Source organism: Glycomyces tritici (assembly GCF_030403505.1).
This window is the reverse complement of record NZ_JAUEMJ010000003.1, coordinates 1-56996: the sequence shown is the minus strand read 5'-3', so window position 1 is coordinate 56996 and position 56996 is coordinate 1. Positions and strand designations below refer to the sequence as shown.

Here is a 56996-nt window from a genome sequence, read left to right as displayed (position 1 = left end):
GGCGAACGCGGTCCGGTCGAGGCCAGGGACCAGGCTCGCGGGCCGGTCATCCTGCGCGGCATATCGACTCGGGCCTGGGAGCACCCCGCCGACCGGGGCGCGCTCGTCGCACTGCGGGAGCTGCGCGGCTTCGACATCGTCCTGCGCAAGGTCTCCGGGATGGTCTCCGAGCGGGCCCTGCGCCTGAGCCTCATGGGCTCCTCGATCCGCGTCGACCGCCACCAGTACTCCCGCGTCTACGAGGCCTACCAGCAGGTGGGCGCCGTGCTCGACGCCTCGGAGCTGCCGGAGCTGTACATCACGCGCGACCCCGACCTGGGCGGGATGTGCATCGGCATCGACAAGCCGGTGATCGTGATCAACTCCGGTTCGATCGAGCTGCTGGACGACGCCGAACTGAAGTTCCTGCTCGCGCACGAGCTGGGCCACGCCCTCTCCGGGCACGGGCTCTACCGCACGCTGCTGATGGTGCTGGTGCGGCTCACCACCTCGGTCGCCTGGATCCCGGTCGGCGTGGTCGGCCTGCGGGTCATCACCGCCGCGCTCTACGAGTGGAGCCGCAAGTCCGAGCTCTCGGCAGACCGGGCCGGCGTATTGGCGGTGCAGGACCCGGCCGCGGCCATCCGCGTGATGGCGAAGCTCGCCGGCGGGGGCGATCTGCACGATGTGGACACTGCGGCGTTCCTGGAGCAGGCCAAGGAGTTCGAGACCGGCGGGGACCTTCGCGACAGCTTCCTCAAGCTCATGCTGCTGGAGCAGCGCAGCCACGACTTCGCCGTCGCCCGCGCGGCCGCGGTCAAGTCGTGGATCGACGACGGCGAGTACCGCGAGTACCTCGCCGGCGACTATCCGAAGCGCGAGGACGACAAGGACGCGTCGATCGCGGCCGAGGCCAAGGCCGCCGCGAACTCGTACCGCCACGTCTTCCAGACCTCGGGCGACCCGCTCGCCAAGGTGCTGCGGAAGGTCCGCGAAGGCTTCTAGACGCACGGCAACGGGCCCGGTCCAATGAGGACCGGGCCCGTTCGCGTCCGCTAGCGCTTGAGCTTCTCCAGCAGGAGGGCCTCGGCCACGCAGACCCGCTCGAACATCGCGATGTCGAGCGACTCGTTGGGGCCGTGCGGGTTCGAGTACTGGTCCTCCACGCCCGTCACCAGGATCGCGGCCTCGGGGAACAGCTCCTGGAACGTGGCGATCATCGGGATCGAGCCGCCGACGCCGATCTCCACCGGCTCGGTGCCGTCCCAGGCCTCCGCGAACGCCGCGCGCGCGGCGTCGTAGGACGGGCCGGTCGCGTCGATCGAGCACGGGTCGCCAAGGCCGCCTTCGGGAGTCACCGTGACCTCGGCGCCCCACGGGGCGTTCGCCAGGAGGTGCTCCTCGACGGCCTTGAGCGCGTTCGCGGCCGAGTCGCCCGCCGCGAGCCGGAACGAGACCTTCGCGCGCGCCCGCGGCTGCAGCGCGTTCGCCGACTCCGCGGCGCCCGGCGCGTCGATGCCCAGCACGGTGGCGGTCGGCTTCGACCACAGGCGCTCGGTCAGCCGCCCGGTGCCGATGAACTCGGCGCCCGGCAGCATCCCCGCCTCATGGCGCAGCGCCGCCTCGTCGTAGTCGAGGTCCGAGCTGCGGCCGGTGACCAGGCCCGCGACGGCCACATCGCCGGCGTCGTCGTGCAGGGTCGCCACGAGCCGCGCCAGCGCGGTCAGCGCGTCCGGCACCGGCCCGCCGAAGAGCCCGGAGTGCACCGCGCCCTTGAGGACCGCGACCTCCACGTACACGTTGATGACGCCGCGCAGCGTCGTGGTGAGGGCCGGGACCTCGGTGCGCCAGTTCTGCGAGTCGGCGATGACCACCACGTCGGCGGCCAGGAGTTCCCGGTGCTCGCGCAGCAGCGCCTCGAGCGTGGGGGAGCCGAACTCCTCCTCGCCCTCGATGAGGAGCTTCACGCCCACGGGCGGCTTCCCGCCGTAGGCGCGCAGCGCGGCGACGTGCGCCATCACGCCGGCCTTGTCGTCGGCGACGCCGCGGCCGTACAGCCGCCCGTCCTTCTCGACCACGGTGAACGGGTCGGGCTGCTCCCACTTCGCGAGGTCGCCGACCGGCTGCACGTCCTGGTGGGCGTACAGCAGGACCGTCGGCTGGCCCGCGGGGGCGGGGAAGTGCGCGTACACGCTCGGCTGCCCGCCGCCGTGGGAGAGCTGGCGGGTCTCGGCCGCGCCGGCCTCCTCGAGGAGGCGCTGGACGGCGTTCGCGCCCTGGCGGACCGGCTCGTGGTCGAGTCCTTCGAAGGCGATCGCCGGGATCTTGACGAGGGCCTCCAGATCGGCGCGCACCGCGGGCATGGCGGCGCGCACCGCATTCACTACATCGCTCATGAGGCGCAAGTGTAGAGCGGGTCTAGACTCGGCGGCGTGATGCAGCGGTACCGATTCGTCCTCGCACCTCGCTGGCTCCTGCTGACGCTGGCGGGCCTGGTCGTGATGGTCGTGTGCGTGCTGCTCTCCCAGTGGCAGTGGGGCCGCGCGGTCGAGCGGGCGGCCGCGAACGACGTCATCGAGCACAGCCGCGAGGCCGCACCGCTCGACGCGACCCTGCCCCCCGGGGAGGGCCTGGACGACGACGTGCGCTGGACCCTCGTGGAGGCCACCGGCGTGTACGACGCCGAGAACGAGATCGTGCTGCGCGCCCAGACGAACAACAGCCTCAACGGCTTCGAGATCGTCACGCCGCTCGTCCTGGAGGACGGCACCGCGATCCTCGTCGACCGCGGCTTCGTGCCCTCCGAGAACACCGGCAGCGTCCCCGACTACCCCGAGGCGCCGAGCGGCGAGGTCACCGTCACCGGCCGCGTCTACGAGTACGAGGAGTCCAGCGGCGGCGTCAGCGAGACCGGCGGGCACCTCGAATCGCGCCGCCTGAGCATCGACATGCTCGGCCCGCACCTGGACTACGAGCTGCGCTCGGCGTGGATCGCCGACATCGAGCCGGCCGAGGGCTTCACCGCCCTGGAGACGCCCTCGTTCAAGGACTGGCAGAACTACTCGTACGCGGTCCAGTGGGCGCTGTTCGCGGCCATGGTCCCCCTCGGGTGGGTCGTCCTCGCGCGCCGCGAGCGCCGCGACATGGACACCGAGGACGCCGAAGCAACGGCAACGGCCCCCGGCGGTGAGCCGGAGGCCGCTGCGTCGTCCGAGGCGGTCAATCCCCGTACATGATGTCGTGTGACGGGGGTTTGAACTTGACCTCCTCCACGCCCTTCAAGGCGTCCCTGAAGATCTTCCCCGCCGTCTCCTTCGACTTGGTCGTGTTCGACTTGCCCACCGGGTTGAAGATGTAGTCCGGGTCGGCCATGAACGCCCCCACCGTCAACTGCGGCGTGTAGCCCAGGAACCACGAGGCCCGGTCGCCGTCCGTCGTACCGGACTTGCCCGCCACGGGCCTCCCGGCCAGTTCGCCCACGACCCGCGAGGTGCCCCAGGGCCCGCACTGCGCGCCCTTGCGCTCGGTCTCGGTGACGCACCGGCCGGCGTCGGTCGCGGCCCGCGCCACGTCCGCGTCCAGCTCCTGGTGGCAGCGCGGCGTGGCCGCGTCGAGTTCCTTGCCGTGGGGGTCGATGATGCGCATCGCCGGTATCGGCTCGCAGTAGAGCCCCTCGGCGGCGAGCGTGTTGAAGACGTTCGTCATCTCGATCGGCTGCACGTCCGAGACGCCCAGGGTGAACGGCCCCCAGCCCGAGCGCCGCTCCTCCGAGGCGTAGTACGCGTCGCCCTCGGAACGCCACTGCAGGCCCATCCGCTCGGCCATCTCCACGGCCTTGTCCGCTCCCACCCGGTCGATGAGCTGCGCGAAGTACGTGTTCACCGACATCCCGAACCCGGACCACATGTCGCGGGTGCCCGCCATCGCGGCCGAGCCGTTCTTCGGGCACCACCTGCCGCCGCACGCCGTGGTCGCCGAGACGAAGCTCGTCGCCACCCGGTTGGGGGAGTTGATGTTGTAGTCCAGCGGGTAGCCCGCGTCGAGCGCCGCGAGCATCGTGAAGACCTTGAACGTCGAACCGGCCTGGTAGCCGCCCTCCGCGCCGCCGCCGAGCACCGGGTTCACGGTGTTCGGGTAGTTGCCCTTGCGGTCGAAGGACGGGTTCGAGTGCGGGCCGTTGTGCTTCTGGTCGTACGAGAAGGTCCGGTTCAGGCCCATCGCCTTGATCCGGCCCGTGCCCGGCTCCATCACCACCGCGCCGTGCGCGAGCCTCGACTCCTGGCCCTTGGCGCTGTTGACGTGCTTGTTCGCCGTCTTCTGCAGCTCGGGGTCGAGCGTGGTGATGATCGTGTACCCGCCCTGGCGCAGCTCGCGCTCGCGCTCGGCCGGGGTCGCCCCGAAGGCGTCCTGCTCCCGCCACCAGCGGCGGAAGTAGTCGCAGAAGAACCCGAACTCGGTCGGCGTGCCCTGGATGCCGATGCACGAGTTCGGCGGGTCCGAGACCGCCAGCTCGATCGGCAGGCCGCGCACCTCTGAGGCGTCGCCCCGCGAGAGGTAGTCGATGTCGACCATCCGGTCGAGCACCCAGTTGCGGCGCTCCAGCGCCCTCGACTGGTCGGAGGTGATCGGGTCGTACGCCGAGGGGGCCTGCACGAGCCCGGCGAGCGTCGCCGACTCCTGGAGGTTCAGTTCGGACGGGTGCTTGGAGAAGTAGACCTGGGCGGCGGCGAAGATCCCGTACGCGTTGTGCCCGAAGTACGCCTGGTTGAGGTAGCGCTCGAGGATCTCGTCCTTGGTGAGCTGCTCCTCGACGGCCATCGCGAGGCGGGCCTCACGGAGCTTGCGGGTGGCGGTCTGCTCGGTGGCCTCGATGACCTCGTCGATGGACTCGGCGTTGAGCTGGAGCGCGCCGCGCACGTACTGCATGGTGATCGTGGAGGCGCCCTGCTCGACCCCGCCGGAGGAGTTGTTGGCGACCATGGCGCGCACGATGCCCCGGTAGTCGACGCCGTTGTGCGTGTAGAACCGGGCGTCCTCGGCGGAGACCATGGCCTGCTGCATGACGGGCGCGACCTCGTCGAGCGGGACGTGGCGGCGGAACTCGTCGTAGAAGAGGCTCACGAGCGTCTCGCCGTCGGCCGCGTACACGTACGAGGTCAGCGGCGGGTCGGTCTCGGTGACCTCCACGGAGAGCGTGTCGATCGAGTCGAAGCCGGCTTTCGCGCTCAAGCCGGCCATCGCGGCGAGCGGGAACACCAGGGCCGCGATCGCGAGCCCAGCGAGCAGGCTCGTGCGCAGCAGCGCGTACACGCCTTCGGCGGATGGTCCGGGTTCGTCGCTCCCATGTGCGGACAGTCCGGGCACACGGTGCTGGCGGGGTCGATCACGCATATATCCAGCCTAGGGCACATGGAGGGCCCCAAGGTGAAAAAACTCACGAGGGCCGGCACCGCTTTCCCGAACGCCTCGAACGCAATGCGAGCTCGCATAACTCTGGCCGAATCGCGCATCGCGGGTTTCGCGTAACAGGCTCGCAATCCGCCGGTTAGATGCTCGCGACGAAACGCGCATACGCTTGTCGAGTCTTAACGGGGGAGTGCTGGAGGAGGCACACGTGTCGGTCTACGAGATCGGGCTGCGGCTGCAGGGCAAGTCGGTGCTCGTCGTCGGCGGCGGTTCCATTGCCGGCCGCCGGGTGCCGCGCCTGCTGGCCGCCGGCGCCCGCGTCCTACTGGTCGCCCCTGAGGCCACCACCACGCTCTCCGACTACGCCGCCGCCGGCGAGATCCAGTGGGAGCGGCGCGAGTGGCGCTCGGGCGACGGGGACGACGCCTGGTTCGTGCTCGCCGCGACCGACGCCCCTGACGTGAACGCGGCCGTCGCCGCCGAGGCCGAGGCCCGCCGCACCTGGTGCGTGCGCGCCGACGACGCCGCGGCCTCCGACGCCTGGACGCTCGCGCACACCGAGTTCGACGGCGTCGCCGTGGCGGTCTCCGCCTCCGGCGACCCGCGCCGCGCCGCCTCGATCCGTGACTCGATCGCCGCGGGCCTGCGCACCGGCGACATCGACGCCCCCCGCAGCCGCACCGCCCGCCCCGCGGGCGTGGCCCTCGTCGGCGCGGGCCCGGGCGACGCCGACCTCATCACCCTCCGCGGCCTCGAGCTGCTCCGCCAGGCCGAAGTGGTCGTCTCGGACCGGCTCGCCCCGCAGGAGCTGCTCGACATGCTCGGCGAGGACGTCGAGATCGTCGACGCCGCGAAGCTCCCGTACGGGCGCCACACCACGCAGGAGCAGATCAACGCCGTCATGGTCGAGCGCGCCCTCGAAGGCAAGTTCGTGGTGCGCCTCAAAGGCGGCGACGGGTTCGTCTTCGGCCGCGGCGCCGAAGAGCTCGACGCGTGCCTCGAAGCCGGGGTGCCCGTCGAGGTCGTCCCGGGCCTCTCCTCCTCCATCGCGGGACCGGCCGCCGCCGGCATCCCCGTGACCGAGCGCGGCGTCGTGCACGACTTCACCGTCGCCACCGGCCACGTCCCGCCCGGCCCGCAGAGCAAGGTCAACTGGGCCGCGCTCGGCGCCGGGAACGGCACGATCGTGTTGCTCATGGCCGTCAAGAACCGCGCCGCGATCGCCGCCGCGCTGATCGAGGGCGGGCGGGCGCCGCAGACGCCCGTGCGCATCGTGGAGAACGCGACCACGAAGAACCAGACCGTCCGCAATTGCGTGCTCGCCGACCTCGGTGTCACCGAAGCGCACCACCCGTCCGTCATCGTCATCGGGGACGTCGCCGGGAGGGCCCGCGAACTGTGAGTTCTCGCAGGTAGACCCTGAAATTGCGGCGGCGCCGGAGGTTCACTCCGGCGCCGCCGCAGTTTTACCTGATCCACTCTTTACAAGCCCGACCACAGGCCGTAATATTCGTCCATCAACAGCGCAGCGATCGTTGCGCTAAACCACCGTGGTCACGTTCTGCACCACCGGTGTACTTCCATTCAAGCGGGTGCTCCCGCTGACCCTTTCTGTCCTTTTTGGAGTGTGCATGCGCATTCGTGAGTTCTCCGCTGAGCTCGCTTCGCGGCTCAAAGTCGCCTACGCGGTCCGGAATGTCGACCTGACATCACCCGGGCTGACCCTGGTCGACGGATGCGCGCCCCGACCCGGCCACATCCTGGCCGCACGGGTCGACGCGATCGGCCACCACAACTGGCTCGAGCTCGGCAACGGCCGCAAGGCCGCCATCTACCCCGGGGACGAGATCCTCCTGGCCTTCGGCGAGCGCTACGCGCCCGACCAGTACGAGTCCCGCGTGCCCGAGGTCCTCGGCAGCTCCGTGGACCTCGTCGCCGCCGGCGGCGTCGCGGGCGAGGTCCTCTCGCGCCACGGCGACATGCGCCCGCCCACCCGTCTGGAGCCGCTCGGCATCCTCGCCGACCGCGAAGGCGTGCCGATCGACCTGCGGCGCTACAACGTCCTCGCCCCGTTCGGCCTCGGCGACCACCCGCCCGTGGTGTGCGTCGTCGGCACCTCCATGAACGCCGGGAAGTCCACCACCGCCGCCAGCGTGATCCGCGGCCTGTCGCGCGGCGGCCGCCGCGTCGCCGGCATCAAGATCACCGGCACCGGCGCCGGAGGCGACCCCTGGATGTTCCGCGACTCCGGCGCGGTCGTCGCCGCCGACTTCACCGACGGCGGCTACCCGACCACCGCGGGCATCCCGGTGCCCGAACTCGCCGAACTCGCCCAGACGCTCTACCACCACGCCGCCGCGCACGACGTCGACGCCGTGGTCATGGAGATCGCCGACGGCATCCTCCAGTCCGAAACCTCCGCGCTCCTCGAGCACCCGCTCGTGCGCGAACTCGTCGACGGCGTGGTCCTCGCCGCGGCCGACGCCGCCGGAGCCCGCTACGGCGCGATGCACCTGCGGAGCCTGGGCCTCCCGGTGATCGCCGCCTCCGGCAAGCTCACCCAGTCCCAGCTCGCGATCCGCGAGGCCATGGCGGGCATGGACGCCCCGGTCTACACCCCCGGCGACCTCGCCGAGGCGCACGTGGCCCAGGAGATCCTGGCGCTCGCCGGCGTCGCCCGCGCCCGCCGCGCCGGCGTCCTCGAGCTCGGCGAGGCCGCCTAGCGAAGACCCATGCGAAGACGGCAATCGGCGGCGTCCAGAACGTCGCCGAACGAGAACAGGCAGGCAGACGACCAAGGCGGTGCGTACAACGCACCGCCGCTTTGTGTTCTCAGGACACCATTTGCACTGGCCGTACGCATCGGTAACGTGACCCGCTCAGGCCACTTTGGCCCACCCCGGACCGATACCGTCTTGTGACAATGGCAGCCTAGTCCTAGTTGCGCTGACGAATTAGGCTCGGATTCGTGTGCCGCCCCCGAGGCACCACCAGGGGCCCTTCTGGCGCTCGCGCCCCGAACAACCGGCATAGCTGACCCCGCAGAGGATTTCCCCCTTATGACCATTCGCAACGTCGATGCCCGACGCCTCAATGTCAAGGGCCTGCTCATCGCGATAGGCCTGCCGGTGGTGCTGGTGGGCGCGCTGGTCGCGACCCTGCTCGGCACGGGTGCGTTCAGCCGCGACAGCGAGTTGGAGGATGAGAGCCTGTGGCTGTGGACGACCCCGGCCGGCGAGATCGCCCGGGTCAACGGCCTCACCGCCGCCACCGACGTCCGCTTCCCCCTCACCGACGCGGCCGGCAACGAAGTGCAGATCGTCCAGACCGACTCACACCTCCTCCTGCGGGAGATCGCGTCCGGCAAGGTCTCCGCGATCGACCTCTCCACCCTCGAACTGACCGGCTCGGCCGAGACGGCCCCCGGCGAGGGCGTGCGCCTGGCGCTGGCCGATGAGGGTGCGTTCATCATCGACCAGACGCAGGGCCTGGTGAACCAGGTGGATCCGAGCAGCCTTACGGCGATCGGTGATCCGCTGCAGTTCCCGGCCGGGCTCACCGGCGGTGCGTTCGACAAGTCGGGGAAGTTGTGGGTCGGCGTGCCGCGCGAGGGCACGATCGTGCAGATCGAGCCGAAGGACCAGGGCGCGAAGACGGTGGCGACCGAGGTCGTGGCCGAGCCGCGTCAGGAGCTGGCGCTCACCGTGCTCGGTGACGGTGTGGCGGTGTTGAACTCGACGGCGAAGCAGATGACGACGCTGCGCTCGGATGGGCGCAAGTCGGTGACCGATGTCGAACTGGTCGGACCGGCCGAGACGGCGGACACCAGCCCGGGCACGATCGCCTCGGTCACGGTCACGGACCCGCCGTCGGTGATCACGGTGAACGATGAGGAGTCGAAGCACTTCTCGATCGCGGCGGCCCCGTCGAACCTGCTGGGCGCTTCGGTGGAGTTCCATCAGCGGATCTATGTGCCGGACGGGTCCTCGGGCCTCGTGTGGGTGTACGACCTGGACGGCAAGGAGCTGGACCGGATCGAGATCGACGCGGGCGGCGGCCCGGTGGAGATGTACCACACCGGTGACACGCTGTTCGCGAACGCGGTGAACACGAACGCGGCCGTGGTCGTGTCCTCGGACGGGAACGCCCGGCAGGCCGAGAAGGACCGCGACGACATCCTCGGCGGCAACGCCCCGCCCGAGGACGAGGAAGCGACGGGCGACGAAGGCGACGAGGAGGGCGACGAGGAGTCCGCTCCCCAGATCGGCCCGCCCGGCGCGGTCACCAACCTCCGCGGCACGGTCGGCGACGGCCTCATCAACCTCTCTTGGGACGCCGCGCCGAACAACGGCTCCGCGCTCACCAAGTACACGATCGAAGGCGCTGGCGAGACCTGGGAGATCGCCCCGGACCAGCGGGTCCTGGAGATCGGCGACCTCACCAACGGCACGCCCTACACCTTCACCGTGACCGCCCACAACGCCGAGGGCCAGGGCGACAGCGCCACTTCGCCGACGATCACGCCCTCGGCCGACGTGCCCGACCCGGTCGGCAGTGTCGAGGCAACCGCCAACAAGGACGGCACCGTCACCGTGAAATGGGACGAGGCCAACGGCCAGGGCAACGACGTCAGCGGCTACCAGGTCGAGGCCATCGCCTCCGGGACGCAGGTCGTGGTCGGCCAGTCCGACTCGACCTCCTTCACCGTTCCCGAAGGGGGTGGGCTCGACTACGGCACCCAGTACGTGTTCCAGGTGACGACCCTCGCCGGAGCCGCGGCCTCGTCGCCTTCGGCGCCGTCGAACTCGGTGACGCCGTTCAACGTGCCCGACGCGCCGAGCAGCCTCCTCGCAGAGACCGCGAGCGATGCGGCCGGATCGATCGACGTGACCTGGCAGCAGCCGTCCAACAACGGCCGCGACATCACCGAGTACATCGTCAGGGCCGGCGCCCAGACCGTCTCGGTCGCCGGGAACACTACGACTGCCCGGGTTTCGGGCATCGAGAACGGCGCCACGGTGCCGGTCTCGGTCGTCGCGGTGAACGAGGCCGGCGAGTCCGCGCCCGCCGAGACCACCTCGAACACGATGAGCGAGCCGACCGTTCAGATCAGCGGCCACTCGGCGACCGCGGACTCGATCACCCTGAACCTGACCTCCGATGACGGCGGCGGCGAAGCGACCTGCCAGCTGCTCCGCGACGGCCAGACGCCCGTCACGGAAGGTTCGTGCGACAGCCTCACCCAGAACGGACTGAAGGCCTCGACCGAGCACACCTACACGGTGAAGATCACCAACCCGGCTGGTAGCGCCACCACCGGCAACTACACCGCGAGCACCTCAGTCGTCAACGGCCAGATCTACTTCGGCTGCGACGAGGGCATGGACACGAGGTACTGCAGGTCCGCCGACGGCATCGCCGTCTACTCCGCCGCGACCAACAACGGGGACTCGATCGGGAAGACGCACTCCGGCGACCGGCACAAGGCCTACTGCTGGACCACCGGCAAGTTCGTCGCGAGAGGCGGCCAGGAGAGCGACGGGAACAACGACTACCACCCCGGCAAGAACGACTCCGACAAGTGGATCAAGATCGACTACGCTGCCAATGCGTACGTTCCTTTCGTCTGGATCAACATCGACGGCGTGGACAAGAACTCCACCGGCGACCTCCCGGCCTGTTAGCGAGCGAGAGAGATGACAACCCATGCACGACACCGAGCACACCCATCCGCTGCGAGTGCCTAAGCGCATGCAGCAGCCGGTGACGCTGGGCGCCGCGCATGCCGAGCAGTTCGCGGCGACCTTCGAGGCGCTCGCCGCGGCCGTCGACACCGTCCTGCTCGGCAAGCAGGAGGTCGTGCGGCTGGCGCTGACGGCGATGTTCTCCCAGGGCCACATCCTGCTCGAGGACGTGCCCGGGACCGGCAAGACCACGCTCGCCAGGACGATCGCCGCCGCGGTCTCCGGGCAGTGGCGGCGCATCCAGTTCACGCCGGACCTCCTGCCCTCTGACGTGTCGGGCGTGACGATCTTCAACCAGTCCAGCGGCGCCTTCGAGTTCCACCCCGGCCCGGTCTTCGCGAACATCGTGATCGCCGACGAGATCAACCGGGCCAGCCCGAAGACCCAGTCCGCGCTCCTGGAGGTCATGGAGGAGGGCCGCGTGACCGTGGACGGCAACCCGCACCAGGTGCCGCAGCCGTTCCTCGTCGTGGCCACCCAGAACCCGGTCGAGATGGACGGCACCTACCGCCTCCCCGAGGCCCAGCTCGACCGCTTCCTCGTGAAGCTCTCCGTCGGCTACCCCGTGGAGGCCGCGGAGATCGAGGTCCTGCGCGGCACGCACCAGCGCAGCCCCGAGCACCTGGCCCCGATCGTCGACACCGAGACGGTGGCGCAGATGGCGGAGATGGCGAAGAACGTCTACATCGCCGAGCCGCTGTACGCGTACCTCGTGCAGCTCGCGAACGCGACCCGGAACCACCCGCAGGTGGCCGTGGGCGTCAGCCCGCGCGGCCTCATCGCGCTCACCCGGGCCGCGAGCGTCTTCGCGCTCTCGCAGGGCCGCACGTACATCATCCCGGAGGATGTGAAGGCCCTCGCCGGACCGGTGTTCTCGCACCGCATCCAGACGGCCCCCGACGCGGCCATGCGCGGCATCACCGGTGCCCAGATCGTCGCGGACGCCTTCGACCAGGTGCCCGTGCCGCTGCCGGCCTCGGCGGCATGAGCGAGACCGGTCAGGCCACCGGAGCCGGACCGGGCGAGGTCGATAAGTCCATTTTGTCCCGTCGGAGGCGCGGGCGCCGCAGCGCCGCAGCCGGTTCGAGGTCCGCGTCGCGCGTGCAGAACCTCGCCCTCGCCGTCCCGGTCACCGGACGCGGGGTCGCCCTCGCCCTCGCCGCGGTCGGACTGCTGCTCGCCGGCTGGGTCTGGGGCTACCCGGAGTTCGCGACCCTCGGCGCCGCCGCCGCGCTCGCCTGCGTCGCCGCCGGCTCGGTGATCGCCGCGAGGCCGCGCCTCGAAGTCGAACGCTCCGTCACCCCCGACCGGATCTCCGTGGGCCACACCGCCACGATCCACCTCAACGTGCGCAACGCCGGCCGCTGGCGCGCCGTGAACGCCCGCGCCGTCGACGCCTACGGCGGGAGCGGCCTCGAGACGCGCCGCGTCGCCGTCCCCCTCGCACGCCTGCGCCCGGGCCGGAGCGCCGGGGCGAGCTACGAGATCCGGGCCGAGCGCCGCGGCGTGGTCGACGCCGGGCCGCTCGGCATCGGCAAGCGCGACCTCCTCGGTCTCGCCGCGACCGCAGGGAACTTCGGCCCCACTGCGCGCCTGTGGATCCACCCGCGCCTCCACCAGCTCGCCCGCACCCCGGACGGCCTCGCCCGCTCCCTCGAAGGCACCGCGGACAAGGTCGAGCAGGGCTCGCTCACCTTCCACGCCTTGCGCGAGTACGTGATCGGCGACGAGCTGCGGCACGTCCACTGGCGCACCTCCGCGCGCATCGGCAAGCTCATGGTGAAAGAGCACCTCGACACCTCGCTGCCGACCGTCGCCATTGCCATCGACGACCGCGCCGAGGCCTGGGCCGCCGAAGGCGCGCCGGCCGGGCAGCCCTGGGCCGCGCCGTTCGAGGCCGCCTGCGAGGCCGCCTACTCGGTCCTCACCGCCTGCTTCCGCGCCGAGTACCACGCCGCGCTCGTGCCCGCCTCCGGCGCGGTCGTCTCCGGGGCCGGCCGCGACTCCTACGGCGACCTCCTCGCCGAGCTGAACCCGGACGCGAAGGACTCGCTGAGCACCTACGTCTCCCGCCTCACCGCCGCCCGCTACGGCGACACGCTCGTGTGGATCACCGGCACCGAGCCGCCCACGGACCGCCTCGCGACCCTCAAGCGCGCCTACCCCACGGTGATCGCCGTGCACCTGGCGACCGGGCTCCCGACCTCGGCCTCGCTCGCCGGGGGCGTGCCCACGATCCGCGCCGCCGACGGCGAGCAGTTCGCCGCGGCCTGGAACAACGGCGGGACCCGGCTGTGAGCACGGCGAACACGAACCAGAGGCGGCAGCGCCGCGCCCGCTACCGCCTGCGCGTCGCCGCCGTCGCCGCCTCGCTCACGCTCATGTGCCTGGTCGCCGGCACCGTGGCGGCGCGCGTCTACCACGGCCGGATGCTCCTGCTCCTGGTCGCCGGGGCCGCGTTCGCGGCGTTCGCGATCGGCTTCGCGCTGCGCAACCGGCCCGCGTTCCTCGCCCCCGGCGTCTCGGCCGCGGGCCTGGCCGCCTACCTGCTCGGGGCCATCGCCCTCACGAGCGACGGCACCGACCCGCTCGGCGTGACCGCGGTCGACGCGCTGGTCAACGCCGTGCCGCGGACCTTGACCGCGCTCATCCCCGTCGAGCCCGTGCCCGACACCGTGGTCGTGCCCGTCTTCCTGACCTGGCTCGCGGCGACGCTCTCGTGCGAGTTCGCGATCCGCTACGGCCGCACGCTCCTGGGCTGCCTGCCGCCGACGCTCCTGTACGGCGCGGGCCTGTACCTCGTCGGTCCGAACGCCGACGCGGGCCCGCTCTACGCGATCGCCTACTGCGTGCTCGCCGCCGTCGCCCTGGCGGTGACCGCTGCGCCGCCCGAGCGGCGGCCCGACCGCGACGCCACGGTTGAGGGCCAGGCGCCGTCGCGCACACCCGCCCTCGTGGGCGCGGTCGTCACCACCACCGTGCTGGTCGCGGCGGTCGCGGTCCTCGGCCCGGCCGCGGCCCGGCTGGTCACGACCAGCCCCGGGGACCCGCGCGAGTACGTGGAGCCGCCGCAGCTCACCGACATCGACCTCAACCCGCTCGTGCGCATCGCCGAGTGGGCGCAGTCCCCCGACAAGGAGCTGTTCAAGGCGGACACGAGCGCGGACGCGTGGATGCGCCTCGCCGTGCTCACCGAGTACGACGGCACCACCTGGCAGTCCACCGGCGACTTCCGGACCGCGGGCACCGTGGTGCCGGGCGCGGGCGAGGCCACCTACTCGGCCGACGTCGAGATCATCGGGCTCGGCGGCAAGCTCGTGCCGGCCCCCGCCGATCCCGCGGGCGTCACCGATCTGCCGATCGCCGTGAACCTCGAGACGAAATGCCTGCTCACCCCGGACGGCCTCGCCACGGGCACGAGGTTCCACATCGACGCCGCGCTCGTGGGCAACGATCCGGCCGGCGCCGAGTCGGCCCGGCCCGACCTCTCGGACGCGACCACGGTCGCGGTCCCGCCCGGGACCCCGGAGATCATGGTCCAGATCGCCGAGTACATCAACGCCACCTACGACACGCCTTTCGAACGGGCCCAAGGGCTCGCGGACTTCCTCTCCCAGCACTACGCCTTCGACGCCGACGCGCCTTCAGGCCACGACATGCCCGCCCTCGGGTTCTTCCTCGGCAGCCCGGTGACGGCGGGCGGCCAGCGCGGCACCTCGGAGCATTTCGCCTCCGCGTACGCGGTGATCGCCCGCATGGCGGGCCTGCCGAGCCGGGTGGTGGTCGGTTTCGACGTGCCCTCGGGCGCCAGTACGGTGACGGCCGCGCAGGGCCAGGCCTGGCCGGAGGTCGCGTTCGACGGGCCGGGGTGGGTCCGGTTCGATCCGATGCCTGCTGCGGGGGTCGCTCCGATTCCGCCGGAGGACACGTTGGAGAAGATGGAGGAGGAGACGCCGAGCCCTGAGGAGGCCGAGGGCGGCGGCGGTGAGGCCGAGGACTTCAACGACGAGGCGCTGGAGCAGGACGGCGACTTCAACGAGGAGGCCGGGCAGGAGGACGCGGGCATCCCGCGCTGGGTCTGGTACGCGGCGGCGGCGCTGCTGCTGGCCTGCGTCCCGTTGGCGCTCAAGGCGAGGCGGGCCCTGCGGCGGCGGCGCCGGCTCCGGAAGGGGACGCCGGCCGAGCGGGTCGCGGGGGCCTGGGCCGAGGTGCTGGCGGAGGCCGGCCGGGCGGGTGTGCGGGTGCCCGCGCATGCGAACGCGGAGGAGGCCGCGGTGCGGCTGGCCGCGCTCGAGGCGGATGTCGGGGCGCTGCCGCGGCTGGTGAACGCCGCGGCGTTCGCGCCGGGGGCGGTCTCGGACGCCGACGCGGATGCGGCCGCGGCTCTGGTCGCCCCGTTCTCACGGACAATTCGGCATCAAGTGAATTGGGTGAGGCGTTTCCTCACTTAACTTGTGGCCGTTACGAGTTGTTTCGACCGTCGAAAATTGATCTAGGGCGGGCCGATCCCACTCCGTGGTGTTGACCTGGCAGACTGTGACGTATGGAGAACCCCTTCTTCTCTGTCCGTTTCCGCGGATACGACCGTGCCCAAGTCGACCGTGCGGTGGCCCGCATCAGGCAGGCCACCGATGCCGGCGCGCCTCCGCACCCCGACTCCCTCAAGAACCTCGGCTTCCAGTTGACGTTGCGCGGCTACGACACCAGGGAGGTCGACGAGTACTTCACCGAGGTCGCGAGAACCCTTCGAGGCGGCTAGTCTGGGGGCGTGACCGCGCAGGACCCGTACCAACCTCACATGCAGCAGCCGCCTCAGGCGCCGCCCGTTCCGCCGGTCCACGGCTACCCGCAGCCGCAGCCGCAGCCGCAGTACCAGCACCTTTATCCCATGCAGCCGATGCAGCCCGTCTGGCAGCCGATGGCAGTCCCCGCACCTGTCCTCGTCGACGGCTTTCCCCTCATGTTCCCGCGGCTCAAGCCGATCCCTTCAGGTCCGGCCATCGGTTCGCTGGTGGCCGGGATCGCGGGGATCGGCGGTGCCGTGCCCGGGCTGATCGGCGCGATCTTCAGCCCGTGGGCGGGCCTCACGTTCTTCATGTCCGCGGCGCTCTTCGGCATCGGCTCGGTCTCCCTGGCCGTGTACGCGAAGCGCCAGATCCGGTACGCGCAGGGCGGCGTCTCGGGCAAGGGCATCGCGACGACCGGCCTGATCCTGGGGCTCGTGGCCTGCGGGCTCGCGCTCCTGGTCGGTTTGATCTCCCTGGTCAACGCTTAGGCGACACGGAACGGCGGCCCGCTCGCGTTGAGCGGGCCGCCGTTCCGCGCGTCTAGCAGTAGGTGTTGAAGTGCGACTGGATCGCGCTCTTCTCGGCGGCGTTCACCGTGAGGTCGTACAGGTACTTCACGTGCGTCCAGGCCTTGACGTAGTCGCAGCGCACGGAGGTGTTCGGCGGCATCCACTCGGCGGGGTCCTTGTCGCCCTTGGCGGAGTTGATGGAGGTCGTGGCGATCCACAGCTGCGGCGAGCTGATGTCGTTGGCGAAGGCCTGGCGCTCGGAGGTGCTCCACTGGCTCGCGCCCGAGGCCCAGGCCTCGGAGAGGGCCACGACGTGGTCGACGGTGGCGTTGGAGACCGTGGAGGTCCAGACGTTGTCGAAATCGGACTGCCAGGAGCCGGAGTCGGGCTGGCAGTCGGAGCCGGTCTGGACGTTCGAGCCGTCGCGCTTGAGCACGTACTGGCGGGCGGTGCAGCCGCCGCCGACCGAGGACCAGTGCGGGAAGAGGTCGCGGTCGTAGGAGTCGCCGTTCGACTCGTTCGCGACGGTGAGCTGGTTGAGTTCGGACTGCGCGGTGGAGAGCGAGGGGATGCCCGGGGGCCGCACGGCCTCGGCGGGGGCGGCGTCGAGCACGATCACGGAGAGGACGGCGAGCGAGGCGGCCGCCGCGAGGGCGAGGGCGCGCTTCGAGACGCGTTTGACTGCAAGCATGGAGGCTCCTGTGGGGGAGTGACCGGCGGTTTCAGGGGGACGGGCGGGAACGGCGCACGCGAATGCGATGTTCACTCGTGAATCATCGAATCATGGGATGTCAACGCCGCGCAAGGGGCGAAGTCAATCTTTTACCCACAGGACATTGCATACTTACGAAATCATCCCGATGTGGACATCCAGGCGCGCGCGACCCGCGACGCGCAAGTCCGGTTTCGCGCGTGGACGAATGGGTACGATCGCGGCATGACGATCAGCGGCACCGAATCGCGCCTCGACGGCCTCGCCCTCACCTACCTGCCCGAAGACCTCGGCACCCCCTCGGATTTCGTGACCGAATGGGAGGGCGTCGACTGCACCCAGCGCGTATGGGAGACCGAGATCGAGCCCGGCACGTGGCGCGTCGACCTCCAAGTGCAGGTCATGCGCGCGCCGCGCCTCAAGGACGGCCAGGCCCTCAAGGGGTTCCTCGCCGAGTACCACGAGCGCGGCGACGACTGGAGCCCGAGCGCCTTCGGCGACGACGGCTTCGCGAGCGAGCGCGAGATCGCCCGCCTCATCGAGCCGGGCCTCGCCGTCGAGGTGCGCGACCCGTTCGAGCGCAAGGGGTTCGAAGCGGTCAAGGCCGTGGCCGAGGGCATCCGCTACCCCGAATGACCTGCGCCTTCGAGAGTGCAGATCACATTCCGCATTCGGCGCTTTCCCATTAGGTTAGGCTCGCCTATGCTCTAGGGCGTGCCCGTCGCCCGACTCCGACCCGCCCGGACCGCGCGCGGGGCCCGCAACCGGGCCCTGCCCGTCGGGGCCTCCGCGATCGCCTTGGGGCTCATCGTGATCGCCTCGCTCGCGATCGGCGCCCGCGACCTCACCCCCGTCGAGGTCTGGCACGGCCTCACCCGCACCGACGCCATCGCGGCGGCCGTCGTCTGGGAGCAGCGCGTCCCCCGCACCGCCGTCGGCCTCCTCGCCGGGGCCGGCCTCGCCGTCGCCGGGGTCCTCATGCAGACCCTCACCCGCAACCCCCTCGCCGACCCGCGCATCTTCGGCGTCGCCGCCGGCGCCAGCCTCGGCGTGGTCATCGGCCTCAGCGTCCTGGGCCTCACCGGCATCGGCCAGTACGTGTGGCTCGGCATCGCGGGCGCCCTCGCCGCCGGACTCATCGGCTACGCCGTCTCCACGGTCGCCGCCCGGAACACCGGCGGCGGCACCGTCACCTACGCCCTGTGCGGGGCCGCCCTGGACGCCAGCCTCTCCGCGATGGTCTACGCCGTGCTCGCCACCGACGTGCACTCCTTCGACCAGTACCGGTTCTGGGCCGTCGGCTCCCTCGCCGGACGCGACGCCGAAGTCGCCTGGGGCATGGCCCCGTTCCTGCTGGGCGGCCTCGTCCTCGCACTCCTGGCGGCCCGCGGCATGGACGGCCTGCAGCTCGGCGCCGAAGCCGCCGCCGGCCTCGGCCACCGCGTCGGCCTCACCCGCGCCACCGCCGCCGTCACCGTGGCGCTCCTGACGGGCGCGGCCGTCGCGGCGGCCGGCCCGATCGGCTTCATCGGCCTCGCCATCCCGCACCTCGCCCGATGGGCGGTGGGCGCGAGCCACCGCGCGCAGATCGCCCTGAGCCTCATGCTCGGTCCCTGCATGCTGCTGACCGCCGACGTCATCGGACGAGTGATCGTCCCCGGCGAAGCCCCCGCGGGCATCATCTGCGCCGTCATCGGCGCACCGCTGCTCATCGTGCTGGTCAGGCGCGCTCGCCAGATTTACGGCTCGCAAGCTTCGAGGGGACGGTGACGGCATGAGGCGCCTTGCGAACACCCCCGCCCGAAGCGAAACGGCCGCGCCGCTCCCCGGCCGCACCGTCCTGCGCTCCGGCCCGCTCTCCCTCACCTGGCACCGCCGCAGCGCCGCCGTCTGCGTGCTCCTCCTCATCGCCCTGCTCGCGGCCGTCACCGCCGCACTCTGCCTGGGCGACACCTACATCACCTTCGCGGACACGATCGCCACCCTCACCGGCACCACCGGCTACGACCGCACCGTCGAGGTCCTGCGACTGCCCCGCACCGTCCTCGCCGTCGCCGCCGGGGCCGCCCTCGGCATCGCCGGCGCGCTCATCCAGTCCGTCGCCCGCAACCCCCTCGCCAGCCCCGACATCATCGGCGTCACCGCCGGAGCCGGGCTCGCCGCGACCTTCGCGCTCACCGCCGGGCTCGCCTACGCCCTCCTCGCCCCGGCCGCCCTCGCCGGCGGCCTCGCCGCCGCAGCGCTCGTCCTCCTCACCGCCTCCCGCGGCTCGCTCTCCGCGCCCCGCTTCGTGCTCGCCGGCGTCGCCGTCGCCGTCCTCCTCAAGTCCGGCACGCAGATCCTCCTGCTCTCCGCCGACGCCATCGACGCCCAGCGCGCCCAGATCTGGCTCATCGGCACCCTCGCCGGGCGCGGCTGGACCGAGACGGCCTTCCTCGGCGCCTTCCTCCTCCTCGCCCTCCCCGCACTCGTCTGGGCGCAGCGCGCCCTCGACACCACCGACCTCGACGACCCCACCGCAATCGGCATCGGCGTCCGCGTCACCGGCCGCCGCATCGGCCTCGCCGTCCTCGGCATCGTCCTCGCCTCCGCGGCCGTCTCCCAGGTCGGCGCCGTCGAGTTCGTCGCCCTCGCCGCGCCCCAGGTCGCCCGCCGCCTCGCCCGCACCTCCCGCCCGCCCCTGCTCGCCTCCGCCCTCACCGGCGCCGTACTGCTCGTCCTCGCGGACTGGCTGGGCCGCACCGCATTCGGCGACTACCAGATGCCCGCCGGCGTCCTCACCGCCGCGCTCGGCGGCGTCTACCTCATCTACCTGCTGCTGACGAAGGGAACCCGAAATGAGAAGAAGACTGCTGGCCTTCGGCGCCGCCTCGGCCTGCGCGCTCGCGCTGGCCGCATGCGGGACGTCTGACCCGGCCGCCGAACGCAACGAGGCCGAAGGCGAGACCCGCACCATCGAGCACGCCATGGGCAGCTCCGAGATCCCCGCCGAACCCCAGCGGGTCGTCGTCCTCGACACCGACAAGATCGACACCGCGCTCTCGCTCGGCGTCACCCCGGTCGGCGCGGCCCGCGCCGGAGAGACCGAACTGCCCACCTACCTCGGCGACCTCTCCGGGGTCACCGTCGTCGGCACCACGTCCGAGCCCGACCTGGAGGCGATCGAGGCCCTCGAACCCGACCTCATCCTCGGCTCGAAGTTCCGCCAAGAGGCGTTCTACGACGAGCTGAACGCGATCGCCCCGACCGTGTTCACCGAGCAGGTCGGCGTCACCTGGAAGGAGAACTTCCTCCTCGACGGCGACGCGCTCGGCAAGGGCGAGGAGGCGAAGCAGCTGCTCGACGATTACGAGGCCCGCGCCGCCGAGTTCGGCGCCTCCCTCGGGGACGCGATCAGCACCGAGGTGAGCCTGGTGCGGTTCATGCCCGACCAGATCCGGGTCTACGGCCCGGACTCGTTCTCCGGCATCGTGGTCGGCGACGTCGGCCTGGCCCGGCCCGAGCTGCAGCAGCTGGCCGACGCCGACGACAAGCGCTTCGCCGAGGTCTCTGCCGAGGAGCTCGACACGGTCGGCGGCGACGTGGTCTTCTACTGCGCCTATGGCGCCGACGGCGCGTCGATGCTCGCCGACTACACCGGCGGTGAGCTGTGGCAGTCGATCGCGGCCGTGCAGGGCGGCAAGGCCTACGAGGTCGACGACGAGGTCTGGATGACCGGCATCGGGGTCACCGCCGCCGGCATGATCCTGGACGACCTGGAGCAGTACCTCCAGGCCTGAGCGAACGACCAGGGCGCGTCCCCCTGCGGGGCGCGCCCTTCGCGCTGCCCGATGGGGGCCCATTGCGGCCCAACATCTTTCTGCACGCCTGCGGAGCACCGCGATCAGCGCGGGTGTGCGCGTGTCCGAGCCGAACGCCCGCATCCGGCCTCGCGCACCTGCGCATTCCGGCCCGGGACACCATGCTTGAGCGGCCGCGACGCGGCGCCGAGGTGACGTCCGCCGACCGCCTGGTCCCTTATGCTTACCGGACTGATCGGACAAAAGCGACTTTCGATGCGCGCTCGAATCGGTATCTCCAGTTTCTCCAGCGATCACGCAGGGACATGCACACAGTGAAGACTTTTGCCAGACTGGCGACGGCCGCCGCCGTCGTCGCGGCCGGTGCCCTCGTCGGCGCCCCGGCTGCGGCGCAGACCACCGGATGCGGCTACGGGACGGACGGCGAGTTCGCCAACACGATCTGCTGGATCGACATGAGCGGCTTCGACCAGGCCCAGGCGATGGAGGCGGCCGGGCAGCCGATGTCCATCGAGCTGACCCCCGACTACACGATGACCTTCACCTTCAAGGTCGCCCCCGGTGCCGACGGCTACCGCGTGCTCAAGCCGACGGCGTTCCCCACCTACGGCAAGGCCCCGATCGGCAACACCGTCTACCGGGACACCCCGGGCAAGCCCGCGCTCTACCAGCAGGTGAACGCCGGGACCGGCGCCGCAGGCGACCTCGGCACCCTCACGATCGACGACCTGGTGGTCACCGGCCCTGACGGCGCCGCCGTCGACGGCTACGGCATCGTCATGGCCGACGCCGAGACCACCAACCGCCAAGAGGGCCTGACCTTCTCGTCCGACAAGCCCATCGAGGAGCTGACCCGCGCGACCATGCCCGACGCCCAGCCCGCGTGCGGGCAGGAGCTCTCGGGGATCGGCACCACCTCGGTGACCTGCAAGGGCAACACCGCGGGCGGCCTCCCGGTCGACGAGATCATCCTCTACTCGGTCGCTCCCACCACCGCGACCATCGGCTTCCTCGACCGCACCGCGAACGCCGTGCAGGGCGTCGCGTTCGGCATCCTCACCGCGAAGGTCGGGATGGACAAGACCGTGGTCGACAAGACGGCCGAGTCCGACTCGTTCGCCTTGACCATCGAGGACGAGCACGGCGACCTCATCGGCGAGGGCTCCACCGACGGCGGCGACTCCGGGACCATCGAGTCCCAGACGGTCCTCGCGTCCGTCGGCGGCCGCGACTACACGCTCGCGGAGACCGCCGAAGGGGACACCGACCTCGCCACGTACACGCAGGACTGGACGTGCACCAACAACGGCGCCGACGACCCGTCGCTGCCCTCGGGCGACGGCACGTCGCAGGTCGTGAAGGTGAAGGTGGGCGACGACATCCGCTGCACCGTCACCAACACCGGCACGCCCCCGGGCCCGTCGCCGAGTCCCAGTCCCGGCCCGAGTCAGAGCGGCTCCGACGGCCCGACCGATCCCGGCACCTCTGACGACTCCGGCGACGGGGCGCTCCCGGTGACCGGCGCTTCCGCGATGCTCTACGGCACACTGGCCGCGCTCGCCCTCGCCGCGGCCGTGGTCGGCTGGCTCATGATCCGCCGCGCCCGCCGCGCCGACGACGAGTGGCCGAGCATCTGATCCCTTGAGCGGTAAGGAAAGGGGAGGCCGGGCCTCAAGGCCCGGCCTCCCTCTTCGCTCATGGCTCGGCGCAGCGACCCGGTCTCCCGATTCGCATGCGGATCAGACGGTCGCTCGATCTCCCGTGGCGCTCAAGACTCAGGCCAGCGGCTCGGCATCCTCGCGGCTCCTGGCGCGCACCGCCGCGATCATCACCGCGCCGGCCCCGAGGAGGAACACGGCCGCCGCCACGACCACGATGTACAGGCTCTCGCCGGTGAGCGGCAGGTCGTCGTCATGCGCGGCACCCATCGGAGCGTCGCCGGCCGGGCTCTCGCCGGGACCATCGCCCGGCCCGCTCCCCGCGTCACCGGTCCCGGGACCACCAGGTCCGGGCCCCGGACCCGTCGTCGGCCCGTCCGGCTCGGAAGCGACCAGTGCGAAGTCGGCGACCGCGTCGCCGCAGGTGCCGGTGTTGGCGACGGTCTGCTCCTCCTCGCCGTCCACCTCGTACCCGGCCGGAGCGGTGATCGCCACCGTGTGGCTGCCGGCCTTCAGGTCGCCGACGCTGTACATGCCGTCGTCCCCTGTGGCCGCCTGCTTCGGCGCCTCGCCTTCGGGCGTCACGACGAGGCCGACACCGGCCAGCGGCTCGCCGCCGGGACCGGTCACGGTCCCCACGACCGCGGCGGGCTTGGCGTACGTGAAGTCGATGCCGTCCACATCGGTGCCCGCCAGTTCCACGTTCCGCGTCGTCGCGCCTGCGGCGGAATGCCCCTCGGGCACGTCGACCTCGACCGTGTAATCGCCGGCTGCGAGGCCCGCGAACGCATAGGCGCCCGCCGCGTCGGTCACGGTCGACTCGGTCGATCCGCCGGGCCGGGTGAGCGTCACCGTCACCCCGGGAACGGGTCCGCCGCACGCGACGGCCTCGCCCGCCAGCTTCGGCAGCGCCGAGAGCACGAAGTCCTGGCCGGTGATGGGCGTGGTCTGCCCGGGCGACACGGTGATGTCGCGCCGGCCCGCGCCCTCGTACTCGTACTGCTCGGGCTTGTCGATGGTGATGCTGTGGTCGCCCGCGGCGACCTCGTCGAACAGGTAGTCGCCCTTCGAGTCGGTGACGGTGGTCCTGGTGGTGCCGTCCTCGAGGGCGACCGTCACCGTGACGCCGCCGAGGTGCTCGCCGTCGGTGGTGGAGACGTTGCCGCTGACCGAGGTCGGCACGATGTCCCGCAGCCGGAAGTCGGCCGGGGCCGCGGGGCAGCTGCCGAGGTCCACCTCCTGGCGGCCGGGGCCGTCCGTGATCTTCCCGGGGGGCGCGATGACCTCGACGGTGTAGGTGCCGCCGACCATGTAGTCCGGGAACGAGTAAGAGCCGTCGTCGCCGGTGGAAGTCGCGGCGACCACGTTCCCGGCGCGGTCGACGGCGTTGACCGTCACCCCGGCGGCCGGGGCTCCGGAGTCGGTGACCGACCCGGTGATGTCGCAGCCCAGCGAGGCGAACCAGGTCTGGTAGACCGGGAACCCGGCGCGGCGGGTGAACACGAAGGTGAGCGAGGCGACCGGTGCGGTCGGTTCGAACCAGCCGCTCGCGCCGTCCGTGTCCACCGCCGCGGCGTTGCCGGTCAGCGTCTCGGTCGCGGCGTCCCAGGTCGGCACGTCGGTGCCGTCCCGCGTGCAGGAGGGGCCTCCGGGGGAGGAGGCGCTGCAGTAGTTGAAGGCGCCTTGGAACCCGAGCTCGGCGGCCGTCAGGGCCGACCCGTCCGGGCCTTTGGCGATCACCTTGACCTGGTCGGCGTCGATGTCGCCCAGCGCGAAGGCCCAGCCGCCGGGCGGCACGGGCTCGTTGAAGGCGTACGTCGTGTAGGAGGGCGAGTCGGGCCGGTCGGCCTGGGGCCGCAGGTTGACATAGGGCTGGTGCTTCGAGGTCCCGTACTTCGCGCCGATGTCGGTCCCCGCCGACAGCCAGTTGGACTCGCCGGACATGACCCCGACCCCGCCGCCGCGCGAGTTCGACTCCATCCCGGCGGTGATCGCCGGGCTGGTCGCGAACGTCATGTCGGCGTGGAAGTCCCCGGACTCGCCCGCGAACGGCCCCCACTCGCCCCACGCCCCGCTCGCCTGCGCCCGCGCCGGCCGCTCGAACACCAGCCCGCTCGAGACCAGCGCCAGCAGCACTGCGAGCAACGCAACCGAAACCCTTATGGACACTCGACTCGCGTACATGCAGGCAGCCTAAGGCAAAAACCGCACCATACTGCGTCAACGTTCCATAGTGCCCGAAAAACCGAAACCTGCCCGAACCCGTCCGGCCCGCCGGAAGCGACTGCCTGGCGGCTGCGAGGCGGTCACGGCCGTCGCGGGGGAGTGGCCGGCGCCGGTGCCGTCAAAGGTGCGATGGCGCTCATGGCCTGGTCGAGCAGGTCGCCGAGCGACTGTTCGTTGTCGTCGCCCACCCATCGGGTCATGGCGGCGTCGAGTGCGGCCAGGGCGGCGCCGACGAGGGAGGCCGCGGCGAACTGCCCGAGCTCGCCGCCGTCCTCGGACGGGCGGTGCTGCAGCACGTCGGCGAGGGCGACCCGCCAGAGGGCGTGCTTCTGCAGGTGAGTGGCGTGCAGTGCAGGGGTCTGCAGGATCATGCGGGTGATCAGGAGCGACTGGGGCTGCTCGCTCAGGCCCTGCACGACGCCGTCGAAGGACCGGCGCAGGGCGGGCCAGGGGCGCTCCTCGTCGGGGCGTGCGGCGAGGGCCGCGGCGAGCTGCCGGCCCGTCTCCACGAACCACTGCCCGAACACGTCCTCCTTGCTGGAGAAGTAGCGGTGGAAGCTGCGGCGGGACAGGCCGGTCGCCGCCGCGATCTGCTCCACTGTGGTCGCCTCGAACCCCTGCTCCACGAACAGCTCGAGTGCTGCCTGCGCCAGCTCCGCGCGCACCATGTTGCGCGTGCGCTCGCGCAGTCCCGCTTTCGGCTCCTCCATGACCCCAGGCTACACCGATCGACACGAAGAGTCGCCTCGAGCACACCGGGCCGGACTTGACACAGTGAGACATGTTTGGCGTATAGTGAAGTCACGGCGGCGACGCGGCACCAGGCCCGACGCCGATTCCTCCCGGCCCCCGCCGGGACATCGAAGGGATTTCCAATGACGAAGACATGGCTCATCACGGGCGCTTCCCGAGGCTTCGGCCGCGCCTGGACCACCGCCGCACTCGAGCGCGGCGACCGGGTCGCCGCCACCGCCCGCGACACCGACACCCTCGACGAACTGCGCGACCGCTTCGGCGACGCCCTGCTCCCGATGCGGCTCGACGTCAACGACCGCAGCGCGGACATCGCCGCCGTCCAGGCGGCGCACCGGCACTTCGGCCGCCTCGACGTGGTGGTCAACAACGCGGGCTACGGCCACTTCGGCACCACCGAGGAGGTGACCGAGGACGAGGTCCGCGCGCAGATGGAGACCAACTTCTTCGGTGCACTGTGGATCACCCAGGCCGCGATCCCGCTGCTGCGCGAGCAGGGCGGCGGCCACATCGTCCAGGTCTCCAGCATCGGCGGCGTGACCGCGTTCCCCGGCCTGGGCGTCTACAACGCCTCGAAGTGGGCGCTCGAAGGATTCACCGAGGCGCTGGCCGGGGAGGTGGCCGGGTTCGGCATCAAGACCACCCTGATCGAGCCGTCCGGCTTCGCGACCGACTGGGCCGGCGCGTCCGCGAACCGCTCGGAGCCGAACCCGCTGTACCAGCCGCTGCGGGACGCGATGGCGAGCTGGGGCGACGGCCCGACGCCCACGGCGAAGGACAGTGTCGCGGCGGTGTTCGAGGCCGTCGACGCGGCCGAGCCGCCCACCCGCCTCATCCTGGCGTCCCAGGGCTACGACCTGGTCCTCGCCGTCCACGAGCAGCGGATGGCCACCTGGCGCGACTGGGAGAAGACCGCCCGCTCGGCCGACCCCGAGTGAAACGGCCGAGGTCGCGGACGCACCGCGGGCTCGTGCGAAACCCAGGCCTGGAGCGCGAGGCCGCCTGTCTCTCAGCGCCCCATAGGGCCTGAAAGCACCGAAGCCCCGGCAGAGCCGGGGCTTCGGTGCTGTGTATCTACGTATCTACTTGTACTCCCGAGCGGATTCGAACCGCCGTTTCCGCCTTGAGAGGGCAGCGTCCTAGGCCCCTAGACGACGGGAGCTTGGCCTGTGTTTTCGCGGCTTGCCGCGGCAACGACGACAACTATACATGGATTACCCGGGGGGTCCGCAACCGGGATGCCGCTTGTGATGCGGCCTACCCTTCGGGCCCTTCGCGAGCGAGTGCGGGCCGGGCCGGTGCCGACACCTTTTCAGGTGAACCCCCGTTGCACCGGGCTCCGGCCCGCCGAGCGACTGTAACGCGATCCGCCGCCGGGCGGCGGCCGATCCTACTGGTTGGCGCTCTCGGCCTGACCCGTGATCTCGTCGAGCCAGGCGGCGTCGACGCCGTCGTGGTAGTTCACGAGCTTCGCGGTGTAAGCGGTGTCGCCGACCTTCGCGGAGACACTGGCGATGACGCCCACGGTGGTCACGCAGATCTCGTACGCGCCCACGGGCGAATCCGCCGCGCCCCGCACGTCGACGCAGTCGGCCAGTTCGCCGGCGAGCGTCGTGTCGGAGAACTCGGCCGAGGCCGAGGGGTCGGCGGCGGTCTCGGAGAGCCAGGCGGCCACGGTCTCCTCGGGGGGCAGGATGCCCTCGAGCTCCTGGCTCAGCCACACGCTGAGCTCGGCCGCGTCCTCGCCGGCCCAAAGGCGGGGCCGGTCCTCGACGACGACGGCCGCGGTCCCGGCCTCCGGGTCCACCGCGACCAGCACCGACTCCTCCGAGCCCTCGATGAGGTACTCGGCGGTGTAGGCGGGCTGGTCGCCTTCGACGAGGCGGCCGCCCAGCTCGGTGAGCGCGGCCTGGTCCTCCGACGCCGACTCACCGCCGTTCGCCTGGTCCGAGCAGCCGGCGAGGGCCAGGAGCGCCGCCGCGCTCAATACAGCGCAGCGCCGCAGGGGCTTCTGCAGGATCATGGGGCTCCACTTCCATTGCGCGAGGCGAGGGGGATTGCCGTAGCGCAGCCGGCATCCGGGGGGCGCGCCTAGCACAGGTGTCTGATCTGAGATAGGACTCCACCATATAGCGGTCCGTCCACGCCCCATGTAACACGAGCGCCCGCGTCGCGGGCAACACTAATTCCCGACGCGCGGAACCCGCAGGACGCGCCCTTTTAGCGGCTCGGAGGCATCGCCGACCCGCCTAGGGCGTATCCTCGGGAGCTGTGGCCGACGCAGTGTCGGGTCGGCCGAAATCCTTCGGACACGGCCCGGTAATGGGGCCGGTCGTCAGATTCGGCTATTTCAGGAGTGACAGTGGCTGCAATTGAAGACATCCGGGCACGGGAGATCCTCGACTCCCGCGGCAACCCCACCGTCGAAGTGGAGATCCTGCTCGACGACGACACGCTGCAGCGGGCGGCCGTCCCGTCCGGCGCCTCCACCGGCGCCTTCGAAGCCATCGAGCTGCGCGACGGCGACAAGAACCGCTACCTCGGCAAGGGCGTCGAGAAGGCCGTCGACAACGTCAACGGTCCGATCCGCGAGGCCCTGATCGACATCGAGGCCTCCGAGCAGCGCCTGGTCGACCAGGCCCTCCTCGACGCCGACGGCACCCCCGACAAGTCCAACCTCGGCGCGAACGCCATCCTCGGCGCCTCGCTCGCCGCGGCCAAGGCCGCCGCCGACTCCGCCGAGCTCCCGCTCTACCGCTACCTGGGCGGCCCCAACGCGCACCTGCTCCCGGTGCCGATGATGAACATCCTCAACGGCGGATCCCACGCGGACTCCAACGTCGACGTGCAGGAGTTCATGATCGCCCCGATCGGCGCCCCCACCTTCAAGGAGGCCCTGCGCTGGGGCGCGGAGACCTACCACGCGCTCAAGTCGGTCCTCAAGGAGCGCGGCCTCTCCACCGGCCTGGGCGACGAGGGCGGCTTCGCCCCCAACCTGGAGTCGAACCGCGCCGCGCTCGACCTGATCGCGGTCGCCGTCGAGAAGGCCGGCTACAAGCTCGGCACCGACATCGCCTTCGCGATGGACGTGGCCGCCACCGAGTTCTACACCGACGGCGCCTACCTCTTCGAGGGCCAGAAGAAGACCGGCGAGGAGATGAGCGCCTACTACGAGGAGCTCATCGCCGCCTACCCGTTCGTGTCCATCGAGGACCCGCTCTCCGAGGACGACTGGGCCGGCTGGTCCGCGCTCACCGCCAAGGTCGGCGACCGCCTGCAGATCGTCGGCGACGACCTGTTCGTGACCAACCCCGAGCGCATCCGCCGCGGCATCGACGAGAAGGCCGCAAACGGCCTCCTCGTCAAGGTCAACCAGATCGGCACGCTCACCGAGACCACCGACGCCGTCGAGATGGCCCACCGCGCGGGCTTCGGCTGCATGATGAGCCACCGCTCCGGTGAGACCGAGGACACCACGATCGCCGACCTGGCCGTCGCGATGTCCTGCGGCCAGATCAAGACCGGCGCCCCGGCCCGCTCGGACCGCGTCGCCAAGTACAACCAGCTGCTGCGCATCGAGGAAGACCTCGGCGACGCCGCCCGCTACGCCGGCGCTTCGGCATTCCCGAAGTTCGGAAAGTAAGCGGCACCGCAGTAAGACGACAGGCCCTCGCGCTTCAGCGCGGGGGCCTTCGGCCTTCCCCGATCGACTAGGCTGGGCCCGTGAACGCGAGCCGCCGACCCAGCCATCCGGGAGGACGATCCACCGGACCCGGCCGCACCCGTGCCGCCCGCCGACCCGCCCCCGGGACCGGCCGCGCCGAGGTCAAGCGTGTCCGCTACCGGCCCGGCCGCAAGGTCTCCCGCCGCGCCGCGATCGTCGCCCTCGTCCTCTCCGCACTGGCCCTGGCCTACGCCTACCCGCTCCGCACCTACGTCGAGCAGCGCATCGAGATCAACCGGCTCGAAGCCGAGCAGTCGGCCCAGTCCGAGCACATCGAGGAGCTCGCCGCCGAACGCGTCAAGTGGGACGACCCCGAGTACGTCAAGGCCCAGATCCGCTCCAGCCTCCTCCTCGTCCCGCCCGGTGAGGACCTCGTCATCGTCATCGACGAGGACGACCCCAAGCACACCGGTGGCGCAGACGACGAAGCGACCGAGGACCAGGCCTGGTACGACGAGCTGGCCGATACCTTTGCAGACGCCGACCGAGTCGAACCAGACGAAACAGAGGAACCAGCAGAGTGAAGGCTGTGCAACCGCAGGACGCGCCACTGCAGACGGCACCGAACGGCGGAACGCCGTGAAGCCCGCCGACTGGCCCCAGCAGCCCGAACCCGTCTCCGAGGCCGACGCCGCGGCCGTCCGCAAGCAGCTCGGGCGCCCCATCCGCGGCGCCCACGCCGTCGCGTGGCGCTGCCCCTGCGGCCAGCCCGCCGTGGTCGAGACCGAACCGCGCCTGCCCGACGGCACGCCCTTCCCGACCACGTACTACCTGACCTGCCCGAAGGCCGCCTCGGCCATCGGCCGGCTCGAAGGCGGCGGGGTCATGAAGGACATGAACGCCGCCCTCGGCGACGACCCCGAACTCGCCGCGCAGCACCGCCGCGCGCACGAGGACTACCTGGCCCGCCGCGCCCGGCTCGGCGACGTGCCCGAGATCGCCGGCATCTCCGCCGGGGGACTGCCCGACCGCGTCAAGTGCCTGCACGCCCTCGTCGGCCACGCGCTCGCCGCCGGACCCGGCGTCAGCCCCATGGGCGACCAGGCCATCGAGATGCTCCCCGAATGGTGGCAGCGCAGCAGCTGCGCCACGGGAACCGAGGAGGACGAATGACCCGTCGCGTGGCCGGCATCGACTGCGGCACCAACTCCATCCGCCTCCTCATCGCCGACATCGACGATGCGGGGCGCCTCCACGACGTGGTCCGCCGCATGGAGGTCGTGCGCCTCGGCGAAGGCGTCGACCGCACCGGCCGCCTCTCCGACGCCGCGCTCGAGCGCACCCGCGTCGCGCTGGCCGACTACACCGCCCAGATCCGCGAGCACGGCGTCGAGGCGGTGCGCATGGTCGCGACCTCCGCGAGCCGCGACGCCGCGAACGCCGCCGACTTCAAGGCCATGGTCTCGGCCGAGCTCGGCCAGGACCCCGAGGTCATCACCGGCGACGAGGAGGCCCGCCTCTCCTTCACCGGCGCGGTCGCGACCCTGCCGGTCCATGAAGGACAGCGCCTTCTCATCGACATCGGCGGCGGCTCGACCGAGTTCGTGCGCGGCACCGGATCCGTGGTGGCCGCCGCGATCTCGGTGAACGTCGGCTGTGTGCGGATGACCGAGCGGCACTTGCGGTCCGACCCGCCCCGCGCGGACGAGATCGCCGGAGCCGTCGCCGACATCACCGGCATCGCCGACGGCGCGCTGGCGGTCGCCGACGCGGGCCGCGAGGCGACCGAGCTCGTCGCGGTGGCGGGGACGGCGACCACGATCGCCGCTATCGCCCTGGGGCTCAAGGCCTACGATGCGGACGCGATCGACGGGACGCGGCTCTCGTACGAGCAGGTCGCCCAGGTGACCGCCGATCTGGCCGCCGCGGACCACGAAGCGCGCCTGGCGATCCCGGTGATGCACCCGGGGCGCGCCGACGTCATCGTCGGCGGCGCGCTCGTGCTGCGAACGATCATGGAGCGCAGCGGCATCGACTCGGTGCTCATCAGCGAGCACGACATCCTCGACGGCATCGCCCTGTCGGCGTAGACGAAGCGAGACGACACGGAGGCGGGGGCCGCCCCCGCGGGGGGGGGCCCGCCTCCGTGTTCGTGATGAGCGCTCGCCTTCGGCTGTTGTCGGACCCTAGGGGGAGCATGACATCGGGGGTCCCGGTTCCGGCGAAGCTTGCGAGCCGTCGATTGGCACGTCGTCCGATGTGAAGGCTAGTGCCGGAAACATCCGTCAGGCTCGGCGGTCAGGCCTCCTGGAGTTCCCGCTCCTGCGCCTTCGCCGGGGCCCGCCACAGCTCGGCCGCGAGCCACAGGGAGGCCACCGTCACGAGTGCGCCCCAAGCGATCCGGCCGCTGTGCGGCAGGAAGAACTGCGGGAGCATCGTCACCAGCAGCACCGCGAGCGGCACCGCGCTCCACTTGTTCAGCGTGCCCGAGCGCCACACCGCGACCGCCGCGAGCACCGCGGCGACCGCGATCAGGACGAGGCCGATCAGGAAGACGCCCATGGCGGTCGGGTCGTACCGGAACGCCTCGCCGACCTCGGCCATCGTCGCGTCGCCGTCCTCGACGGCCCGCTGGCCGATCGCCTTGAGGCCGTAGACCTCGGCGCCGTAGTACGAGATCGTCAGGGCCGACCCGATGTACCCGATCGTCGCGGCCGCGAAGGCCGTCTTCTCGTTCCGGGTGCCCTCGAGGTGGCCGCGCAGCGCGCCGTAGCCGAGCGGGAAGAGGATGAGGCCCACGATCGCGGCGATGTGGGCGATCGACCAGCTGGCGCTCGTCCAGGACTCGGCCCCTTCGAGCGTGGTCTGGTCGAGCCGCGGCGCGGCGGCCTCGTAGACGACGAAGAGGACGCCGGCGAGGGCGAACGCCAAGGCGCCCATGCGGGCTCGGGGGTCGGTGGAGGGCTTGGACATGACTGCTCCTTGGGGGTTCAGTGCTCAAAGTTGAGAGCACTGCTCTCTGTTGAGAGCAATGATTGCACACGCGCCGCGACAATGCAAGAGCGGTGCTCTTGTGTCGGTACAATGGGTCGATGAACGCGCCGAGAACCGCCAGAGAGCGCGCACGCGCCGAACTCACTGCCGAGATCCTCGCCGCGGCAAGGCGTCAGCTCGCCGAGGGCGGCGCCGCGATGCTCTCCCTGCGCTCCATCGCGCGCGAGCTCGGCATGGCCTCCTCGGCCGTGTACCGCTACTTCTCCAGCCGCGATGAGCTGCTCACCGCCCTGATAGTGCAGTCCTACAACGAGATCGGCGAAGCCGCTGAGAACGCGGACCTTCCCGGCGCCGCACCGCAGGAGCGCTGGCTCGCCGTCTGGCGCGCGGTGCGGGAGTGGTCCCTGGCCCACCGCCACGAGTACGCGCTCATCTTCGGCACGCCCGTGCCCGGCTACGTCGCACCGCACGTCACCATCGAGGTCGCCGGCCGCATGCCGCTCACCCTCGCGCGGATCGTCGCCGACGCCAGACGGGACGGGAACCTCACGCCCGCAACGGGGCCGGTCTGCCCGGCCGAGGCCATCACCCCGGACATGCTCATGCTCCTGGAGGGCGAGTCGTTCAGCCCCGACGAGGTCGCCCGGCTCATCTTCTGCTGGAACCGGCTCGTCGGCATCATCGGCTACGAACTCCACGGCCACCTCGCCAACGTCACCGCGGACGACGCCCTGTTCTTCGACCACACCGCCCGCACCGAGGGCGCGTACATCGGCCTGCCGTTCCGCTGACGCGGCGCAGGGGCCGAAGGCCGGCGGGTCGGGCCTCAGTTCTTGAGGACCAGCGCCACCACGATCGCCGCGATGACCAGCACAACCCCGAGGGCGGCGACCGCCCACGGCCAGCGCCGCGGCGGCTTGTGCTCGGCGACGTCGCCGACGACGACAGTGACGTTGTCCGGTCCGCCGCCTTCGAGGGCGAGCCGCACGAGTTCGTCCGCGGCCGCCTGGGGGTCGGCGAAGTCGCGGAGGACGTTCTCGATCACGGCGTCGCCGACGACGTCGCTGAGGCCGTCGGAGCACAGCATGTACCGGTCGCCGATCAGTGCCGGGCGGGTCTCGAAGTGCGCGGGGGCGGGATTGGCCTGCAGCACGCGGGTGACGACCGACTTGTACGGGTGGTCCTGGGCTTCGGCGGGGGTGATCGCGCCTTCGTCGACGAGGTGCTGGACGTACGAGTCGTCCACGGTCACCTGCACGAAGTCCTCGCCGCGCACCTGGTACGCCCGCGAGTCTCCGATGTGGACGATGTCGACCGCGCTGTCGCCCAGCCACAGCCCGGTGAGGGTCGTTGCCATGCCCTCGGACTCGGGGTTCTCGGCGACGGCCGCGCGGATGCGGTCGCGGGCGGCCTCGACGACCGCGCCCAGCTCGGCGGTGGCCTCGACGGGGGAGCGGCGGGCGAGCCGTGTCACCTCGGCGATGGTCACGCCGCTGGCGACCTCGCCGGCGGCCGCGCCGCCCACGCCGTCGGCCACCGCGAGGAGCCGGCGCGACGCGAGGTGGGAGTCCTCGTTCAGGTCGCGGACTTTGCCCACGTCGGTCGCGGCGCCGTAGCGCCAACGCAATTCAGTCACAGGCGATCACCACTGATTCCGCACCGGGATTCGGCTGTCTGTTCAAAGCTTGGCCGTTCGAGGGACATGGGCGCAAGTGTAGTGTCCCGCCACTCACAGCACGCGACCGTTGATCCCGGTGCGCCCGCACTCGTCCGTGCTGCGGTGTATCCCCCGTTCGTGCCACCCTGCGACTCCGGTGCTGAGCTGCGACGACACCACCTTTACAGTGGATTCAGCCCGCCTTGCCAGCCCTCGAGGAGCACCCATGCAGACGGTTCTGGCCGACCGGTACGTCCTGGAGCGCGAGATCGCGCGCGGTTCGGTCGGCGTCGTGTGGCGCGGCCTCGACCAGGTCACCGGCGACCTCGTCGCGGTGAAGATCCTCCGTCCGGAGCTGCGCGGCGAGGAGGAGATCTTCGAGAGCTTCCGGGCCGAGGCCGGCATCCTGCGCACCCTCGACCACCCGGGCGTGGTCTCCGTGAAGGACTTCATCGTCACCGACGCGGTGTGCGCGGTCGTGCTCGAGTTCATCGAAGGGCTCGACCTGCGCGAGCACCTGCGCCTCCACGGGCCGCTCTCGGCCGCTGAGGCCGCGCGCCGCTGCGCCGGCGCCGCCGAGACCCTCGCGGCGATCCACCGGGCCGGGTACCGGCACGGGGACGTCAAGCCCGGGAACCTGATGCTGGCCGGGACCGAGAGCCTGAAGTTCATCGACTTCGGGATCGCGCGCGCCGCCGCGTCCAAGACCGCGCCCTCTCACGGCACCCCCGAGTACATCGCTCCCGAGGTCGCCTCGGGCGACTCCGCCAGTCCCGGCGTGGACAACTACGCGCTCGGCCTGGTCCTCTACGAGGCGCTCACCGCCCACAGCGCCTACCGCGGCGGCTCGATCACCGAGGTGGTCGAGCGACACCTGACGCGGATCCCGGTGAAGCCCGCCGCCGTGGACGCCGAGCTGTGGCGGATCGTCGAGATGCTCCTGGCGCTCGACCCGCGCGCCCGCGGCGACCTCGACGCGGTCGCCGCCGACCTGCGCCGCCTCGCCCCGCGCCTGTCGAACCAGCCGACCGCGCCGATCGCGCCGAAGCTCAAGGAGCGGGACGCGACCGCGACCTTCAAGTACGACCCGGTGACGCCTCACGCGCCCGAGATCGAGGCGGGTGCGCTGGGCGCGATGCTCACCGCGACCGAGGGGGGCCCGTCGGACGGGGACGACCGCGGGGGCGCGGTGTACGGCGAGGAATCCGAGAAGCTCGGCCGCGGCTGGCTCATCGGCCTCGCGGCGGCGGGATGCTTCGTCGTGATCGCCGTGATCTGGGCCTTTCTGGTGGTTACCCGCCCTGATCTGCCGGATGAGGACGATGTGGCCGATCCGTCCCAGAGTGCGAGCGAGACCGCGCCCGTCGAGGACGAGTCCTCCGCCGCGTCAACGGAACCGAGCCCGGAGGCGAGCGCCACGCCCAGTGAAGCGCCGACCACTCCTCAAGGGCCGGACGTGGAGAGCGAGTCCCCTGGCCAGAATTCGGATGAAATGTCCGAATCGGAAGACGACGGCGGTGATTCCACTGAGGGCGGTTCCGACGACGACTCGCCCGGATCGGATCTCATCGGATCACCGATGCCCCGCAACTGAAAGCGATCGCGACAGTCGATAATGATCCGTGACCGCCGGGCGACGCCGAGTCATCGCAACCCATGGGGGCGATCGGGATCACATGATTGGAATTCTCGAAACAGGCGTTGCAATCCAGCGAACGACTCCAACCGTTTCACAAGGCTTGCAGCGTAATCCGTGAGCCCATCCAATCAAGTATCGGTAACGGTCTATCGACACATTGGAGCTGTCCACTTGTCATGGCGGCATCCACATGGCATCCTGTCGGGCATGGCAGGAAAAGAACTCAACGCAACCTCAGCAGCATTGCTGGGCTTGCTTCACGAAGGACCGATGACCGGCGGACAACTCATGGCGGAGGCGACCCGTCGCCTCGGTCCGTACTGGACCATGACGCGTTCGCAGGTCTACCGCGAACTCCCGGCGCTGGCCGAAGGCGGACTCGTCCGCGTCGGGAAGCCGGGGCCCCGAGCCTCGGTGCCCTACACGATCAGCGCCAACGGCAAGCGGGCGTTCACCCGCTGGCTCAACGAGCCGGCCCGAATCGGCCAGCTGCGCGACCCCGTCGCGCTGCGCACGGCCTTCCTCGACTACCTCTCCAAGGACACCGCCGAGGAGATGTTCGCCGACGCGACCGAGCAGCACCAGGAGGCCTTGGCAGAGGCCCGCGCCGCTGCGAAGGACTACTCGGACGAGGACCCGAACGCGGCGATCGCGATGGAGTTCGCGATCGGCTACCACCGCTCGGCCCTCAGCTGGCTGAAGAAGCGATAGCGATAGGCACCACACCCGGGTAGCGACCCGGGGTACGACGATCAAGCACGAACGGGACGCGGCCCCAGCGGGGGCTCGCGTCCCGTTTCGTATGAGCCCGAATACAGGCGTAGTCTGATCTGTTGTGACCAGTGTCGATGTTTCCGCCGATCTCCGTGAACTGAAGGCGACGCTCAGCAGCGTCGAGGCCGTCCTCGACCTTCCCGCGCTCCGGCGCGAGCTGGCCGAACTCGAGGCCGCGGCCGCCGACCCAGGGCTGTGGGACGACACCACACAGGCCCAGAAGATCACTTCACGCCTCTCCTACGTGCAGGCCGAGCTCAAGAAGCTCGCGTCCCTGCACGAGCGCATGGACGATGTCGCCATCATGTTCGAGCTGGCCGACGACGAGTCCGACCCGGGCGCCGCCGCCGAGGCGGCCACCGAGCTCGACTCGATCCGCAAGGCCGTCGACGAGCTCGAGGTGCGCACCCTCCTCTCCGGGGAGTACGACGAGCGCGACTGCGTCCTGACCGTGCGCTCCGGTGCCGGGGGCGCCGACGCCTGCGACTTCGCCGAGCAGCTCATGCGCATGTACCTGCGGTGGTCCGAGGCCCACAACTTCGGCACGGAGGTCTACGACATCTCCTACGCCGAAGAGGCGGGCATCCGCTCGGCCACGTTCGCCGTGAACGGCCCGTACGCGTACGGGCACCTCTCGGTCGAGCAGGGCACGCACCGCGTGGTGCGCATCAGCAAATACGACAACCAGGGGCGCCGCCAGACCGGCTTCGCGGCCGTCGAGGTCGTGCCGGCCCTGGAGCAGACCGACGAGATCGAGGACATCCCCGAGGACGAGATCCGCGTGGACGTCTACCGCTCCTCGGGCCCCGGCGGGCAGGGCGTCAACACCACCGACTCGGCGGTGCGCCTGACCCACCTCCCGACGGGCATCGTCGTCTCCTGCCAGAACGAGCGCTCGCAGCTGCAGAACAAGGCCACCGCCATGGGCGTCCTCAAGGCCAAGCTCCTCCAGCGCAAGCGCGACGAGGAGCGGGCGAAGGTCGACGAGCTGCGCGGCTCGGCGACGGCCTCGTGGGGCGACCAGATGCGCTCCTACGTGGAGCACCCGTACCAGATGGTCAAGGACCTGCGCACCAGCTTCGAGACGGCCGACGTCAAGGGCGTCTACGACGGCAACATCGACGGCTTCCTCGAGGCCGGCATCCGCTGGCGCAAGAGCGGCGAGAAGACCGCCGAGTAGCGCCGCAGGGGACCGTAGATCCTATACGAAACCGGATCTACGGTCCGTTCCCGTGGCCGCCCGGTGACGCTCCGACGAGCGTTCATGGGCCGCCTGACCATGCGGGCTTCCCCCGTTCGGCTGAAATCGCGTCGTTACCCTTGCACGGCCGTGACATATGGGGCTGAAACTGCGGAATATGCCACGCTTGTACTGGAGCCGCCCGACCGGCCCGGCGGTTCGGCGGTTAGACTCCGCCTCGTGATTCAGCTTGAGGGTGTAACCAAGCACTACCCCCGGTCGAACCGCCCGTCGGTGGAGGACGTGAACGTCTTCATCGACAAGGGAGAGTTCGTCTTCTTCATCGGTCCGACCGGTGCGGGTAAGTCCACGATGATCAAGCTCCTGCTGCGCGAAGAAGTTCCGGACAAGGGCAGGATCTCCGTCGGGGACACCGACGTGACGAAGCTGCGCCGGTGGAAGGTCCCCGCCTACCGGCGCAGCATCGGCTGCGTGTTCCAGGACTTCCGGCTGCTGCCCAACCGCACGGCCGCCGAGAACGTGGCGTTCGCGCTCGAGGTCATCGGCAAGCCGCGGTCGGTCGCCCGCCGGGTCGTCCCCGAGGTGCTCGAACTGGTCGGCCTCGGCGGCAAGGAGCACCGCTACCCGCACGAGCTGTCCGGCGGCGAGCAGCAGCGCGTCGCGGTCGCCCGCGCGTTCGTCAACCGGCCGCTCCTGCTGCTGGCCGACGAGCCCACCGGTAACCTCGACCCGGACACCTCGATCGAGATCATGCGGCTCCTCGACCGGATCAGCCGCACCGGCACCACCATCCTGATGGTCACCCACGACTCCAACATCGTGAACCAGATGCGCCGTCGCGTCATCGAGATCGAGAACGGCCAGATCGTCCGCGACCAGGCTCGCGGCGTCTACGGCTAAGCGGAAGGCAGATTCAGAGCACATGCGCGCGAAGTACGTGATGTCCGAGGTCTTCCTCGGACTGTGGCGCAACATCTCCATGACCGTCGCCATGATCATCACCATGGCCGTCTCGTTGTCGATGCTCGGCGCGGGCCTGCTGCTGTACAACCAGGTCGACGTGATCGAGGAGCACTACCAGACGAACCTCGAGGTGGTCGTCTACCTCGAGCGCGACATCGATCAGGAGACGACCGACCAGATCAACGCCGAGCTCAAGGACAACGACCTCGTCGCCGAGGTCGTGTACGAGTCCAAGGAGAAGGCGCTCGAGCGCTTCCAGGAGACCTTCGAGGACTCCCCGGACCTCGTGAAGTCGGTCGACGCCGACGTCCTGCCCTCGGCGTTCCGCGTCAAGATGAAGGACATCGCCGACGCCCCCGAGCTCATCAAGCAGTTCGAGAGCCGCGAAGGGGTCTACCAGGTCACCAACCAGCGCGAGATCCTCCAGCAGGTGTTCGACATCCTCGGCGGGGCCCAGCGCCTCACCCTGGTCATCGCGCTCGTGCAGGGTGTGGCCGCGCTCATGCTGGTGGCCAACACGATCCAGGTCGCCGCGTACTCGCGTCGCCGCGAGGTCGCGATCATGAAGCTCGTGGGCGCGCCGAACTGGTTCGTCCAGGCGCCGTTCGTCCTCGAGGCGGTCTTCGCCGCCGTGATCGGCTCGATCTTCGCCTTCGGGACGCTCATCGCCGCGAAGTACCTGGTGATCGACGGGCAGTTCGAGGAACTCTTCCAGCTGATGCCCGAGATCAAGATGCAGGCGATCCTCGTCCTGCTGCCGATCCTGGTGGGCGTCTCGGCGGTGATCAGCGCGATCACGGCGTGGATCACCTTGCGCTTCAACATCAAGGTCTGACCCCGGGCACGTACCACTACAGAGGGTAGTGTTCCGAATACCCTGAACGTCCGTCGCAGATGGACTAAATTCAGGCCTTATGAGACGAATCGGTGGGCTGCTCGCGGTCCTGCTCCTGGCAGGGTCCGCGAGCAGTCCCGCGTTCGGGGTCTCGCAGTCAGAGCTCGACCAGGTCGAGCGCGAGAAGGCCGAGATGGCCGCGCAGCTCGAGAACGCCTCGGACGAGGTGCGGCAGGCGGGCCAGGTCCTCGCCGAGACCGAGGCCGAGCTGCCCGGCGCCGAGCACGCCGTCGCCGTCGCGCAGGGTCGCGTCGCCGCCGCCGAAACCGAAGCGGCCCAAGCTGAGCGCGAGGCCGATGCCGCGCGCGAGGCGCTCCAGGCGGCCGAGGCCGAGTACCAGGCCGCGCGCGAGGCCGTCGAGGCCGCCCGCGAAGCCCGCGCCTCCCTGCTTGCCGCCACGGCCCGCGGCTCCGAACTGCTCACCGTGGACGCCGTCCTCGCCTCCGGCGACCCCCAGACCGCCGTCGACGGCCTCACCTACCTCGAGTTCATGATGGACGGCAAGAACCGCGCGGTTGAAGAGGTCACCCTCGCCCGCCGCGAGGCCGCCAACGCCGAGAACGCCGCGTCCCTCGCCGAGACCGAGGCCGAGGCCGCCGAAGCGGCCGCCGCCGAGGCGCTCGCGGCCGCCGAGACCCGCTACACCGAGGCCCAGGCCGCGCAGGCCGCCGTGCAGGAGCTCGTCGGCCGGCACGAGGCGGCGCTCGCGGTCGCCGAAGGCGCCCGGGACAACGCCCAGTCCGAGTACGACCAGCTCGAGGCCGAGTCCGAGCGCCTCGCCGACCAGCTGCGCCAGGCCCAGGCCGACGAGGACGACGACGATTCGAACGGCTCCGGCGGGGGCTCCTCCGGTGGCGGCGGCGGCGGCTTCGTCGTGCCGGTCGACGGCTGGAAGTCCTCCGACTACGGCTGGCGGCGCCATCCGATCTACGGCACCACCCGCCTGCACGGCGGCACCGACTTCGCCGCCGGCACGGGCGCGGAGATCCACGCCGCCGACTCCGGGAAGGTGGTGTACGCGGGCTGGAGCTCCGGCTACGGCCAGCTGACGTGCATCAGCCACGGCGGGGGCGTGTCGACCTGCTACGCGCACCAGTCCGAGATCTGGGTGAACGACGGCGAGTACGTCGACCGCGACGAGGGGATCGGAGCGGTCGGCAGCACCGGCGACAGCACCGGCCCGCACCTGCACTTCGAGGTCCGCGTGCACGGCGACCGGGTCAACCCGGTGGGGTACCTGCCCAGCTGTCTGTGCCGGTAGCGAATCGCTCCCCGCTCTCCGAAATCACGGCTCGCAAGCTTTGCCGAGCGGGGGCGCTCGCGAAGCCGCAAATCAGAGTCGCCAGACACATGTTCGATCGTTAAGCTTGCTGCGTGTCCAAGAAGCAAACGCAGGAGAAGGTCAAGCACTCGGGTCCCGAGCGCTCGGTCGTGACGACCAACCGCAAGGCCCGGCACGACTACGAGATCCTGGACACCTACGAGGCCGGCATGGTCCTCTCGGGGACCGAGGTCAAGGCCTTGCGCCAGGGCAAGGGGAACATCGTCGACGCGTACGCCGAGATCTACAACGGCGAGGCGCGGGTCCACAACCTGCACATCCCGGAGTACGACTTCGGGACGTGGACGAACCACCCGCCCCGGCGCATCCGCAAGCTGCTGCTCCACCGCGGCGAGATCGCCAAGCTGGCGCACAAGCTCGACGAGCCGGGCCTGACGCTCGTGCCGCTCTCGGTGTACTTCCTCAACGGCTACGCCAAAATGGAGCTCGGGCTCGCCCGCGGCCGGAAGAACTACGACAAGCGCCAGGCCATCGCCAAGCGCGAGTCCGACCGCGAGATCGAGAAGGCCATGGGCCGCGCCGCCAAGCGCGGCGGGAAGTGACCGGGGGAATATCGGTTCGACGCCCGCCGTTGGACTGGGTTAGAATTCCACAGCACGACTGCAGTACCTACAACTGAACAGGGTGAAACACTCACTCACCAAGTCTCGGGGCTGATCGGTTTCGACTCCGTATGTTGAGGTGAGGGAAGCGGGTCGAGGAAGCCAACGCTGTCTCGTAAACCAACGTTGGAAACCAATAAGTGCCAACGCAAAACGCACTGACTTCGCTCTCGCTGCTTAAGCGACTGTGAAGTTGCCGCTCCAGGGGCGCATCCGCTCTGGGTTCGCGGCATCATTTAAGGATGCTGGGCCGACGTCTTGATCGCTGGGACGGAAGGCCGAGATTATCGGCGATTAGAGCCCGCCACACCGTCTCGTCCGCGTGATCGGTGGGGCTCGATAAAAGGCACAGCGGACTGCACCCGGAGAAGTCTCACAGATGCAGCGGAGGACCAGGGTTCGATTCCCTGCAGCTCCACGGCCATACGGGCCGGGCCCGGACGCGAAGGCGTCCGGGCCCGGCCTTTTTCATGCCCGGTTCCGGGCCCGGACGCCGCGTGCCATCGGGTTCACCGGGCGCGGTGGGTGTTTTGTCCGTAAGATCACAATATGCACACTCTGTTGTCGGTCCTGCACGTGCTGCTGGCCGTCGCGTTCGTCGGCCCGGCCATGCTGACGCCGTGGCTGGGGGAGCGGGCGCTGCGGGAGCGGGACGGCGACCGCGTGCACCGCGCCGGGCGGCGCTGCATGGCCTTCAACGCGCTCACACTGGTGGCCGCGCTCCTGGGGGTCCTGACGATGATGACGAGCGAGCGGTACTCGTTCGCCGACCCGTGGGTCATCATCGCCTCGACGCTCTATGCGGTGGCGGTGGTCAACGGCGCGGCCGTGATCCCCGGCGTGCTCGCGCGCATCGGCAAGGAGCTCCAGGACGCGCACGGCACCATGGACGGCGAACTGCTGGAACAGCATCGGGGGCGGCTGCTGGCGCTCTCGGGGCTGAACATCGTCTTCTACGCGGTGGTCGTGATACTCATGGCCTGGCGGCCCGGTGCTTGATCTACGGCTCCGCAAGCGTTCGCCGTGAGTGCGGCCCGGTGCTTGATCTACGGCTCCGCAAGCGTTCGCCGTGAGTGCGGCCCGGAGCTTGATCCGCAGGCGACCGCCGCGAGTGCGGCCCCATGCGTGAGCCACATGCAGCGGCCGGGGTCCTCAGTTCATGACGGGGTCGGCGGGGAACTGCGCCACCGCGGAGAGCATGCCGCCCTGGCGCTTCCACACCATGGCCCACAGCTCCTCGGGGTTGGCCGAGAACGGATCGGCGGGCAGGGCGTCGAAGACCATCCAGGCCCCCGCGTCGATCTCGTCCTCCAGCTGCCCCGGCGCCCAGCCGGCGTAGCCGGTGAAGACCCGCATCCCCTCCAGGAGCGGCGCGACCTCGTCGGGGTCCCGGGCCAGGTCGAGCGTGCCGAGGCGCCCGAGCACGGGCCGGAACGCGTCGTTGAAGGGCGCGTCCGCCTTCCGCCAGCCCAGTCCGATCGCCGCGTCGGGCTGCACCGGTCCGCCCTCGAAGAGGACGGCGGGGTGTCCCGCCAGATCGGCCCACTGGTCGAGGTAGTGGACGACCTTCCGCTCGGTGGCCCGGTTGAGGACCACGCCCAGCACCCCGTCGGACTCGTGCCCGACGCCGATGACGACCGTGCGGTCGAAGTTGGGGTCCTGCAGCGTGGGTGTGGCGACGAGGAGACTGCCGACGAACGACTTGGTGCGCGCCGGTGTTGTTTCGCGACTGACCATGGGGCCACCTCCGTTCTGCGCCCGCCTCCGCGAATACGTCCCTGACTCGGGTTCGCCCCGGTTCTCCCGGCACGGTAACCCGCGGGGGCGCGCTTGCAGCAAGGTTCCCGCACTTTCCGAGGAAATACACCGTGGTGTCGGGAGCCCGACAGTTGTTTCCTCACTGAGGGTGCACGAGGCCCGACGATCCGGTGTCCAGGTCGTAACGCACGGTTCCGCAGTCGTCGCAAGTGGAGAAAACGGCCCCAGGAGTTCCCTGGGGCCGTTGTGAAGCAGTGGTGCCGGAGCGGTGCTACCGGAGGCCGGCGAAGAGGTCGTCCTCGGGCAGGCGCGACTCGATGCGCGTCTCCACGAGCTCGTAGTCCTCGGTGGGCCAGGCCTTCTGCTGGAGCTCGCGCGGCACCGCGAACCAGAACCCGTCAGGGTCGACCTGGGTCGCGTGGGCCTTCAGCGCCTCGTCGCGGATGTCGAAGTACTCGGCGCACTCGACCCGCGTGGTGACCCGCTCGCTCTTGTCGCGGGTCCAGTCGCCCGCGTCCATCCAGTCCTTGTACGGCGACTCGAGCCCGGCGTCGAGCATCGCGTAGTGCAGGGCCTCGATGCGCGCCTTGCCGAACGAGTGGTTGTAGTAGAGCTTCAGAGGCTGCCACGGCTCGCCCAGGCCCGGGTACCGCTCCGGGTCGCCCGCGGCGGCGAAGGCCGCGACGGAGATCTCGTGGGTCTTCACGTGGTCGGGGTGCGGGTAACCGCCCTCTTCGTCGTAGGTGGTGACCACATGCGGTTTGAACGAGCGCATGATCTCCACGAGCGGGGCGGCGGCCTCCTCGGTGGGCACGAGGTAGAACGCGTCCTCGGGCAGCTCGGTGCCGGAGTCGGGGAGCCAGCCGTCCGGGAGCCCGGAGTCGATGAAACCCAGCCAGTGCTGCTCGACGCCCAGGATCTCGCGGGCCCGGGCCATCTCCTCGTTGCGAATGCGCGGCAGGTTCTCCTGCACCTCGGGGCGGTCCATCTTCGGGTTGAGCACGTCGCCGCGCTCACCGCCGGTGCACGTCACCACGAGCACCTCGATGCCCTCGCGCACGTAGCGCGCCATCATGCCCGCGCCCTTGCTCGACTCGTCGTCGGGATGGGCGTGCACGCACATGAGGCGCAGCTTGCTCTGGTTCGTCACGTCGGTCAACCTCACTGGCGGGTGCTTCTAGTGGTAAGGCTCGGCGCACGGAACCGACTCGCGCACTGCGGTGGTTGTCGGCTCTGGCATTCTGTGCAACGATACTCGATAATCATTACTTCCCGGTTCTGCCAGGAACCGCGGCTCCGGCGGTGAAACCGCTGATCGCGAAGGAAAGCGACGCAATGACTGAGATGCAGACCACGGATGGGCGCGTGCCGGCTGTGTCTTTCACAGACCCGGCCGACGTGACCTTTCCTGACGGTCGCTACGGTCGCCGCCGCGAACCCAGGCGCCGCCGCCCCGCGGTGACCGCGGTCCTCACGATCGGCGTCGTCCTGGCCGGCCTCGTCGCCGCCTACCGCCTCTCGGAACTGTACGGCCAGAACGAGGTCTCCGAACGCCTGCGCGGCTTCGACGACTCCGTCCCGGGCCAGGTCACCGTCGAGTTCGAGGTCTACAAGCCGGCCGGCGAGGGCGCCACCTGCGCCGTCAGGTCCCGCGACCTCGCGGGCGCCGAGATCGGGTACGCCGAGGTCGAGATCCCGGCGGACGATGCCACCCATGTGGTGATGTCGTACCCCCTCGCAGTCGAGGGCGTGCCCAACACCGGCGAAGTCCTGAGGTGTTGGCAGACGGACTGACTATTGACTTTCGGCCCGTCGCACCGCGTTTCGGTCGGCGGGCCTTTCGCTATCCGGGGTGAACCCCGGGTCGCGAGGACGTTCACGCAGAGGCAGGACCTCGCAGTACGGATCGCACTATTCGGAGGATATGGATCACATGGCTACCGACGCTAACCAGGGCACTTGGCTCACACAAGAGGCCTTCGACCGCCTTCAGGGCGAACTGGACGAACTCATCGCGAACCGTCCCGCCATGGCAGCCGAGATCAACGCCCGCCGTGAAGAAGGCGACCTCAAGGAGAACGGCGGCTACCACGCGGCCCGCGACGAGCAGGGCAAGCAGGAGGCCCGCATTCGCCAGCTCCAGGACCTGCTGCGCAATGCGAAGGTGGGAGAGGCGAACGACAGCGACGAGATCCAGATCGGCACCGTCGTGACCATCGCCTTCGACGGCGACCCCGACGACACCGAGAAGTTCCTCCTGGGCTCCCGCGAGATCTCGGCGACCACCGACCTCACGGTGTACAGCCCCGACTCCGCACTGGGCGCGGCCATCCTCGGCCACAAGGTCGGCGACACCGTCTCCTACAAGACCCCCAGGGACACCGAGATCTCGGTGAAGATCATCGACGCCGAGAAGTTCTTGGGCTGAGAGCACTGACGCGAACGCCGCGGGACCCGAACGGGGCCCGCGGCGTTGTGCTTTCTGGATCCGTTGCGCGCCTAAGCGCGCGCCGACCAGCCGACGTCGATCCGCTTGCCGTACTTGTCGAAGTAGTGCAGCGCATCCATGTGCACGGCCACCGTGATCGGCTGCCCGGCCGAGACCGGGATGTGCGGAGGCAGGCGGAACACCAGGTCCGCGGGCTTGCGGATCGGGCCCGTGTCGGCCTCGCGGCGCTCGACCGGGGCCTGCCCGAACCCGGAGAACAGGCCGCTGAGGCGGCGGCGCGGCTTCGAGCCGCCCCGCGCCAGGTCCGGCTTGTCGCCGATGCCGTCCGGCACCACCGCCGTGGCGCCGATGTCGAGGAACACGAGCGTCTCGTGGCCGTGGTGCTCGTAGAAGCGCACGCGGCCCGCGATCGACTGGCCCGGGTGGCCGTCGGCCACCGGCGCCAGCGCCTCGGCCCGCATCCCGACCACGATGTTCTCGCCGTGGTAGCGGGCCACGGCCCGCCCGCGCAGGTCGTGCCACGGCAGCCGCAGCTCCTGCTCGCCGAAGTCAAGGGCCACATAGCGATCGAGGTACACGTTGACGCGCGCTTCGAGGAGGTTCATGCGCGGGGTGCCGAGGAACGCGGCCACGTACATCGTCGCCGGGCGCTCGTAGACCTCGTCCGGGGTGCCCACGTCCTGCAGGACCCCCTTGCGCATCACCGCGACCCGGTCGGCCATCGTGAGCGCCTCGGTCTGGTCGTGCGTGACGTAGAGCGTCGTCGCGTCGTGGCGGCGCACCAGGGAGGAGATCTCGGTGCGCAGCTCGGCGCGCAGGCCCACGTCGAGGTTCGAGAGCGGCTCGTCCATGAGGAAGAGCTTGGGGCGGCGCACGAGCGCGCGGCCCATGGCGACGCGCTGCTGCTGGCCGCCGGAGAGCTGGTTCGGCTTGCGGTCCTTGAGGTCCGAGATGCCGAGGGCGCTGGCCATGTCGCCCACGGCGTCGGGCACGGACTGGGCGCCGTTCTGCTTGCCGAGCTTGAGGGGGAAGCCGATGTTGTCGGCGACGGACATGTGCGGATAGAGCGCGAAAGTCTGGAAGATCATGGCCGCGTTGCGGTCTCGCGGCGGCAGTTCGTTGGCGTACTCGCCGTCGAGGAGGATCTCGCCGTCGGAGGGGGTCTCGAGGCCGGCGACCATGCGGAGCACTGTGGACTTGCCGCAGCCGGACGGGCCGAGCAGGACGAGGAATTCGCCGTGGTTGACTTCCATGCTCAAGGAGTCCACGGCCAGGGTGTCTCCGGGGAACACCTTCGAGACGTTCTTCAGCGTGACAGCAGTCACCGTTGACTCCAGGGGTGCTAAGGGGATGGATTTGTCGTCAATCCCGGCGAGGCCCCGCGAGGCCTGCGGGCCGTGAGGCCGCCTGGTGAGTCGGCAGGTCGGACGGGCGGTCGGTGCGGATGACTCGTAGGCTTCTTCCCGGTTAAGGATTGACGCTTAGTAGCTTAAGCCTTCCTTATCCGATGCGTAACGGCGGTCACCCGCGATCGCAGGAGGTGAACGCCGGTTCACACTAGGTACGACCTGCGGTTTCAATGGCGCGACGCAGCGCCCAAGCGGGCCGAAGGTCGGCATATCGGCATACAGTAACCGCTTTCTCGCCTGGGGCCGCCCTGCCGGGAACCGCTGTCCGGCGGGTTCGCGGGGACTGCCGGGGCCGCGCACTACGATCGAGGCGTGACGCAACTCGTGACACTCAACGACGTCCGCGCCGCGGCGGCCGAACTCGCCGGGATCGTGCGACGCACCCCCCTCGAACCCTCCCGCGACCCCGTCCTCGACGGTGTCCACCTCAAATGCGAGAACCTGCAGCGCGCCGGGTCCTTCAAGATCCGCGGCGCCTACATGCGCGTCTCGCACCTCACCCCGGCCGAACGCGCCCTCGGCGTCGTCGCCGCCTCCGCGGGCAACCACGCCCAAGGGGTCGCCCTCGCCGCGTCCACCCTCGGCATCCGCTCCACCGTCTTCATGCCCGAGCCCGCACCGCTCCCGAAGGTGGCCGCCACCAAGGGGTACGGGGCCGACGTGATCCTCGGCGGCCTCACCGTCGACGACGCCCTCGAATCGGCCCACAAGTTCGCCGCCGAGACCGGGGCCACCCTCATCCACCCCTTCGACCACCACGACATCGTCGCCGGACAGGGCACCATCGCCCTCGAGATCCTCGAGCAGCTGCCCGAGACCGGCACCATCGTCACCTCGGTCGGCGGCGGCGGGCTCATCGCCGGCATCGCGGCCGCCGCGAAGCAGCTCAAGCCCGGCATCCGCATCATCGGCGTCCAGGCCGAAGGCGCCGCCGCCTACCCGAACTCCCTCGCGGCCGGGCGACCCGTGCGACTCGAGAAGATGCACACCATCGCGGACGGCATCAAGGTCGGCCGCCCCGGCGACGTCCCCTTCGCACACGTTGCCTCCCTTGTGGACGAAATAGTCACCGTCACCGAGGAGGACATCAGCCGCGCCCTCCTCTCACTCCTGGAACGCAACAAGCTCGTCGTCGAACCCGCCGGGGCCACCGCATACGCCGCGCTCCTCAACTACTCGGTCGACTACGACACCCCCACCGTCGCCGTCATCTCCGGCGGCAACATCGACCCGCTGCTGCTCATGCGGCTCATCGAACACGGCCTCGGCGCCTCCGGCCGCTTCATGCGCGCCAACCTGCGCTGCCCCGACCGGCCCGGTGCGCTCGCCTCGATCCTGCAGCTCGTAGGCGCCTACGGCGGCAACATCGTCGACGTCTACCACCAGCGCAGCGACCCGCGACTTTCCGTCGGCGAAGTCGCCGTGGACCTCTCGATCGAGACCCGCGGTTCCGAACACGCGACCGAAATCGTTGCGGCCCTGCGCGACGCGGGGTATTTCGTGTCGGTGGAGGGTCCTAGCATCTGAGTCATGAACAAACCGCTTGAAGAACTGATGGAGCCCGGCTGGGCCAAGGCCCTCGCCCCCGTCGCCGACGACGTCGCCAAGATGGGCGAGTTCCTCCGCGCCGAAGTCGCCGCCGGACGCCGCTACCTGCCCGCCGCCGAGCACATCCTGCGCGCCTTCCAGCAGCCGTTCGACGACGTCAAGGTGATCATCGTCGGCCAGGACCCCTACCCCACCCCCGGCCACGCCATCGGCCTCTCGTTCGCCGTCGCCCCCGACGTGCGCCCCATCCCCAAGAGCCTGGTCAACATCTTCAACGAGTACCGCGACGACCTCGGCTTCCCGCTCCCGGCCAACGGCGACCTCACCCCCTGGGCCGAGCAGGGCGTCCTCCTGCTCAACCGCTCGCTGAGCGTCGCCCCCGGCACGCCCGCCTCGCACCGCGGCAAAGGCTGGGAAGCGGTCACCGAGCAGGCCATCCGCGCCCTCGCCGAGCGCGGCGGCGCGTCGGTCGCCATCCTCTGGGGCAACGACGCGCGCAAGCTCAAGGACCTCCTCGGCGCGGTCCCGGCCATCGAATCGGCCCACCCGTCGCCGCTGAGCGCCCGCCGCGGCTTCTTCGGCTCCAAGCCCTTCAGCCGCGCCAACGCCCTCCTCGTCGAGCAGGGCGGTGAGCCGGTCGACTGGCGGCTTCCGGCGCTGCAGGAGTCCTAGGGCCCGCGGGATACGGTTGACCCGTGATCGAGATCCTGGCGCAGCAAGAGTTCGGGCCGGAGCGCGACCAGGCGATGGCCGGGCCGCTCGGGCTGTTCGTGACCGTGTTCCTCGTCGTCGTGACGATCTTCCTCATCAGGGGGATGAACAAGCACGTCCGCCGGTTGAACGAGCGGGTCGAGCGCGAAGCGGCCGAGGCGGAGGCCGCCGCGGCGACCGACGCCGGGCGAGACGACCCCGCTCACGCTTAAGGGCGCACCATGCCGCGCAAGAACCGCCGCCAGAGCGAAGCCCGGCGGCCGACATCGGGCGCTCAGGACCCGAGCCTGATCGACGGCCCGGACGGACCCGTCCGGGTCCGCCGCATCCCCGGCGCCGGGGCCGAGAAGACCTACCGGTGCCCCGGCTGCGACCTGGAGATCCAGCCGGGCACGCCCCACGTCGTCGCCTGGGCCGACGACGGCGACGGCGGCGACCGCCGCCACTGGCACACCGGCTGCTGGAACGCCAGGAGCCGTCGTCAGCCCGGACGCTGGCGCTGAACCACAACCGAACGATCTGAGGGGCGGGGCCGCGAGGCCCCGCCCCTCGGCACGCCGCCCCTCGGCACGCCGCCCCTCGGCACGCCGCCCCTCGGCACGCCGCCCCTCGGCACGCCGCCCCTCGGCACGCCGCCCTTCGGCACGCCGCCCTTCGGCACGCCCCCCAGCACGAGGCCAGGTTCGCGTGCCAGGTGTGCCACACGCGGTGGTGCCGATCGCCTTCCAGCGGGGATAATTCCGGCGTGGCTGTCATCAGATCCGCGAGCATGCTCCCTGCCGAACGCAAGGCGCTCACGCTCGAAACCGCCGACGGGCTCGAACTCGTCGGCGAACTCGCCCTGCCCGCCGACCGCGCGCCCGAGGCGACCATCATCTGCGTCCACCCGCTGCCCACCCATGGCGGCATGATGGATTCGCACATCTTCCGCAAGGCCGCCTGGCGGCTCCCCGCGCTGGCGAACATGGCGGTGCTGCGGTTCAACACCCGCGGCACCGAGTCCCAGCAGGGCACGAGCCAGGGCGCGTTCGACAACGGCGTGGGCGAGCGCTTCGACGTCGCCGCGGCGGTCGAGTACGCGGAGTTCGCGGACCTGCCGCGGGTGTGGCTCGTGGGCTGGTCCTTCGGCACCGACCTCACCCTCAAGTACGGCCTGGAGCCGGGAGTCGAAGGAGCCGTGCTCCTCTCGCCGCCGCTGCGGTACTCCAAAGAGGACGACCTGGAGCGGTGGGCCGAGGACGGCCGCCCGCTGCTGGCGCTCATTCCCGAGCAGGACGACTACCTCCAGTACCCGGAGGCGAAGCAGCGCTTCGCGGCCGTGCCGCAGGCGGAGGTCGTGGAGATCGCCAACGGCAGCCACCTGTGGGTCGGCAAGGCCGAAGAGGCCCTGGACCGGATCGTGGGCCGCATCCTCCCCGAGCACGCGCCGGTGCCGACCACATGGCACGGCCCGATGGAGCGCGGCGACACCTCCGCCTACGCCAACAAGACCGTCGCCGCCTTCGGCGGATTCCTGCCGAAGCCCGAACGCGACTGAGCTTCGGGCAGGACCCGCTCCGAGTCGGGCTCGCAGCCGCTTGAATCCGGCTTCCTGAAGCCGCCTTCAGGCGGCTTCAGCGTGGCTTCAGGTTCGGCCTCCCATCATGGAGCCACGCCGGAAGGACCGGCGTAGCAGACCGGCTCAGACGAGGAGGCCGAGATGACGGCCAAGCAGGCGGCGCGAACCATGAGCGGGCGGGTCCTGAGGACCGCAACGGCAACAGGGCCCGGTCACCAACGGCCCGGCGGTATCGCACCGGCCGCGGTCTCCGGGGTGCCGTGCGTTCAGGCGCACTCGAGGAAGTCGGCGATGGCGGTGGGCAGCGCCGCGTCGGTGCAGTCGGTGACGGCCACGAGGTCTTCACCCTCGATGCGCCACACCCTGCGCTCGGTGGCGCCCTCGCCGTCGCCCCCGGAGCCGCCCGGATAGTCCACAGTGGCGGCCACGTAGTCGCCCTCCTCGGCGCACCAGCTGTCGACGATCCGGCCGTCTTCCAGCTGCTCGTCGATGCGCCCGCCCAGCAGGGCCGGGTCGGAGCAGAACGTCTCGGTGCTCTCGGGGTTGGTGGCCGCATAGGTCGCCAGTGCGGCGCCACCGAGGAGCGCTCCCGTGAGGGCGACCCCGGCGGTGGCCGTGGCGATGGAGCGCAGCCGCGGGCGCAGGCCGACGCGTTCGCGGCCGGGCCGGTAGGGCGCGAGTTCGGTCGAGACCGCGACCGTCACAGGGCGAAGGCCGCGCCGGGGGAGGAGGCCGTTGGCGACGGTGTCGGGCCGGGGGCCCTGGGCCTTGGGGCCGGAGAGCTGGAGGCGGGTGAGCTGCTCGCGGAAGGCGTCGGCGGTCGGCCGGCGGCGCGGGTCGGGGCTGAGGGCCGCGCCGATCATGTCGGTGAGCTCGGCGTCCACGCCGGGGATGTGCGGCACGGGGGCGGCGCGCAGCAGGGGGTCGGCGGCGTCCTCGCGGGCGTGCCGGACCCACGGAAGCCGACCGCCGAGAGCGGCGTAGAGGGCCGTGGCGAGGGCGTAGACGTCTCCGGAGGGGCTCGCGGCCACCTCTCCCGCGACGGCGGCGTCGAGGTGCTCAGGGGCGGTGTAGGGGCTCGGGGGGAGGGGCGCGGCCAGGACGGGGGCGGTCACGTCGTAGGCGGTGAGCTGGAGGTGGCGGGCGGTCCCGACGAGGATGTGGGACGGCTGGATGGCACCGTGGATCAACCCGGCGCGGTGGTAGACGGCGACGGCGTCGCTCAAGGCCACGCCGAGGGCGCGCACCTGCCCGGGAGGCATCGGCCCCTGCTCGGCGAGGAGGTCGGCCAGGCTGCGCCGGGCCGTGCCGACCGCCAGGTAGGGGCGGCCGTTCTCGGTGAGCCCGACGGCGGTGCAGGGGGACAGGTGGGGGTGGGCGGGGAGGCCGGTGAGCTTCGCGGCCCATTCGAGGAACACCTCGCGTCGGGAGCCGTCGACGCGCTCATGGGCGACGGTGACGCACAGCAGATCGGTGGGGCCCGTCGCGACGGTGCCGCTGAAGACGCTGCACACCGCGTCCCGGTGCAGTAAACGGTGTACGGCGGCGGGTCCGATGGTCTGGGTGGTCGACATCCTCACCTCCTCCGGGGGGTCAGCTGTTCGGTGTCGTGATTTGGCACTAAATGTGAGGCTAACCCATCCGATCGGTCAAGCGGTAGTCGGCCGTAGGGATGTGGGACGATCAGGTGAGGAAGTAAATACGCACAGTTATTTTCATTGAGGTGTCACGGGTTCGATGTGCCGCGAGGGAGTCGAGTGTCGGAATTCGTCGTTGTTGGAAAGCAACGATTCGGACACGAGACGCATCCGCTGTTGACGGTTGTGGAAAAACGTTGAACTATCGAATCCGTCTTGACCCCAGGGCGTCGTCGGTCGTGCACCGGCACCGCCCGGTACGAAGGAGTACTAAGCAGATGAACGTCAACCGACGACACCTGATGACCGGAACCATCGGCGCGGCCGCAGTCGCCATGGTCGCTTCCGCCTGCGCCTCTGAAGAAGGCGGCGGCGACGGCTCGGGCGGCAAGAAGGTCGGCATCGCGATGCCGACCAAGACCTCCGAGCGCTGGATCCTTGACGGCGACAACCTGAAGGCCGCGTTCGAGGAAGAGGGCTACGAAGTCACCCTCCAGTACTCGAACGACGTCGCCGCCGACCAGGTCAGCGCCATCGAGACCATGGTCGGCCAGAACGTGGACGTCCTCGTCATCGCCGCGATCGACAACAAGTCCCTCAGCGGCGTCCTCGCCCAGGCCAAGGGTCAGGACATCACGGTCATCGCCTACGACCGCCTCATCCTGGACACGCCGGACGTCGACTACTACGCGTCGTTCGACAACACCAAGGTCGGCACCCTGCAGGGCACCTACATCGTCGAGGCCCTCGACCTCGCCAACCAGGCCGGCCCGTTCAACATCGAGCTCTTCGCCGGGGCGTTGACCGATAACAACACCCAGTACTTCTTCAACGGCGCCTGGGAGGTCCTCGAGCCCTACGTCACCGGCGGCCAGCTCGTGGTGAAGTCCGGCCAGACCACGCTCGAGCAGATCGCCACCGAGAACTGGGACGGCGCCGTCGCGCAGGAGCGCATGGACAACATCCTGTCCAACTTCTACAACGACGGCTCCCAGGTCGACGCGATCCTCGCGCCGTACGACGGCATCAGCCGCGGCATCATCGCCTCGCTCCAGGGCAGCGGCTACACCGAGATGCCCGTCGTGACCGGCCAGGACGCCGAGGTCGAGTCCGTGAAGTACATCATCGACGGACTGCAGTCGATGACCGTCTACAAGGACACCCGCGAACTCGCGGCCACCACGGTCGACATGGTCGTCGCGGTCCTCGACGGCAAGGAGCCCGAGGTCAACAACACCGAGACCTACGACAACGGCAACAAGGTCGTCCCGGCCTACCTGCTCGAGCCGGTCAGCGTGGACGTGAACAACTACCAGGAGATCGTCGTCGACTCCGGTTACATCGACGCCGAAGAACTGGCCTAACGGTCACCGCCAGACCTTTCTCTCAGGGACGCCCTGCCCGCCATGGGCGTCCCTGAACCTCTCTCCCCAGAGCAGTCCAATCTTTCAAAATGGGACGAAGCAATGTCTGAAGACATCCTCCGAATGCGGGGGATCACCAAGCGGTTCCCGGGCGTGCTCGCACTGTCCGGGGTCGCGTTGGGGGTCAAGCGGGCCACGATCCACGCACTCGTCGGCGAGAACGGCGCCGGCAAGTCGACGCTGATGAAGATCCTGTCGGGCGTCTACGCCTACGGGGACTTCGACGGCGAGATCGAGTTCGACGGTGAGCCCGCCCAGTTCAAGAACATCCGCGACTCCGAAGCCGCCGGCGTCGTCATCATCCACCAGGAGCTCGCCCTCGTCGGGGAGCTCTCCATCGCCGAGAACATCTTCCTCGGCAACGAGCGCAAGCGCGGCGGTGTCATCTCCTGGGACCGCACCAACACCGAGGCCGCCCGCCTCATGCAGAAGGTCGGCCTCCACGACAACCCGGCCACGCTGGTCGAGAAGATCGGCGTGGGCAAGCAGCAGCTCGTCGAGATCGCCAAGGCCCTGTCCAAGGACGTCAAGCTCCTGATCCTGGACGAGCCGACCGCCGCCCTCAACGACTCCGACTCCGAGAACCTCCTGGAGCTGCTCCGCCAGCTCCGCGAGGAGGGCGTCACCAGCATCATCATCTCCCACAAGCTGGGCGAGGTCCTGTCGGTCGCCGACCGGATCACCGTGCTGCGCGACGGCCAGTCGATCGAGACGATGGAGACCGAGGCCGGCGCCGTCACCGAGGACCGGCTCATCAAGTCCATGGTCGGCCGCGACCTCGAGCACCTGTACCCGCCGCACGACCCGAAGATCGGCAAGGTCTTCTTCGAGGTCAACGACTGGACGGTCTACCACCCTGAGCAGCGCGACCGGGTGATCGTCAACAAGGCCTCGCTCAACGTCGCCCGCGGCGAGATCGTCGGCCTGGCCGGGCTCATGGGCGCCGGGCGCACCGAGTTCGCGATGAGCGTCTTCGGCCGCAGCTGGGGCTCGAACATCTCGGGCGAGGCCACGATGGACGGCAAGCGACTGCACGTGCGCGACGTCCCCGAGGCCATCGAGGCCGGCCTGGCCTACGCCACCGAGGACCGCAAGCACTACGGCCTGCACCTCGACTACGACCTGCGGGAGAACTTCACCCTCCCCGGGCTCGACCGGCTCTCCTCGCGCGGCGTCGTCGACCAGGACAAGGTCAACGCGGTCTCCGAGCGTCTGCGCGTCGAGTTCGGCGTCAAGGCGCCGTCGGTCTACTCGCTCGCCGGCAACCTGTCCGGCGGCAACCAGCAGAAGGTCGTGCTCGGGAAGTGGGTCTTCACCGAACCCGAGCTGCTCATCCTCGACGAGCCGACGCGAGGCATCGACGTCGGCGCCAAGTACGAGATCTACGAGCTGATCCACAAGCTGGTCGACCAGGGCAAGGGGGTTCTCATGATCTCCTCCGAACTGCCAGAGCTGCTCGGCATGTGCGACCGCATCTATGCGATGAGCGCCGGCCACATCACCGGTCAGGTCGACCGGGCCAACGCCACACAGGAAGAGCTGATGCGTCTCATGACCCTTGAGACCGCCAGCGGGGGAGAAGAGCAACGCCAATGACCACCGTCCCGACCAAGACCCGGCCGAGCTTCCTCTCGGCAGTGCGCAACATCAACCTGCGCGCCTACGGCATGATCATCGCCCTGGTGCTGATCATGATCCTGTTCCAGGTCCTCAACGTGACCCTGCAGAACGAAAACTTCATCACGCCGCTGAACATCACGAACGTGATCCTGCAGAACTCGTACATCCTGATCCTCGCGATCGGGATGATGCTGGTCATCGTCAACGGCCACATCGACCTGTCGGTCGGCTCCGTGCTGGCGTTCTGCGGCGCCATGTCGGCGATCGCCCTCTCGGACTGGGGCTGGCCCTGGTACGTCGCGGTGCTCTTCGCCGTGGCCCTGGGCGCCGCGATCGGCGTCTGGCAGGCGTTCTGGATCGCGTACGTGCGCATCCCGGCGTTCATCGTGACCCTCGCGGGCATGCTCATCTTCCGCGGCCTGACCCTCAAGGTCCTGGACGCGGAGACGAAGGGCACCACCGGCACCTTCAACGAGCTCGCCTCCGGCTACCAGTTCATGGGCGTCGACCTGCGGGTGCCGACCCTCGTGGTGGGCATCCTGGGCGCGGCCCTGTTCGTGTACTTCTCGGTGCGCAGCCGCAGCCGCCAGGTGAAGGCCGGCATCGCCGCGTCCTCCCAGACGACCTGGCTGATCAAGACCGCGGCGATCGCCGCGGTCATGCTCGCCGCCGCGTACACGTTCTACTCGTACAAGGGCCTGCCGATCATCGGCTGGATCCTGCTGGGTCTGGTCCTGCTGTTCACGTTCATCGCGAACCGCACCGTGTTCGGCCGCCACGTCTACGCGGGTGGCGGGAACGAGAAGGCCGCGATGCTCTCGGGCGTCAAGACCAAGCAGACCACGTTCTTCGTCTTCGTGATCATGGGTGCGCTGGCCGGTCTCGCCGGCGTCATCGTGACCGCCCGCCTGCACGCGGCGACCCCGGGCGCGGGCAACGCGTTCGAGCTCGACGCCATCGCGGCCTCGTTCATCGGCGGCGCCTCGGTCACCGGCGGCGTCGGCACGATCATCGGTGCGGTCATCGGTGGTCTCGTGATGGGCGTCCTGCGCCAGGGCATGCAGGTCCTGGGCATCGCGACCGACACGGTCCAGATCATCCTGGGCCTGGTCGTGCTCGCCGCGGTGCTGTTCGACGTGTGGAACAAGAAGCGCGCCACCGGCGGCGGCCTGATGCCGCCGATCGTCGGCACCACCCCCGGCGGTGCGGGCGACGCCAAGCGCAAGGCCAAGGAGGGCACTGACGAGGAGCCCACCAAGGCCGGGACGCTCGACGCGACCACGGATGACAAGCCCATCTCGTAGTCGCTCACGTTGGATCTGAGGGCCCGCAGCGCATATGCGCTGCGGGCCCTTTCGCGTGCGGCCGTCCACGAACCCCCACCCTCCCGAGAGGGGAAGGAACCCTAGCGCCCAGCTTTGCTCGGGGGACCGACGAAAACGGGGGTCGGCGGCGGCCGTGTCACCCGAAAGAGTCGGGCGAGCATCGTCGGGTGCGGGGTGCGGGGTGCGGGGTGCGGGGTGCGGGGTGCGGGGTGCGGGGTGCGGGGTGCGGGGTGCGGGGTGCGGGGTGCGGGG

General features: G+C 70.3%; 51 protein-coding genes, 1 tRNA gene and 1 other RNA gene (1 of these 53 running past the window's edge). 40 read left to right on the top strand and 13 right to left on the bottom strand.

The window, feature by feature from the left end; all coding sequences use genetic code 11:
* On the top strand, positions 1-984 hold the 3' portion of the coding sequence (locus QWI33_RS10730) for a M48 family metallopeptidase (protein ID WP_289955445.1). 21 nt of this gene lie to the left of the window's left edge; only the last 984 of its 1005 coding nucleotides appear in the window; its start codon lies off the left edge, out of view; its stop codon occupies positions 982-984.
* Positions 985-1034: 50 nt separating this feature from the next.
* On the opposite strand, the gene QWI33_RS10725 is transcribed toward QWI33_RS10730, so the two are convergent.
* Positions 1035-2375: a dipeptidase gene (locus tag QWI33_RS10725; RefSeq protein ID WP_289955443.1), complete on the bottom strand. Its 1341-nt coding sequence runs from the start codon at positions 2373-2375 to the stop codon at positions 1035-1037.
* Between the two features lie 39 nt (positions 2376-2414).
* Between QWI33_RS10725 and QWI33_RS10720 the strand changes: the two genes are divergently transcribed.
* On the top strand, positions 2415-3215 hold the full coding sequence (locus QWI33_RS10720) for an SURF1 family cytochrome oxidase biogenesis protein (RefSeq protein ID WP_289955441.1): 801 nt from the start codon (positions 2415-2417) through the stop codon (positions 3213-3215).
* On the opposite strand, the gene QWI33_RS10715 is transcribed toward QWI33_RS10720, so the two are convergent.
* The gene (locus QWI33_RS10715) at positions 3199-5370 is read right to left on the bottom strand and encodes a transglycosylase domain-containing protein (protein ID WP_289955440.1); all 2172 of its coding nucleotides are present in this window, start codon (positions 5368-5370) and stop codon (positions 3199-3201) included. The genes QWI33_RS10720 and QWI33_RS10715 overlap by 17 nt on opposite strands.
* Positions 5371-5593: 223 nt before the next feature.
* On the opposite strand from QWI33_RS10715, the gene cobA reads away from it, so the two are divergent.
* From cobA to QWI33_RS10675, 8 genes are all read left to right on the top strand, one after another.
* Positions 5594-6787, top strand: a complete 1194-nt coding sequence (gene cobA / locus QWI33_RS10710) for a uroporphyrinogen-III C-methyltransferase (RefSeq protein WP_289955438.1) — start codon at positions 5594-5596, stop codon at positions 6785-6787.
* A gap of 229 nt (positions 6788-7016) precedes the next feature.
* Positions 7017-8108 (top strand): hypothetical protein, encoded by a 1092-nt coding sequence (locus QWI33_RS10705; RefSeq protein ID WP_289955436.1) that lies wholly within the window; start codon positions 7017-7019, stop codon positions 8106-8108.
* A gap of 336 nt (positions 8109-8444) precedes the next feature.
* Positions 8445-11069 (top strand): fibronectin type III domain-containing protein, encoded by a 2625-nt coding sequence (locus tag QWI33_RS10700; protein WP_289955434.1) that lies wholly within the window; start codon positions 8445-8447, stop codon positions 11067-11069.
* Between the two features lie 67 nt (positions 11070-11136).
* Entirely contained in the window at positions 11137-12117 is a 981-nt protein-coding gene (locus QWI33_RS10695; protein ID WP_435367557.1) for an AAA family ATPase, read from the top strand.
* 113 nt (positions 12118-12230) lie between these two features.
* Positions 12231-13427, top strand: coding sequence for a DUF58 domain-containing protein (locus QWI33_RS10690; protein ID WP_289955430.1), 1197 nt, complete (start codon positions 12231-12233; stop codon positions 13425-13427).
* Positions 13424-15580, top strand: a complete 2157-nt coding sequence (locus QWI33_RS10685) for a transglutaminase TgpA family protein (protein ID WP_289955429.1) — start codon at positions 13424-13426, stop codon at positions 15578-15580. The genes QWI33_RS10690 and QWI33_RS10685 overlap by 4 nt, the downstream gene beginning before the upstream one ends.
* Before the next feature lie 92 nt (positions 15581-15672).
* Complete coding sequence (locus tag QWI33_RS10680) at positions 15673-15888, top strand: DivIVA domain-containing protein (protein WP_289955428.1); 216 nt, start codon at positions 15673-15675, stop codon at positions 15886-15888.
* A gap of 39 nt (positions 15889-15927) precedes the next feature.
* Positions 15928-16404, top strand: a complete 477-nt coding sequence (locus QWI33_RS10675; RefSeq protein ID WP_289955426.1) for a hypothetical protein — start codon at positions 15928-15930, stop codon at positions 16402-16404.
* 52 nt (positions 16405-16456) lie between these two features.
* Here the strand turns inward: QWI33_RS10675 and QWI33_RS10670 are convergent, their stop codons facing one another.
* A complete protein-coding gene (locus tag QWI33_RS10670; protein ID WP_289955425.1) occupies positions 16457-17116 on the bottom strand; it encodes an HNH endonuclease family protein in 660 nt (219 codons plus the stop codon).
* A gap of 246 nt (positions 17117-17362) precedes the next feature.
* Between QWI33_RS10670 and QWI33_RS10665 the strand changes: the two genes are divergently transcribed.
* The 5 genes from QWI33_RS10665 to QWI33_RS10645 all read left to right on the top strand — a co-directional run bounded on the left by QWI33_RS10665 (position 17363) and on the right by QWI33_RS10645 (position 22574).
* Positions 17363-17773, top strand: a complete 411-nt coding sequence (locus QWI33_RS10665) for a hypothetical protein (protein ID WP_289955424.1) — start codon at positions 17363-17365, stop codon at positions 17771-17773.
* A gap of 78 nt (positions 17774-17851) precedes the next feature.
* Entirely contained in the window at positions 17852-18907 is a 1056-nt protein-coding gene (locus QWI33_RS10660; protein WP_289955422.1) for a FecCD family ABC transporter permease, read from the top strand.
* A gap of 4 nt (positions 18908-18911) precedes the next feature.
* Positions 18912-20048, top strand: coding sequence for a FecCD family ABC transporter permease (locus tag QWI33_RS10655; RefSeq protein WP_289955420.1), 1137 nt, complete (start codon positions 18912-18914; stop codon positions 20046-20048).
* A complete protein-coding gene (locus tag QWI33_RS10650; RefSeq protein ID WP_289955417.1) occupies positions 19975-20916 on the top strand; it encodes an ABC transporter substrate-binding protein in 942 nt (313 codons plus the stop codon). The genes QWI33_RS10655 and QWI33_RS10650 overlap by 74 nt, the downstream gene beginning before the upstream one ends.
* Before the next feature lie 326 nt (positions 20917-21242).
* Positions 21243-22574 carry a CshA/CshB family fibrillar adhesin-related protein gene (locus tag QWI33_RS10645; RefSeq protein WP_289955415.1) on the top strand — a complete coding sequence of 444 codons (1332 nt, stop codon included), beginning with the start codon at positions 21243-21245 and terminating at the stop codon, positions 22572-22574.
* 138 nt (positions 22575-22712) lie between these two features.
* Here QWI33_RS10645 and QWI33_RS10640 read toward each other — a convergent pair whose 3' ends face one another.
* The gene (locus QWI33_RS10640) at positions 22713-24731 is read right to left on the bottom strand and encodes an MSCRAMM family protein (protein WP_289955642.1); all 2019 of its coding nucleotides are present in this window, start codon (positions 24729-24731) and stop codon (positions 22713-22715) included.
* A 170-nt stretch (positions 24732-24901) separates the two neighbouring features.
* Positions 24902-25531, bottom strand: coding sequence for a TetR/AcrR family transcriptional regulator (locus QWI33_RS10635; protein ID WP_289955413.1), 630 nt, complete (start codon positions 25529-25531; stop codon positions 24902-24904).
* 165 nt (positions 25532-25696) lie between these two features.
* Here QWI33_RS10635 and QWI33_RS10630 point away from each other — a divergent pair, with 165 nt between their 5' ends.
* A complete protein-coding gene (locus QWI33_RS10630; protein WP_289955411.1) occupies positions 25697-26512 on the top strand; it encodes an SDR family NAD(P)-dependent oxidoreductase in 816 nt (271 codons plus the stop codon).
* A gap of 151 nt (positions 26513-26663) precedes the next feature.
* On the opposite strand, the gene QWI33_RS10625 is transcribed toward QWI33_RS10630, so the two are convergent.
* Positions 26664-26736 (bottom strand) — tRNA-Glu (locus QWI33_RS10625).
* A gap of 228 nt (positions 26737-26964) precedes the next feature.
* A complete protein-coding gene (locus QWI33_RS10620) occupies positions 26965-27597 on the bottom strand; it encodes a hypothetical protein (RefSeq protein ID WP_289955410.1) in 633 nt (210 codons plus the stop codon).
* Between the two features lie 339 nt (positions 27598-27936).
* On the opposite strand from QWI33_RS10620, the gene eno reads away from it, so the two are divergent.
* The 4 genes from eno (at position 27937) to QWI33_RS10600 (ending at position 31328) form a co-directional block, all read left to right on the top strand.
* Positions 27937-29217 carry a phosphopyruvate hydratase gene (gene eno / locus QWI33_RS10615; RefSeq protein ID WP_289955408.1) on the top strand — a complete coding sequence of 427 codons (1281 nt, stop codon included), beginning with the start codon at positions 27937-27939 and terminating at the stop codon, positions 29215-29217.
* A gap of 80 nt (positions 29218-29297) precedes the next feature.
* Positions 29298-29822 carry an FtsB family cell division protein gene (locus QWI33_RS10610; protein ID WP_289955406.1) on the top strand — a complete coding sequence of 175 codons (525 nt, stop codon included), beginning with the start codon at positions 29298-29300 and terminating at the stop codon, positions 29820-29822.
* Between the two features lie 55 nt (positions 29823-29877).
* A complete protein-coding gene (locus QWI33_RS10605) occupies positions 29878-30411 on the top strand; it encodes a DUF501 domain-containing protein (protein ID WP_289955405.1) in 534 nt (177 codons plus the stop codon).
* Positions 30408-31328, top strand: coding sequence for a Ppx/GppA phosphatase family protein (locus QWI33_RS10600; protein ID WP_289955402.1), 921 nt, complete (start codon positions 30408-30410; stop codon positions 31326-31328). Before QWI33_RS10605 ends, QWI33_RS10600 begins: the two co-directional genes overlap by 4 nt.
* Positions 31329-31536: 208 nt before the next feature.
* Here the strand turns inward: QWI33_RS10600 and QWI33_RS10595 are convergent, their stop codons facing one another.
* A complete protein-coding gene (locus tag QWI33_RS10595; protein WP_289955401.1) occupies positions 31537-32211 on the bottom strand; it encodes a hypothetical protein in 675 nt (224 codons plus the stop codon).
* Positions 32212-32330: 119 nt separating this feature from the next.
* On the opposite strand from QWI33_RS10595, the gene QWI33_RS10590 reads away from it, so the two are divergent.
* Positions 32331-33023, top strand: a complete 693-nt coding sequence (locus QWI33_RS10590; RefSeq protein WP_289955399.1) for a TetR/AcrR family transcriptional regulator — start codon at positions 32331-32333, stop codon at positions 33021-33023.
* Between the two features lie 35 nt (positions 33024-33058).
* Here QWI33_RS10590 and QWI33_RS10585 read toward each other — a convergent pair whose 3' ends face one another.
* A complete protein-coding gene (locus QWI33_RS10585) occupies positions 33059-33868 on the bottom strand; it encodes a PP2C family protein-serine/threonine phosphatase (protein ID WP_289955398.1) in 810 nt (269 codons plus the stop codon).
* A gap of 247 nt (positions 33869-34115) precedes the next feature.
* Here QWI33_RS10585 and QWI33_RS10580 point away from each other — a divergent pair, with 247 nt between their 5' ends.
* The 9 genes from QWI33_RS10580 to QWI33_RS10540 all read left to right on the top strand — a co-directional run bounded on the left by QWI33_RS10580 (position 34116) and on the right by QWI33_RS10540 (position 42304).
* The gene (locus QWI33_RS10580) at positions 34116-35483 is read left to right on the top strand and encodes a serine/threonine-protein kinase (RefSeq protein ID WP_289955396.1); all 1368 of its coding nucleotides are present in this window, start codon (positions 34116-34118) and stop codon (positions 35481-35483) included.
* Positions 35484-35735: 252 nt separating this feature from the next.
* Complete coding sequence (locus QWI33_RS10575) at positions 35736-36239, top strand: PadR family transcriptional regulator (protein ID WP_270115076.1); 504 nt, start codon at positions 35736-35738, stop codon at positions 36237-36239.
* Positions 36240-36363: 124 nt separating this feature from the next.
* Positions 36364-37482 (top strand): peptide chain release factor 2, encoded by a 1119-nt coding sequence (prfB, locus tag QWI33_RS10570; protein ID WP_289955393.1) that lies wholly within the window; start codon positions 36364-36366, stop codon positions 37480-37482.
* A 240-nt stretch (positions 37483-37722) separates the two neighbouring features.
* Positions 37723-38403 carry a cell division ATP-binding protein FtsE gene (ftsE, locus tag QWI33_RS10565; protein WP_289955391.1) on the top strand — a complete coding sequence of 227 codons (681 nt, stop codon included), beginning with the start codon at positions 37723-37725 and terminating at the stop codon, positions 38401-38403.
* Between the two features lie 22 nt (positions 38404-38425).
* Positions 38426-39301, top strand: a complete 876-nt coding sequence (gene ftsX / locus QWI33_RS10560; RefSeq protein WP_289955390.1) for a permease-like cell division protein FtsX — start codon at positions 38426-38428, stop codon at positions 39299-39301.
* Positions 39302-39380: 79 nt separating this feature from the next.
* Positions 39381-40622 carry a M23 family metallopeptidase gene (locus tag QWI33_RS10555; protein WP_289955388.1) on the top strand — a complete coding sequence of 414 codons (1242 nt, stop codon included), beginning with the start codon at positions 39381-39383 and terminating at the stop codon, positions 40620-40622.
* Between the two features lie 113 nt (positions 40623-40735).
* Entirely contained in the window at positions 40736-41245 is a 510-nt protein-coding gene (smpB, locus tag QWI33_RS10550) for an SsrA-binding protein SmpB (protein ID WP_270115071.1), read from the top strand.
* Positions 41246-41352: 107 nt separating this feature from the next.
* Positions 41353-41726: a transfer-messenger RNA gene (gene ssrA, locus QWI33_RS10545) on the top strand.
* Positions 41727-41854: 128 nt separating this feature from the next.
* On the top strand, positions 41855-42304 hold the full coding sequence (locus QWI33_RS10540) for a DUF2269 family protein (protein ID WP_289955383.1): 450 nt from the start codon (positions 41855-41857) through the stop codon (positions 42302-42304).
* A 153-nt stretch (positions 42305-42457) separates the two neighbouring features.
* Here the strand turns inward: QWI33_RS10540 and QWI33_RS10535 are convergent, their stop codons facing one another.
* Positions 42458-43042 carry a YqgE/AlgH family protein gene (locus tag QWI33_RS10535; protein ID WP_289955381.1) on the bottom strand — a complete coding sequence of 195 codons (585 nt, stop codon included), beginning with the start codon at positions 43040-43042 and terminating at the stop codon, positions 42458-42460.
* A gap of 292 nt (positions 43043-43334) precedes the next feature.
* Positions 43335-44186: a mycothiol conjugate amidase Mca gene (gene mca, locus QWI33_RS10530; protein ID WP_353895397.1), complete on the bottom strand. Its 852-nt coding sequence runs from the start codon at positions 44184-44186 to the stop codon at positions 43335-43337.
* A gap of 275 nt (positions 44187-44461) precedes the next feature.
* On the opposite strand from mca, the gene QWI33_RS10525 reads away from it, so the two are divergent.
* A complete protein-coding gene (locus tag QWI33_RS10525) occupies positions 44462-44857 on the top strand; it encodes a DUF4307 domain-containing protein (RefSeq protein ID WP_289955378.1) in 396 nt (131 codons plus the stop codon).
* A gap of 139 nt (positions 44858-44996) precedes the next feature.
* Positions 44997-45491: a transcription elongation factor GreA gene (gene greA, locus QWI33_RS10520; RefSeq protein ID WP_289955376.1), complete on the top strand. Its 495-nt coding sequence runs from the start codon at positions 44997-44999 to the stop codon at positions 45489-45491.
* A 71-nt stretch (positions 45492-45562) separates the two neighbouring features.
* On the opposite strand, the gene QWI33_RS10515 is transcribed toward greA, so the two are convergent.
* Entirely contained in the window at positions 45563-46837 is a 1275-nt protein-coding gene (locus tag QWI33_RS10515) for an ABC transporter ATP-binding protein (protein ID WP_289955375.1), read from the bottom strand.
* A gap of 396 nt (positions 46838-47233) precedes the next feature.
* Between QWI33_RS10515 and ilvA the strand changes: the two genes are divergently transcribed.
* The 5 genes from ilvA (at position 47234) to QWI33_RS10490 (ending at position 50717) form a co-directional block, all read left to right on the top strand.
* The gene (gene ilvA, locus QWI33_RS10510) at positions 47234-48448 is read left to right on the top strand and encodes a threonine ammonia-lyase (RefSeq protein WP_289955373.1); all 1215 of its coding nucleotides are present in this window, start codon (positions 47234-47236) and stop codon (positions 48446-48448) included.
* A gap of 3 nt (positions 48449-48451) precedes the next feature.
* The gene (locus QWI33_RS10505; RefSeq protein ID WP_289955372.1) at positions 48452-49141 is read left to right on the top strand and encodes a uracil-DNA glycosylase; all 690 of its coding nucleotides are present in this window, start codon (positions 48452-48454) and stop codon (positions 49139-49141) included.
* Positions 49142-49164: 23 nt separating this feature from the next.
* Positions 49165-49392 (top strand): hypothetical protein, encoded by a 228-nt coding sequence (locus tag QWI33_RS10500; RefSeq protein ID WP_289955370.1) that lies wholly within the window; start codon positions 49165-49167, stop codon positions 49390-49392.
* Between the two features lie 9 nt (positions 49393-49401).
* Complete coding sequence (locus tag QWI33_RS10495; protein ID WP_289955368.1) at positions 49402-49683, top strand: Rv1322 family protein; 282 nt, start codon at positions 49402-49404, stop codon at positions 49681-49683.
* Between the two features lie 266 nt (positions 49684-49949).
* Positions 49950-50717, top strand: coding sequence for an alpha/beta hydrolase (locus QWI33_RS10490; protein WP_353895396.1), 768 nt, complete (start codon positions 49950-49952; stop codon positions 50715-50717).
* Positions 50718-51004: 287 nt separating this feature from the next.
* Here QWI33_RS10490 and QWI33_RS10485 read toward each other — a convergent pair whose 3' ends face one another.
* Positions 51005-52312 (bottom strand): protein kinase domain-containing protein, encoded by a 1308-nt coding sequence (locus QWI33_RS10485; protein ID WP_289955364.1) that lies wholly within the window; start codon positions 52310-52312, stop codon positions 51005-51007.
* A gap of 341 nt (positions 52313-52653) precedes the next feature.
* Between QWI33_RS10485 and chvE the strand changes: the two genes are divergently transcribed.
* From chvE to mmsB, 3 genes are all read left to right on the top strand, one after another.
* On the top strand, positions 52654-53739 hold the full coding sequence (gene chvE, locus QWI33_RS10480) for a multiple monosaccharide ABC transporter substrate-binding protein (RefSeq protein WP_289955362.1): 1086 nt from the start codon (positions 52654-52656) through the stop codon (positions 53737-53739).
* 102 nt (positions 53740-53841) lie between these two features.
* Positions 53842-55395 carry a multiple monosaccharide ABC transporter ATP-binding protein gene (gene mmsA, locus QWI33_RS10475; RefSeq protein WP_289955360.1) on the top strand — a complete coding sequence of 518 codons (1554 nt, stop codon included), beginning with the start codon at positions 53842-53844 and terminating at the stop codon, positions 55393-55395.
* Positions 55392-56723 (top strand): multiple monosaccharide ABC transporter permease, encoded by a 1332-nt coding sequence (gene mmsB / locus QWI33_RS10470; RefSeq protein WP_289955358.1) that lies wholly within the window; start codon positions 55392-55394, stop codon positions 56721-56723. The genes mmsA and mmsB overlap by 4 nt, the downstream gene beginning before the upstream one ends.
* Positions 56724-56996 lie beyond the last annotated feature (273 nt).

Coding starts and splice junctions, on each gene's coding strand:
- QWI33_RS10655 (WP_289955420.1), top strand. CDS start 18,912: ATGAGGCGCCTTGCGAACACCCCCGCCCGAAGCGAAACGGCCGCGCCG.
- QWI33_RS10490 (WP_353895396.1), top strand. CDS start 49,950: ATGCTCCCTGCCGAACGCAAGGCGCTCACGCTCGAAACCGCCGACGGG.
- QWI33_RS10670 (WP_289955425.1), bottom strand. CDS start 17,116: ATGCTTGCAGTCAAACGCGTCTCGAAGCGCGCCCTCGCCCTCGCGGCG.
- ftsX (WP_289955390.1), top strand. CDS start 38,426: ATGCGCGCGAAGTACGTGATGTCCGAGGTCTTCCTCGGACTGTGGCGC.
- QWI33_RS10675 (WP_289955426.1), top strand. CDS start 15,928: ATGCAGCAGCCGCCTCAGGCGCCGCCCGTTCCGCCGGTCCACGGCTAC.
- QWI33_RS10635 (WP_289955413.1), bottom strand. CDS start 25,531: ATGGAGGAGCCGAAAGCGGGACTGCGCGAGCGCACGCGCAACATGGTG.
- QWI33_RS10495 (WP_289955368.1), top strand. CDS start 49,402: ATGCCGCGCAAGAACCGCCGCCAGAGCGAAGCCCGGCGGCCGACATCG.
- QWI33_RS10665 (WP_289955424.1), top strand. CDS start 17,363: ATGACGATCAGCGGCACCGAATCGCGCCTCGACGGCCTCGCCCTCACC.
- QWI33_RS10680 (WP_289955428.1), top strand. CDS start 15,673: ATGGAGAACCCCTTCTTCTCTGTCCGTTTCCGCGGATACGACCGTGCC.
- QWI33_RS10700 (WP_289955434.1), top strand. CDS start 8,445: ATGACCATTCGCAACGTCGATGCCCGACGCCTCAATGTCAAGGGCCTG.
- greA (WP_289955376.1), top strand. CDS start 44,997: ATGGCTACCGACGCTAACCAGGGCACTTGGCTCACACAAGAGGCCTTC.
- QWI33_RS10540 (WP_289955383.1), top strand. CDS start 41,855: ATGCACACTCTGTTGTCGGTCCTGCACGTGCTGCTGGCCGTCGCGTTC.
- QWI33_RS10695 (WP_435367557.1), top strand. CDS start 11,137: ATGCAGCAGCCGGTGACGCTGGGCGCCGCGCATGCCGAGCAGTTCGCG.
- mca (WP_353895397.1), bottom strand. CDS start 44,186: ATGTGCGTGCACGCCCATCCCGACGACGAGTCGAGCAAGGGCGCGGGC.
- QWI33_RS10485 (WP_289955364.1), bottom strand. CDS start 52,312: ATGTCGACCACCCAGACCATCGGACCCGCCGCCGTACACCGTTTACTG.
- QWI33_RS10650 (WP_289955417.1), top strand. CDS start 19,975: ATGAGAAGAAGACTGCTGGCCTTCGGCGCCGCCTCGGCCTGCGCGCTC.
- chvE (WP_289955362.1), top strand. CDS start 52,654: ATGAACGTCAACCGACGACACCTGATGACCGGAACCATCGGCGCGGCC.
- QWI33_RS10555 (WP_289955388.1), top strand. CDS start 39,381: ATGAGACGAATCGGTGGGCTGCTCGCGGTCCTGCTCCTGGCAGGGTCC.
- QWI33_RS10705 (WP_289955436.1), top strand. CDS start 7,017: ATGCGCATTCGTGAGTTCTCCGCTGAGCTCGCTTCGCGGCTCAAAGTC.
- QWI33_RS10590 (WP_289955399.1), top strand. CDS start 32,331: ATGAACGCGCCGAGAACCGCCAGAGAGCGCGCACGCGCCGAACTCACT.
- mmsB (WP_289955358.1), top strand. CDS start 55,392: ATGACCACCGTCCCGACCAAGACCCGGCCGAGCTTCCTCTCGGCAGTG.
- QWI33_RS10580 (WP_289955396.1), top strand. CDS start 34,116: ATGCAGACGGTTCTGGCCGACCGGTACGTCCTGGAGCGCGAGATCGCG.
- QWI33_RS10575 (WP_270115076.1), top strand. CDS start 35,736: ATGGCAGGAAAAGAACTCAACGCAACCTCAGCAGCATTGCTGGGCTTG.
- mmsA (WP_289955360.1), top strand. CDS start 53,842: ATGTCTGAAGACATCCTCCGAATGCGGGGGATCACCAAGCGGTTCCCG.
- QWI33_RS10600 (WP_289955402.1), top strand. CDS start 30,408: ATGACCCGTCGCGTGGCCGGCATCGACTGCGGCACCAACTCCATCCGC.
- QWI33_RS10535 (WP_289955381.1), bottom strand. CDS start 43,042: ATGGTCAGTCGCGAAACAACACCGGCGCGCACCAAGTCGTTCGTCGGC.
- QWI33_RS10505 (WP_289955372.1), top strand. CDS start 48,452: ATGAACAAACCGCTTGAAGAACTGATGGAGCCCGGCTGGGCCAAGGCC.
- QWI33_RS10720 (WP_289955441.1), top strand. CDS start 2,415: ATGCAGCGGTACCGATTCGTCCTCGCACCTCGCTGGCTCCTGCTGACG.
- QWI33_RS10630 (WP_289955411.1), top strand. CDS start 25,697: ATGACGAAGACATGGCTCATCACGGGCGCTTCCCGAGGCTTCGGCCGC.
- QWI33_RS10725 (WP_289955443.1), bottom strand. CDS start 2,375: ATGAGCGATGTAGTGAATGCGGTGCGCGCCGCCATGCCCGCGGTGCGC.
- QWI33_RS10715 (WP_289955440.1), bottom strand. CDS start 5,370: ATGCGTGATCGACCCCGCCAGCACCGTGTGCCCGGACTGTCCGCACAT.
- QWI33_RS10595 (WP_289955401.1), bottom strand. CDS start 32,211: ATGTCCAAGCCCTCCACCGACCCCCGAGCCCGCATGGGCGCCTTGGCG.
- QWI33_RS10620 (WP_289955410.1), bottom strand. CDS start 27,597: ATGATCCTGCAGAAGCCCCTGCGGCGCTGCGCTGTATTGAGCGCGGCG.
- QWI33_RS10645 (WP_289955415.1), top strand. CDS start 21,243: ATGCACACAGTGAAGACTTTTGCCAGACTGGCGACGGCCGCCGCCGTC.